Annotated in this window: 41 protein-coding genes; 13 read left to right on the plus strand and 28 right to left on the minus strand. The window is 69.0% G+C overall.

All coding sequences use genetic code 11. The features are described 5' to 3' along the window. Nucleotides 1–115: 115 nt before the first annotated feature. From ABT061_RS45955 to ABT061_RS45980, 6 genes are all read right to left on the minus strand, one after another. The gene (locus tag ABT061_RS45955; protein WP_350930015.1) at nt 116–1,318 is read right to left on the minus strand and encodes a thiolase family protein; all 1,203 of its coding nucleotides are present in this window, start codon (nt 1,316–1,318) and stop codon (nt 116–118) included. A gap of 10 nt (nt 1,319–1,328) precedes the next feature. Continuing rightward, nucleotides 1,329–1,721: a Zn-ribbon domain-containing OB-fold protein gene (locus ABT061_RS45960; protein WP_350930016.1), complete on the minus strand. Its 393-nt coding sequence runs from the start codon at nt 1,719–1,721 to the stop codon at nt 1,329–1,331. Between the two features lie 102 nt (nt 1,722–1,823). Then, nucleotides 1,824–2,774 (minus strand): electron transfer flavoprotein subunit alpha/FixB family protein, encoded by a 951-nt coding sequence (locus ABT061_RS45965; protein ID WP_350930017.1) that lies wholly within the window; start codon nt 2,772–2,774, stop codon nt 1,824–1,826. A gap of 41 nt (nt 2,775–2,815) precedes the next feature. Next, nucleotides 2,816–3,607 (minus strand): electron transfer flavoprotein subunit beta/FixA family protein, encoded by a 792-nt coding sequence (locus tag ABT061_RS45970; protein ID WP_350930018.1) that lies wholly within the window; start codon nt 3,605–3,607, stop codon nt 2,816–2,818. 28 nt (nt 3,608–3,635) lie between these two features. Then, on the minus strand, nt 3,636–4,676 hold the full coding sequence (locus tag ABT061_RS45975) for an aldo/keto reductase (protein ID WP_350930019.1): 1,041 nt from the start codon (nt 4,674–4,676) through the stop codon (nt 3,636–3,638). A 92-nt stretch (nt 4,677–4,768) separates the two neighbouring features. After that, the gene (locus tag ABT061_RS45980) at nt 4,769–6,190 is read right to left on the minus strand and encodes a vWA domain-containing protein (protein WP_350930020.1); all 1,422 of its coding nucleotides are present in this window, start codon (nt 6,188–6,190) and stop codon (nt 4,769–4,771) included. 32 nt (nt 6,191–6,222) lie between these two features. Here ABT061_RS45980 and ABT061_RS45985 point away from each other — a divergent pair, with 32 nt between their 5' ends. Beyond that, nucleotides 6,223–6,900 carry an alpha/beta fold hydrolase gene (locus tag ABT061_RS45985; protein ID WP_350930021.1) on the plus strand — a complete coding sequence of 226 codons (678 nt, stop codon included), beginning with the start codon at nt 6,223–6,225 and terminating at the stop codon, nt 6,898–6,900. Nucleotides 6,901–6,930: 30 nt separating this feature from the next. On the opposite strand, the gene ABT061_RS45990 is transcribed toward ABT061_RS45985, so the two are convergent. The 6 genes from ABT061_RS45990 to ABT061_RS46015 form a co-directional block, all read right to left on the minus strand. Then, nucleotides 6,931–7,827, minus strand: a complete 897-nt coding sequence (locus tag ABT061_RS45990) for an AAA family ATPase (protein WP_502991630.1) — start codon at nt 7,825–7,827, stop codon at nt 6,931–6,933. 35 nt (nt 7,828–7,862) lie between these two features. Continuing rightward, the gene (locus ABT061_RS45995) at nt 7,863–8,978 is read right to left on the minus strand and encodes an acyl-CoA dehydrogenase family protein (protein ID WP_350930022.1); all 1,116 of its coding nucleotides are present in this window, start codon (nt 8,976–8,978) and stop codon (nt 7,863–7,865) included. Nucleotides 8,979–9,114: 136 nt separating this feature from the next. Continuing rightward, nucleotides 9,115–11,457, minus strand: a complete 2,343-nt coding sequence (locus tag ABT061_RS46000; RefSeq protein WP_350930023.1) for a bifunctional acetate--CoA ligase family protein/GNAT family N-acetyltransferase — start codon at nt 11,455–11,457, stop codon at nt 9,115–9,117. A gap of 217 nt (nt 11,458–11,674) precedes the next feature. After that, a complete protein-coding gene (locus tag ABT061_RS46005) occupies nt 11,675–12,097 on the minus strand; it encodes a MaoC/PaaZ C-terminal domain-containing protein (RefSeq protein ID WP_350930024.1) in 423 nt (140 codons plus the stop codon). Beyond that, entirely contained in the window at nt 12,097–12,597 is a 501-nt protein-coding gene (locus ABT061_RS46010) for an FAS1-like dehydratase domain-containing protein (RefSeq protein WP_350930025.1), read from the minus strand. The genes ABT061_RS46005 and ABT061_RS46010 overlap by 1 nt, the downstream gene beginning before the upstream one ends. 124 nt (nt 12,598–12,721) lie before the next feature. Continuing rightward, nucleotides 12,722–13,189, minus strand: coding sequence for a PaaI family thioesterase (locus ABT061_RS46015; protein WP_350930026.1), 468 nt, complete (start codon nt 13,187–13,189; stop codon nt 12,722–12,724). A 185-nt stretch (nt 13,190–13,374) separates the two neighbouring features. On the opposite strand from ABT061_RS46015, the gene ABT061_RS46020 reads away from it, so the two are divergent. From ABT061_RS46020 to ABT061_RS46045, 6 genes are all read left to right on the plus strand, one after another. After that, nucleotides 13,375–14,502: an acyl-CoA dehydrogenase family protein gene (locus ABT061_RS46020; RefSeq protein WP_350930027.1), complete on the plus strand. Its 1,128-nt coding sequence runs from the start codon at nt 13,375–13,377 to the stop codon at nt 14,500–14,502. Between the two features lie 25 nt (nt 14,503–14,527). Continuing rightward, nucleotides 14,528–15,787, plus strand: coding sequence for an acyl-CoA dehydrogenase family protein (locus ABT061_RS46025; protein WP_350930028.1), 1,260 nt, complete (start codon nt 14,528–14,530; stop codon nt 15,785–15,787). 45 nt (nt 15,788–15,832) lie between these two features. Beyond that, a complete protein-coding gene (locus tag ABT061_RS46030) occupies nt 15,833–18,286 on the plus strand; it encodes a CaiB/BaiF CoA transferase family protein (protein ID WP_350930029.1) in 2,454 nt (817 codons plus the stop codon). Between the two features lie 115 nt (nt 18,287–18,401). Continuing rightward, nucleotides 18,402–19,694 carry an MFS transporter gene (locus ABT061_RS46035; protein ID WP_350930030.1) on the plus strand — a complete coding sequence of 431 codons (1,293 nt, stop codon included), beginning with the start codon at nt 18,402–18,404 and terminating at the stop codon, nt 19,692–19,694. A gap of 86 nt (nt 19,695–19,780) precedes the next feature. Beyond that, nucleotides 19,781–20,305: a DoxX family protein gene (locus tag ABT061_RS46040; RefSeq protein ID WP_350930031.1), complete on the plus strand. Its 525-nt coding sequence runs from the start codon at nt 19,781–19,783 to the stop codon at nt 20,303–20,305. Between the two features lie 158 nt (nt 20,306–20,463). Then, nucleotides 20,464–20,874 (plus strand): SDR family NAD(P)-dependent oxidoreductase, encoded by a 411-nt coding sequence (locus ABT061_RS46045; RefSeq protein WP_350930054.1) that lies wholly within the window; start codon nt 20,464–20,466, stop codon nt 20,872–20,874. A gap of 232 nt (nt 20,875–21,106) precedes the next feature. Here ABT061_RS46045 and ABT061_RS46050 read toward each other — a convergent pair whose 3' ends face one another. From ABT061_RS46050 to ABT061_RS46070, 5 genes are all read right to left on the minus strand, one after another. Further along, a complete protein-coding gene (locus tag ABT061_RS46050; protein WP_350930032.1) occupies nt 21,107–22,696 on the minus strand; it encodes an ABC transporter substrate-binding protein in 1,590 nt (529 codons plus the stop codon). Between the two features lie 181 nt (nt 22,697–22,877). Continuing rightward, a complete protein-coding gene (locus tag ABT061_RS46055) occupies nt 22,878–23,930 on the minus strand; it encodes an ABC transporter ATP-binding protein (RefSeq protein WP_350930033.1) in 1,053 nt (350 codons plus the stop codon). Then, a complete protein-coding gene (locus ABT061_RS46060; protein WP_350930034.1) occupies nt 23,927–25,987 on the minus strand; it encodes a dipeptide/oligopeptide/nickel ABC transporter permease/ATP-binding protein in 2,061 nt (686 codons plus the stop codon). The genes ABT061_RS46055 and ABT061_RS46060 overlap by 4 nt, the downstream gene beginning before the upstream one ends. Beyond that, nucleotides 25,984–26,931, minus strand: a complete 948-nt coding sequence (locus ABT061_RS46065; RefSeq protein ID WP_350930035.1) for an ABC transporter permease — start codon at nt 26,929–26,931, stop codon at nt 25,984–25,986. The genes ABT061_RS46060 and ABT061_RS46065 overlap by 4 nt, the downstream gene beginning before the upstream one ends. A 342-nt stretch (nt 26,932–27,273) precedes the next feature. Next, nucleotides 27,274–28,704, minus strand: coding sequence for an NAD-dependent succinate-semialdehyde dehydrogenase (locus ABT061_RS46070; protein WP_350930036.1), 1,431 nt, complete (start codon nt 28,702–28,704; stop codon nt 27,274–27,276). 188 nt (nt 28,705–28,892) lie between these two features. Between ABT061_RS46070 and ABT061_RS46075 the strand changes: the two genes are divergently transcribed. Both ABT061_RS46075 and ABT061_RS46080 read left to right on the plus strand, forming a co-directional pair. Continuing rightward, nucleotides 28,893–30,077, plus strand: coding sequence for a thiolase C-terminal domain-containing protein (locus ABT061_RS46075; RefSeq protein ID WP_350930037.1), 1,185 nt, complete (start codon nt 28,893–28,895; stop codon nt 30,075–30,077). A gap of 1 nt (nt 30,078) precedes the next feature. Continuing rightward, nucleotides 30,079–30,486: a Zn-ribbon domain-containing OB-fold protein gene (locus tag ABT061_RS46080; RefSeq protein ID WP_350930038.1), complete on the plus strand. Its 408-nt coding sequence runs from the start codon at nt 30,079–30,081 to the stop codon at nt 30,484–30,486. Between the two features lie 150 nt (nt 30,487–30,636). Here ABT061_RS46080 and ABT061_RS46085 read toward each other — a convergent pair whose 3' ends face one another. The 5 genes from ABT061_RS46085 to ABT061_RS46105 form a co-directional block, all read right to left on the minus strand. Further along, nucleotides 30,637–31,488 carry an enoyl-CoA hydratase/isomerase family protein gene (locus tag ABT061_RS46085; protein ID WP_350930039.1) on the minus strand — a complete coding sequence of 284 codons (852 nt, stop codon included), beginning with the start codon at nt 31,486–31,488 and terminating at the stop codon, nt 30,637–30,639. A 33-nt stretch (nt 31,489–31,521) separates the two neighbouring features. Further along, nucleotides 31,522–32,430: an SDR family oxidoreductase gene (locus tag ABT061_RS46090; protein WP_350930040.1), complete on the minus strand. Its 909-nt coding sequence runs from the start codon at nt 32,428–32,430 to the stop codon at nt 31,522–31,524. Nucleotides 32,431–32,551: 121 nt separating this feature from the next. Continuing rightward, nucleotides 32,552–33,817 (minus strand): acyl-CoA dehydrogenase family protein, encoded by a 1,266-nt coding sequence (locus ABT061_RS46095; RefSeq protein WP_350930055.1) that lies wholly within the window; start codon nt 33,815–33,817, stop codon nt 32,552–32,554. Nucleotides 33,818–33,991: 174 nt separating this feature from the next. After that, nucleotides 33,992–34,549, minus strand: coding sequence for a VOC family protein (locus ABT061_RS46100; protein WP_350930041.1), 558 nt, complete (start codon nt 34,547–34,549; stop codon nt 33,992–33,994). Continuing rightward, entirely contained in the window at nt 34,546–35,016 is a 471-nt protein-coding gene (locus ABT061_RS46105; protein ID WP_350930042.1) for a pyridoxamine 5'-phosphate oxidase family protein, read from the minus strand. The genes ABT061_RS46100 and ABT061_RS46105 overlap by 4 nt, the downstream gene beginning before the upstream one ends. Before the next feature lie 145 nt (nt 35,017–35,161). Between ABT061_RS46105 and ABT061_RS46110 the strand changes: the two genes are divergently transcribed. Beyond that, on the plus strand, nt 35,162–35,602 hold the full coding sequence (locus tag ABT061_RS46110; protein ID WP_350930043.1) for a Zn-ribbon domain-containing OB-fold protein: 441 nt from the start codon (nt 35,162–35,164) through the stop codon (nt 35,600–35,602). Nucleotides 35,603–35,662: 60 nt separating this feature from the next. After that, on the plus strand, nt 35,663–36,841 hold the full coding sequence (locus ABT061_RS46115; protein WP_350930044.1) for a thiolase family protein: 1,179 nt from the start codon (nt 35,663–35,665) through the stop codon (nt 36,839–36,841). Between the two features lie 271 nt (nt 36,842–37,112). Here the strand turns inward: ABT061_RS46115 and ABT061_RS46120 are convergent, their stop codons facing one another. The 3 genes from ABT061_RS46120 to ABT061_RS46130 form a co-directional block, all read right to left on the minus strand. Beyond that, entirely contained in the window at nt 37,113–37,814 is a 702-nt protein-coding gene (locus ABT061_RS46120) for a TetR family transcriptional regulator (RefSeq protein ID WP_350930045.1), read from the minus strand. A gap of 148 nt (nt 37,815–37,962) precedes the next feature. Continuing rightward, a complete protein-coding gene (locus tag ABT061_RS46125) occupies nt 37,963–38,319 on the minus strand; it encodes a hypothetical protein (protein ID WP_350930046.1) in 357 nt (118 codons plus the stop codon). Continuing rightward, nucleotides 38,319–39,827, minus strand: a complete 1,509-nt coding sequence (locus ABT061_RS46130) for a carboxyl transferase domain-containing protein (RefSeq protein ID WP_350930047.1) — start codon at nt 39,825–39,827, stop codon at nt 38,319–38,321. The genes ABT061_RS46125 and ABT061_RS46130 overlap by 1 nt, the downstream gene beginning before the upstream one ends. 421 nt (nt 39,828–40,248) lie before the next feature. On the opposite strand from ABT061_RS46130, the gene ABT061_RS46135 reads away from it, so the two are divergent. Together ABT061_RS46135 and ABT061_RS46140 are read left to right on the plus strand one after the other, a co-directional pair. Further along, entirely contained in the window at nt 40,249–41,010 is a 762-nt protein-coding gene (locus ABT061_RS46135; RefSeq protein WP_350930048.1) for an SDR family NAD(P)-dependent oxidoreductase, read from the plus strand. A gap of 71 nt (nt 41,011–41,081) precedes the next feature. Beyond that, a complete protein-coding gene (locus ABT061_RS46140) occupies nt 41,082–41,849 on the plus strand; it encodes a FadR/GntR family transcriptional regulator (protein WP_350930049.1) in 768 nt (255 codons plus the stop codon). Between the two features lie 44 nt (nt 41,850–41,893). Here ABT061_RS46140 and ABT061_RS46145 read toward each other — a convergent pair whose 3' ends face one another. From ABT061_RS46145 to ABT061_RS46155, 3 genes are all read right to left on the minus strand, one after another. Beyond that, the gene (locus tag ABT061_RS46145) at nt 41,894–42,817 is read right to left on the minus strand and encodes an alpha/beta fold hydrolase (protein ID WP_350930050.1); all 924 of its coding nucleotides are present in this window, start codon (nt 42,815–42,817) and stop codon (nt 41,894–41,896) included. A 23-nt stretch (nt 42,818–42,840) separates the two neighbouring features. Then, nucleotides 42,841–44,376 (minus strand): class I adenylate-forming enzyme family protein, encoded by a 1,536-nt coding sequence (locus ABT061_RS46150; RefSeq protein WP_350930051.1) that lies wholly within the window; start codon nt 44,374–44,376, stop codon nt 42,841–42,843. Nucleotides 44,377–44,440: 64 nt separating this feature from the next. Further along, complete coding sequence (locus tag ABT061_RS46155) at nt 44,441–44,743, minus strand: hypothetical protein (protein WP_350930052.1); 303 nt, start codon at nt 44,741–44,743, stop codon at nt 44,441–44,443. Between the last annotated feature and the right edge of the window lie 449 nt (nt 44,744–45,192).

Consider the following 45,192-nt stretch of genomic DNA (forward strand, 5'->3'; position numbering starts at 1 on the left):
CCGGCCCTGGTCCTACCCCTTCTCTGCGCCCCTGCCTCGGGGCCCGGCTGGGCGGCGACCGCGGCCCGCCCCCCACCCCCCGCGGGGGGTGGGGAGCGAGCCGCTTTACGTCCGCCTACAACGCGGACTTCTCCAGGATGTGCACGCCGCAGGCCGACCCGAGCCCGATGACGTGGGCGAGTCCCACCTTGGCGTTCGGGATCTGACGCTCGCCGGCCTCGCCCCGCAGGTGGGTGGCGACCTCCCAGATGTTCGCGATCCCGGTGGCGGAGACCGGGTGCCCCTTCGACTGCAGGCCGCCGGACACGTTGACCGGCGTGCGCCCGTCACGCCACGTCGCGCCGGAGTTGAAGAAGTCGACGGCACCGCCCGGCTCGCAGAGCTGGAGGTTGTCGTAGTGCACCAGCTCGGCGGTCGCGAAGCAGTCGTGCAGCTCCACCAGGTCCAGGTCCTCCGGCCCCACGCCGGCCTGCTCGTACGCCATGGTCGAGGCCTGGCGCGTCAACGTGTTGATGTCGGGGAGCACCTGGCAGGCCTCCTGCCACGGGTCGCTGGTCAGCACCGACGCGCTGATCTTGACGGCCCGGCGCTGCTGCTCCAGCGAGAGCGTGCGGAGCCTGCTCTCGCTGACCACCACGGCGGCCGCCGCCCCGTCACAGTTGGCCGAGCACATCGGCCGGGTGTTGGGGTAGGCGATCATCACGTCGTTCATGATCTCTTCGAGCGTGAACCGCTTCTGATAAGCGGCCTTCGGGTTCAGCGTCGAGTGGGCGTGGTTCTTCTCCGAGATCTTGGCGAAGAGCTCGAAGTCCGCGCCGCCGTACTTGTGCCCGTACTCCATGCCGATCTGCGCGAACACCCCCGGCATCGTCTCGGTGCCCACGAGACCGTCGAGCGGGGCGACCGCCCCGTACCGGCCCTTGGGCTCCCAAGTCTCGCCCTGCTGTGCCCGTCCGCTCCCGGTGAGCAGCCCGAAGCCGGACAGCTTCTCGACACCGACCGCCAGGCCCATGTCCGTCTCGCCGGCCTTGATGGCCATGACCGCCACCCGGAGCGCCGTCGCACCGGTCGCACACGCGTTGGCGACGTTGTAGACCGGGATGCCCGTCTGGCCGATCTGCTTCTGCAGGTTCTGCCCGAAGCCACCCCCCTGCCCCATGAGGTTGCCCGCGCCCAGGACACCGACGTCCTTGATCCCCACACCGGCGTCGGCCAGCGCGCCGATCACGGCCTCGGAACCGAGGTCAAGGACATCCTTGTCCTTGTGCTTACCGAACTTGGTCATGTGAATACCGAGGATCCACACATTCTCCGACACCGCTGTCTCCTCAGCTGACCGGCTCGAAGCCGTATCCGACCGCTTCCACGCCCGAGGCGTCGGTCCCGACCGGGACCGTCGTCAGGCGCACCGCCATCCCGAGAGCGATGTGCTCCGGGTCCGGCGGGGTGTTGATGATGTTTCCCCGCACGCTGGTGCCGTCGCAGTCGACGACAGCGGCGACGAACGGGACCTTGACCCCTTCCGCCGCGAAGCTGACGATCGTGAACGACCTCACGATGCCGGTGCGGGCGATGTCCACCGGCTTGAATTCCTGCAACCCGCAGGCGGCGCACGCGTTGCGGCGGTCGAAGTACCGCGCCTCGCAGTTGGTGCACTCGTTCGCCACGAGATGTGGCTCCTCACCCAGGACCAGATAGTCCACAAGCGGTAGGCGGTTCACGACGTTGCCTCCGAACCTTTGCTATAGATAATTGCACTTTATATTCAACCGATCCGAGCGGGAAGTACCTGGGAGGCGGTCAGGCCGGGCAGCCTTTCCGGCTCAGTCCTGGGTGATCTTCCCGGTGGCCTGCGGCAGAACGGTGAACAGGTCGCCGACGACACCGAAGTCGACGAGCTCGAAGATCGGGGCGTCGGGGTCCTTGTTGACCGCGACGACGGTTTTGGAGGTCTGCATGCCGGCCCGGTGCTGGATGGCACCGGAGATCCCGGCCGCCACATAGAGCTGCGGCGACACCGTCTTGCCCGTCTGGCCGATCTGGAACTGGTGCGGGTACCAGCCGGCGTCCACCGCGGCCCGGGACGCGCCCACGGCCGCGCCGAGGGCGTCGGCGAGCGCCTCGACCGGCTTGAAGTCGCCGCCCGTGCCGCGCCCGCCGGAGACGACGATCGCGGCCTCGGCCAGTTCCGGGCGCTCGCTCTTCCCTCTCGGCTTGGTCTCGACGATCCGCGCCGCCTTCGCGGCCTCGGAGACGTCGGCCTGGACGTCGACGCGCTCGGCCCTACCGGCCGCCGGCCGCGGGGTGGCCGAGTTCGGCTTCACCGTGATGATCGGCGTGCCGCGGGTCACCGTGGCCACCACCGTGTAGGAGCCGGCGAACACCGACTGGACCGTGGTGATCCGGCCTTCCTCGACGGTCAGGTCGACGGCGTCGGTGATCAGGCCGCTGCCGGTCTTGATCGCCAGGCGGGCTGCGATCTCCTTGCCCTCGAAGGACGACGGCAGCAGCACCGCGGCCGGACCGGTCCGCTCGACGAGCCGGGCCAGCACCTCCGCCTTGGGCACCACCAGGTACTCGGTGACATCCTCGGCGGGCACCACGTAGATCTTCTCGGCGCCGTACTCGGCCAGCGCCTCAACGGCCCCCTCCAGGCCGTCGCCGATGAACACCGCCGACGGCTCGCCGATCCTGCGGGCGATCGTCATCAGTTCGTGAGTGGTCTTGCGGACAGTGCCGTCGGCGTGGTCGACGAGCACGAGGACCTCGGTCATGTGAGCTGCTCCTCTCTGGGAAGTCGGGTGAAGAAGGCGGATCAGACGAACTTGCCCGCGCTGAGGAACTCGGCGAGCCTCAGGCCGCCCTCACCCTCGTCGGTCACGACCTCGCCCTTCTCGCGCGGCGGGCGGGCGGTGAACGACTCCACCCTGGTCCGGGCACCGGCCGAGCCGACCTGCCCGGCGTCCACGCCGAGGTCGTCCAGGCCCCATGTCCGCAGGGGCTTCTTCTTCGCCGCCATGATCCCCTTGAACGACGGGTACCTCGGCTCGTTGATCTGGTCGGTCACGCTCACCACAGCCGGCAGCCGGGACTCGATCGTCTCGGTCGAGACGTCACCGTCGCGGCGGATTCGCACCACACCGGAGTCCACGCCCAACTCCGAGGCGAACGTCACCTGCGGCAGCCCGAGCCGCTCGGCCAGCATCGCCGGCACCACGCTCATCCCCCCGTCCGTGGACGCCATCCCGGTCAGCACGAGATCGACCGCCCCTCCCTCGGAGATCCCGCGGATCGCCTCGGCCAGCACCAGTGAGGTCGCCGGCGCGTCCGAACCGCGCAGCGCCGCGTCCAGCACGTGCACCCCGGAGTCCGCCCCCATCTGCAGCGCCTTGCGCACCGCCTCCGCCGCCTCCGCCGGCCCCATGGTCAGCGCGACCACCTCGCCGCCGTCGGAATCCCTGAGCTTGAGCGCCGCCTCGACCGCGTACTCGTCCAGCTCCGACAGCAACCCTCCCCCACCGGTCCGGTCGGTGGTGCTGTCATCCGGCACGAACGTGCGCTCCTCCTGAGCGTCGGGGACGTACTTCACACAGACCACGATCTTCATGGTGCTCCCATCCACATCTCGGAACCTTTCAGCCTTCCCCTGCCTGCCTCCGCCGGGCCGCCCGGCGGAGGTTCGCGTTCACGGCCATCGCGTCCCGCGGCCCGACGTCCCGTCCCGGCGGGCAGAGCTCGTCGATCCGGTCGAGCACCTCCCGCGGAAGGCTGACGTCGGCGGCCCCCAGCGCGTCCTCAAGGTGGTGAGGCAGCCGGGGCCCGATGATCGCGCTCGTCACCGCGGGATGCTCCAGGACGAACGCGTGCGCGAGGTGGTTCAGGCTGACACCCGCGTCCACGGCCAGCGCGCTCAACTGCTCCACCAGGTCGTACTTGCGCTCGATGCTGGGATCGTCCCCGGCGACCCAGGGGATCCGGGCGAACTTGCGTGCCGCCCGCGTCCCCTCATCCGGCGCCTGGTCGCGCCGGTACTTGCCGGCCAGCCAGCCCATGTTGAGTGGGCTCCAGACGAGGACACCGAGACCGTAACGCCGGCAGGTGGGCAGGACCGAGGGTTCGGCCTGCCGCACGAAGGCGTTGTAGGGCAGTTGCTCGGTCATCATCCGGTTCGTCCCGAGCCGCTCCGCGGCCCACCGGTACTCGACGATCGTCTCGGCGGGGAAGTTCGACGAGCCGATCATCCTGACCTTGCCGGACCGGACGAGGTCGTCCAGGGCGAGAAGGGTCTCCTCCGCGTCCACGTCCGAGTCGGGTACGTGCTGCTGGTAGAGGTCCAGGTAGTCCGTGCCGAGGCGGCGCAGGCTTCCTTCGACGGCGCGCACGATCCATCGGCGGGAGGCTCCACGGCCGTTGAGCGTTCCCGCCGGCTGGCCGAACTTCGTGGCGAGGATGACCTCGTCGCGGCGCCCGGCCACCGCGTGGCCGATGATCTCCTCGGACTCGCCGTTCGAGTAGACGTCGGCGGTGTCTATCAGGTTGATTCCGGCGTCGAGGGCCCGGTGCACGATGCGAACGCACTCGTCATGATCCGGGTTGCCGAACTTCCCGAACATCATCCCACCGAGCGACAAGACGCTGACCTTGAGGCCGGTCTTACCAAGAGCCCGATATTTCATACAATTATCTTACTATATGCGCGGATTCGTGGACAGAGGCCGGCACTCATCGGTTGGCCTCACCCGGGGCGCCGCCCCGCACCGGGACGATCTCAGGCCAGTTCCTCGACGAACCGTTCCAGCTGCCGCAGGTTGCGGCACTCGACGACCCGGTCACAGTGGCGGCCGTACTCGCCGATGATCGAGTCGCCGGTGTTCCAGTAGGACTCCGGCTCGGGGTTCAGCCAGAACAGATGCCCCGCACGACGGCGGATCCGATCCAGCGTCCAGCTCTCGGAGACGTGGTAGTTGTTCCGCGCGTCACCGAGGACGATCACCGAACTCCGGGCGGTCAGCTGCTGCCCCCAGCGCTCCCAGAACACCGCCAGGGAGTTGCCGTAGTCCGAGTGACCGTCGACCCAGACGACATCGGCCTCGCTGTTCAGCCGGTGGACCACTTCCAGCAGGTCGTCTGAGGCCTCCAGATGACCGGTCACCTCGTCGATGCCGTCCACGAAGGCGAAGGTCCGCACCTTGGAGAAGTGGGTGCTGATGGCGTACACGAACTGCAGGGTGAAGGCCGCGAACGACGACACCGAGCCGGAGATGTCGGCGATGACGACGATCTCCGGCTTGGAGGGGCGGGCACGCCGGTACCTGGCATCCAGCGGGACCCCGCCCGAGGACAGGGAGCGGCGGACCGTGGCGCGGAAGTCGAGCGGCCCCGAACGCCGGTGAAGGCGCCGGCGCGCCAGGCGCAGCGCGAGCTTCCTGGTCAACGGGACCATCACGTGCCGCATGGACCGCAGCTGCTCCGCCGAGGCGTGGATGAAGTCGACATCTTCGGGAAGCGGGGTGCGGAGGGTCTTGGCCACCGCCTCCGCGCCTCGGTCGGCGACGAGCCTCCGGCGGATCTCGGCCTCCACCTCCTGACGGAGCAGGACCGCACGGTGCTCGTACTCCTGGCGCATCAGGTGCGCCTCCAGCGCGTTCACCGGGGCGCCGTCCCCCGCCGTCGTCTCCCCGGCGAGGCGGGCGAGCACGGCGTCGAGGTCGAACGGCTTCAGCGTGCGGAACTGGTAGTAGCCGACTCCCGCGGGCCGGCCGGGTTGCATTCCCGCGTGACGGGTGACGGCCTCGGCGGCGAACAACCTGGTCGTCGCGGTGTCACCGGACCGCAGGACCCGGTAGAGCATCTCCGCGAGTTCCTCGGCGGTGAGCGACTCCATCGCCCCGCCCCCCGAACCACCCGTGACCACACCCTCCGGCCCCCGACCGGCCGTCTCCCCGTGCTGTCCCGGCGCGGACCGCCGGAGCGAGAAGTACACCTCGAACACCGTGTCGAACGCCTCGGTGTGGGCGGCGTTCTTCACGAGGGTGCTCGCGAGCGCGCTCCGCAGCGCCGCCCGGTCCTCCAGCGGGACGTGCCACAGCGCCTCGGTGGCGTCGATCGTCTCGGTGAGCGAGACGGGCAGGCCCGCCGCGCGCAGTTCGCCGAAGAAACCGGCGAGCAGGTCGAACATACTCGGGTTCAAGGCTGATCTCCCGCCAGGTTAAGGTCTGCGACATGGAACGTTCCCCGGTGCTTCTGCTGCACGGTTTCGCATCCTCGTCCGAACACGGCTGGAGCCGCGCCGGTTGGCTGGACATCCTGGCCGACGAGGGACGGCAGGTGATTCCGGTGGACCTGCCGGGTCACGGCACCGCCCCTCGCCCACACGATCCGGCCGAGTACGCGAACGTCGACGAGTCGGTCCTCGACGCCATCACGGACCACCCGGTCGTCGACGCCGTCGGGTTCTCCGCCGGCGCCCACATCCTGCTCGGTCTCGCCTCGCGGCACCCGGACCGGTTCCGCCGGCTGGTGCTGATCGGTATCGGCGGTGACGTGCTCGACCGGCAGGTGGACGTCGAGCCGCTCGCCCGGGCACTGACCGGGGCTCCCGACCCCGAGGACGTCGTCGCGACCCTGTTCCGCCGCCTCGCCGACACGGCCGGCAACGACCCGCTCGCGCTCGCCGCCTTCCTGCGCCGCCCCTCCCGGCGTCCGGAGGCAGCGGACCTCGCCAAGGTGACGTGCCCGGTGCTGGTGGTGATCGGTGAGCGTGACCCGGCCGGTCCGGCCGACCCGCTGGTGGCGGCGCTGCCGGACGCCCGGCTGCGCGTTCTTCCCGGGGTCGACCACTTCGCCGCGCCGTCCGACATGCGCTGCGTCCAGGCCGCGGTGGAGTTCGTCGAGGCCTGAGCGTCTCCCCTGGTCTCCGTCGGACACGGCCTAGCCCCGAAGGGCTTCCGCGAGCCGCTCGCCGGCCTTGTCGATGTCGCTCTTGTATTTCAGCAGGACGTACAGGGTCTCGCGGACCTCATCCTCCCCGATCGTCTCGACGCCGTGCAGCAGCAGCGTCCGCGCCCAGTCCAGGGTCTCCGAGACGGAGGGATGTTTCTTCAGGTCCAGGGTGCGCAGCGACCGCACCACCCGAGACACCTGGTCGGCGAGATGGACGTCGATACCGGGAACGCGGCGCAGGATGATCTCCCGCTCCCGTTCCATGGTGGGGTAGTCGATGTGCAGGTACAGACACCGCCGCTTGAGTGCCTCCGACAGGTCACGCGTGTTGTTGGAGGTGAGGAAGACCATCGGCACCTGGGAGGCCGTGACGGTGCCCAACTCGGGGATGGAGAGCTGGTAGTCCGACAGCACCTCGAGCAGGAGCGCCTCGGTCTCGACCTCGACCCGGTCGACCTCGTCGATGAGGAGCACCACCGGGTCCGGCGCCGAGATCGCCTCCAGCAGCGGCCGGGTCAGCAGGAACTCCTCCCGAAAGATGTCATCCTCCATTCGCTGCCAGGTCGTGGTGTTCTCGATGGCCGACTGCGCCTGGATCCGGAGAAGCTGTTTCTTGTAGTTCCACTCGTACAGCGCCTTGGACTCGTCCAGCCCCTCGTAGCACTGCAGCCGGATGATCCGGGCGGAGGTCATCCGGGCGACGGACTTCGCCAGCTCCGTCTTGCCGGTACCCGCGGGCCCCTCCACCAGGATGGGCTTTTTGAGTCTGTCGGCCAGGTGGACGACATTGGAGATCATCGCGTCGGCCAGGTAGTCGACGCCCGACAGCCGCGTGCGCACGTCGTCCATCGACGCGAAGCGCGGCACCGCCTCTTCCCCGGGCACCGGCTGCATCATGTCCATTCTCCGGTCCAGATCTCTCAGACCGCCAGCTTCTGGAGCAGGACCTCGCGGTGGTGCCCCGGCGTCCCGAACAGCAGCTGGGAGCTCTTCGCCCGGCGGAAGTACAGGTGCGCGGGGTGCTCCCAGGTGTATCCGATCCCGCCGTGCACCTGGATGTTGGAGGACGCCGCATCGAAGTAGGCCTCCGAGCAGAACGCCTTCGCGAGGGCGGCCGCGGCCGAGGTCTCCGCCGGTTCGTGGTCGACCGTCCACAGCGCTTGGTACATCGCCGCCTTGGCCCTCTCCACGTCGATCAGCATGTCGGCGCAGCGGTGCTTGATCGCCTGGAAGGAGCCGATCTGCCGGCCGAACTGCACGCGGGTGGCCGCGTACCCGACCGCCATCTCCAGCACCTTCTGCGCACCCCCGACCTGCTCGGCCGCCAGAGCGACGAGGGCGCGGTCGAGTACCTCGGCGACGACGCGCCAGCCGTCTCGGGTCTCCCCCACCAGGGTGGCCGGGGTGGACGCGAACGTGAGCCGCGCCTGCCTGCGGGTCTGGTCAAGGGTCTCAAGCGGCGTACTGGTCAGACCGGCGGCACCGGCGTCCACGGCGAACAGCCCGACACCGTCCTCGGCTCTGGCGACGACGAGAACCAGCTCTGCGGTGGCACCGTCCAGGACGAAGTCCTTCACGCCGTCCAGTACCCAGGTATCCCCGGAGCGCGTCGCCCGTGTTTCGATCGCCTGCTCCGACCAGACGTCCCGGGCCTCCGCCACCGCGAGCGTGGCCCGCAGCCGTCCCGCGGCGATCGAGGGGAGGTACGCCTTCTGCGCGTCCCCGTCGCCGGACAGCAGCAGGGCGTTGACTCCCAGCACCACCGTGGAGAAGAACGGCGCGGGCAGCAGCGCCCGTCCCATCTCCTCCAGGACGATGCCGAGTTCGACGTATCCGGCGCCCGCGCCGTCCAGTTCCTCGGGCACGATGAGGCCCGGCAGGCCCAGCATCTGGGACATCTGCTCCCACACACCGGGGTCGAAGCCGTCGGCGGTCTCGGCGAGCCTGCGCACCTCCGACTCCGGCGACCTGTCTTCAAGGAAGGCCCGCACCGAACCGCGCAGCGCTTCGTGCTCCTCCGTGAACACCAGGGTCATGGGTCCGTCCTCTCCATCCATATCAGCCGTCTCCGCACGGATCGGCGGCTTAGGCTGACCATCTGTGATAATAGCTAGATTATCTTACTAATAAAACGACGAACAGGTGCGATGGCGAGGTACACCGCGTCTTCCGCTAGTCCAGCCGCCGCGGGCCCTCGTCCAGCTCAGTGGGTGGCGTGAGGCTGCCCCGGACCGTCAGCACCTCGACGCGGTCGCCGGCGCAGACCGCGGTGAGCCGCAGTTCGGAGAACTGCGGCAGATCCGTTCCGATCCGTGCCAGCCGCATCAGCAGATTCTCGACGGCCACCACGTCGACCGGCGGGCGTCCGCCGTAACCGAACAGGACGGGCGCGGCCCGCACCTCACGGACCATTCGTGCCGCGTCCGCGTCCGTCATCGGCAGCGCCCGCCACGAGCGGTCCTCCAGGAGGTCCGTCACGATCCCACCGATCCCGAAGGACAGCGCCCTGCCGAAGACCGCGTCGTCCGACAGCCCGACGGTGACCGCCACCCCCTCCGGAACGGATCCCGTCGAGGCCGCCGGGATGCCGTAAGCGTCCAGCAGGGACAGCAGGGATTCGGCGGCCGGCTCCGTGCCATCCGCGGACTCGATGCCGCTCATCACGGCCGCGGCCCTGCGCCTGTCGATCCCGCCGAGAACAGGCACACCGCCGACCGGCAGGTCACGCCAGCGGGCATAGCGCACCGCGTGGGCGAGGGCACGCACCGCCTCCTCCGGCGAGGAGTACGACGGGACGCCTCCCTCGAAGACTCCCGGTGACGTCACCAGGACGGGTTTCCGGCTTCCTGCGGCAAGCCGCTCGATCACCCGGCCGGAGGCCTCCGGCCCCTTCAGCGGAGGCACGAAGGCGGTGACCACGGCGTCGACCTCCGGATCGGCCAGCGCACGCGTCAGGGCCTCCGCGAGGTCGTCCACACTCGCGACGGCCCCCAGATCGACCGGCTGCCCTCCCGCGACCTCCAGGTCGTGCACCGCGCAGGCGGCGGCGGCGATACCGCCCAGCGACATCATGTTGCCGATGATGGCGACCCGGTTGCCCTCGGGCAGAGCCGTACGGCTCAGCAGCGTGGCCACGTCGAGCAGCTCCCCCAGCGTGTCGACCCGGATCACCCCGGCCTGCCGGAACATGGCCTCGGAACGGGTGCGGTCCCGCGGCGCCACCGCCTGGACGGCGACCACCGGCTTGCGCCTGGACACCGCCCGGGCCAGCCGGGCGAACTTGCGAGGGTTACCGAAGGTTTCGAGGTACAGCAGGACGACGTCGGTCGAGGGGTCGTCGAGCCAGTACTGGAGCAGGTCGTTTCCCGAGACGTCCGCCCGGTTGCCCGCGGACACCAGCACGGAGACGCCGACTCCCCGGGCGACCGCCCTGGCGAGCACGTCGGCGCTCAGCGCCCCGCTCTGCGCGAAGAAACCCACCCGCCCGCGCCTTGGCAGTCGTGGCACCAGCGTGCCGTTGAGCGAGACCGCGGGGTCGGTGTTCATGATCCCCATGCACGCCGGGCCCACCAGCCGCATCCCGTGCGACCTCGCCAGCGCCACGAGGGCCTCCTGACGTGCCCGGCCCTCGGCGCCGGTCTCCGCGAATCCACTCGACAGGACGACGAGCGCATGCACCCCCTTGCGAGCACACTGCCGGATGACCTCGAAAATGGGCTCGGGCGGTGTCACGACGAAGGCGACGTCGACGTTCCCGGGAACGTCCAGGATGCTCGGGTAGGCCAGGACACCCGCGACGTGTCCCGCCGTCGGGTTGACCGGGTAGACGGGACCGGCGAACGGCGGCTCGACGATCCGCCGGAAGATCTCGTAGCCGGCCGTTCCCGGCCGGCGGCTGGCGCCGATGACCGCGACCGACCGCGGGGTCAGCATTCGCGCGACGGAACGCGCCTCGGCGTGCTGCTCGCGCGCCCTCATGACCTCGCGGGAGCGCGGTGTCGGTTCCAGGTCGACGCTGAGCCGGATCGCCCCGGAGTCGAAGCGGGCCTCCACGTCGAAGCCCGCGTCCCGGAAGACGGCGATCATGGCCCGGTTGCCCGGCAGTACCTCGGCGGTGAACCGCAGCAGCCCGGCCTCCCGGCCGGCCACGGCGAGATGCTCAAGCACGATGGATCCGAGCCCGCGTCCCTGATGGGCGTCCTCGATCAGGAAGGCGATCTCCGCCTCATCGCGCTCGCCCGACCGGCTGTAGTACGCGAGTCCCACGACGTCCTCGCCGAGCGTCGCCAGCAGCGCGACGCGGTCGTGCCGGTCCGCCGAAAGCACCCGGGCCACGTCGTGGTCGAGGAGCCGGGGGAAGGACTCGAAGAAGCGCAGCTCGATCGTCCTGGCGGACAACCGCCGGTGCATCGCGCGGATCGCCGCCTCGTCATCCGGCCGGGCCGGTCGCAGGTGCACGACCCCGCCGTCCGCCAGCAGGACATCAGCCTCCCGATCGGCGGGATATCCCACCATGCCCCCCTGCCTCACCGGCGGGGAGGCCCGCCGACCGCCACTCGAACCCGGCAGGGCCGGGCGGCGCCGGGACGGCGCGACCGAGCACGTCCGCGGCGCGATGCGCGTCGGCCATGACTCCTCCTCGCATCCACGTCACTCCCCGTCCACCGGTCCCGGCCGGCCGCGCGGTGTCGTGCGCGCCCGTGCCCGCACGACACCGCGCCCGGACGTTCACCTAGTCGTCAAGCCGCGCCGTCGCGGTACCGGCCAGCACGACATCGCCCTTCTGGTTCCTCGTGGTGACTTTCAAATCCACCAGCGACCCGCCGTCCACGGCGCGCAGCTCCTCGACCACGGTCGTGACGACCAGCGTGTCACCGGGCCACACCTGACCACGGAACCGGACGCCGAACGTCTTCAGGCGGCCGTCGCCCACCCAGTCCGTGAGGGCCTTACCGGTCATCGCCATGGTGAGCATGCCGTGCGCGAACACACCGGGGAAACCCGCCACCTGGGTGGCGAAGACCTCGTCGGAGTGCAGCGGGTTGTAGTCACCGGAGGCCCCGGAGTACATGACGAGCTGGGTACGCGTGAGATCGTCGACCACCGTCGACTCCCGCGAATCCCCCACCGACAGATCCTTCCCGCGCAGCCCCATCACGCCTCTCCCTCGCTCGGTGCCCGCTCGGTCCGCACGCCGACCATCCTCGACGTGACCACCAGCTCACCGTCGGCGTCCCGGTAGTCGACGATGATCTCCGAGAACTTCAGCGCGCCGCCGCGCTTACCCTGCTTCTCCCACCGTTCGCCCTCCCGGCTCTCGCCGGTCAGCACGTCGCCCGGCCGGATCGGCCGGTGGTAGGTGAAGTGCTGCTCCGCGTGCAACCCCGTCCCGCCGTCGTTCTCGTCCGCCCCGTCCAGTCCGGCCGTACCGCTGGGCGTACGTCCCGACCCCATCCACGGCCGGCCGGGCTGGGGCCGCAGACCCCACTCCGGATCGAACTGGGCGGCGGCCATGACGAAGGTGGGCGGTGCGATGACGCCGCCCATCTCGGTGTCCGACGCCGACTCCTCGTAATAGACCGGGTTCTGATCACCGATCGCCCGTGCGAACATCGCGATGTGCCCGGCCTCGATCGGGAAACGTCTTGCTACCACGATCCCCTCCTCATCAATCATCAGCCTCCGGGGAACGGGGCACCTCATCGATGCCGTCCACGAATCGGTAGCGATATTATCTTACTAATAGTGCGATTACCAGGCATGGAGCCGCCCCCCTCGATCACGCGCCACGGTGAGCTTCGGCCGATTCCCCCTCCTGACCGGCCAGCCATGCCTCGTGCCTGCCGAAGTGGTCCTGCCGTGTCTCGACGAAGATCCCCTCCGCACCGGCGAGCAACGCGCCGGTGCTCGCCAGCCGGATCTCACCGCGGACGCGGCGACGTCGCCCCTCCTGGCCCTCCACCCAGGCCGTGCACACCAGATCACGCTCGATGGGCACCGGCCTGACGTAGGTAATCGTCAACGTCCCGGTGACGGACAGGCTCCCCTCGGCGTTGGAACAGGTGCCCAGGAGTTCGTCCATCATCGCGGCCGTCCACCCCCCGTGAGCGACCCGGGGACCACCCTCGTAGCGGGCGGCGCACACCCCTCGCATCGTCGTCACCCCGCCGTCGAACGTCGTCTCGAAAACACCGGGAATCCAGCGGGGGCGCTCACGGCGGTACTCCGCGATCTCACGACTCTCCATGTTCAGGAACTCTGACACAGGTCGGCGTCCGACAAAAAGGCCGCTACTCGTTTGATTCGCTAGATTATTGTGTTTTCCGATACGCCCCACTTAGGATGCTCACGCGATCGAGGCTTGTGCGGCACCGAACGCACCGCACGAAGAAAGCCGCTGCACCACGTGCAGCGAGCTCTGAGAGGATGGGCATGGAGCTCGAACTTTCCGGGGATCAGAGGTCCTTTCAGCAGACGGTCCGCAAGTTCCTTGAGGCTGAGGCACCGCTCAGCCTCGTGCGTGACCTGGCGGACGACCACGGCAGGCTCCCGGACAACTACTGGTCACAGGGCGCCGAGCTGGGATGGACCTCCATGCTCGTGTCAGAGGAGGACGGCGGCGGAAGCCTGGCCGGCCGGCCGCTGCTGGATCTGGTCATCGTGGCGGAGGAGATGGGCAGGCTGCTCTCTCCCGGCCCGCTGATCCCCTGCAACGTGGTCGCCGCGGCCCTGGCTCGATCGGGTTCCGCGGAGCAGCGCGGGACCGTCCTGCAGGAGATCGTCTCCGGTCAGGCGATCGCGGCCTGGGCCTTCGCCGGGCCGCTGGGCGGGTGGGACGCCGACAGCGTGTCGATGCGCGCCGAGACCGACGGTGACGATTTCCTACTGAGCGGGACGAAGTGCTACGTGGAGGCCGGCGACCTCGCCGACCACGTCCTGGTGACCGTCTGGTCGGATGCCGGGCTCACCCAGCTCATCCTCCGGAGCGACACCCCGGGCCTCACCGTCGAGCCGGTCGGCAGCCTGGACTTCTCCCGCCGGTTCGCGACCCTGCACTTCGACGGCGTGCGGGTGCCGTCGTCGGCCCTCGTCGGCACGGCGGGCGGAGCCGCGGACGATGTGGAGCACCAACTGCGGATCGCGATCGCGCTCCAGTGCGCCGAGACGATGGGCATGCTCGACCAGGTCTTCGAGAAGACCCTGGAATACGCTCAGGACCGGGTGGCCTTCGGCCGCCAGATCGGCTCCTACCAGGCGATCAAGCACCGTCTCGCCGACCACAAGCTGTGGCTGGAGGCCGGACACGGGCTGGCCACCGCGCTGGCCCGTGCGATCCAGGACGGCGACGCGGGCGCGGCCGAGCTGGCCAGTGCGGCCAAGGCCCATATCGGCGACCAGGCCGTGAGCATCCTGCAGGACTGTGTCCACATCCACGGCGGGATCGGCGTCACCTGGGAGCACGATCTGCACCTGTACCTGCGGCGCGCCACGGTGAACCGCGTGCTTTTCGGCGACCCCGCCGCCCACCGTGAGCGCCTCTGCGTGCTCGCCGGAATCTGAGCTACGAGATCACGAGGAACAAGACGTGACTGACAGGGAACTTGAGAGCGTCGGGGCATTCCGTGGCCGGGCCCGGGCGTGGCTCGCCGAGAACATGCCGCGTGCGGACGCCGCGAGTGGCAAGGGCACGGCGGGAGACGACGAGGATTCCGCAGAGCAGGTGAGCCGGGGCAGGGAGCTCCAGCGGCTGCTCTTCGACGGCGGCTTCGCCGGGATCCTGTACCCCAGGGAGTACGGTGGCCAGGGCCTGACGGTCGAGCACCAGCGCGCCTTCCTTGAGGAGGCGGCCGAGTACGCGCTGCCGCGGCTGTTCTCGGTGACGCACGGGATCCTCGGCCCCACCCTGCTCGACCACGGCAGCGAGGAGCAGAAGCGGCGGCACATCCCCGCCATGCTGCGCGGCGAGGAGTTGTGGGTCCAGTTCCTCTCCGAGCCCAGCGGCGGCTCCGACATGGCCGGGGTGCTCACCCGGGCCACCCGCGACGGTGACACCTACATCGTCAGCGGCGCGAAGACCTGGAGCACAGGGGCGCATTTCTCCGACTACGCCATGGTCCTGTGCCGCACGGACTGGGAGGCGCCCAAACACCGCGGCCTGTCGATGATCCTGATGCCCATCCGCAGCGAGGGCGTGACCGTCCGCCCGATCAAACTGGCCAACGGCAGCGCGCACTTCTGCGAGGAGTTCCTCGACGAGGTGGTGCTCCCCTCGGAGAACATCATCGGCCGGCAGAACGACGGCTGGACGGTGGCCTCGCGTCTGCTGTTCCACGAGCGCAACATGGTCGGGGGCAACAGCTACAACGACCACGCGCGGGAGGCGAAGACATCCGACGGCGAGGACCCGCTGATCTCGCTCGTACGCGGCGTGGAGCGTGCCAAGGACCCGACCGTACGGCAGTTGCTCGGCGAGGCGATCGTCCTGTCACACCTGCCCGGCCACACCGCTGAGCGGGTCAACGCCGGCATGCGGACGGGGCGGATCCCCGGTCCGGGTGCCTCCCTGCTCAAGCTGCTGTCCGCCCTGTCCGGATACCGCCGACACGAGATCGCCCTGGAGATCGCCGGTGAGCGCGCCGCGATCTGGAGCGCGGGGGACGACACCTCGCACGTCGGCGTCGAATGGCTCGTCGCCCGCAGCGCGACCGTCGCCGGCGGCACGAACGAGATGCAGCGCAACCAGATCAGCGAGCGGGTGCTCGGACTTCCCCGGGAGGCTTCTCCCGACAAGGGCATTCCCTTCAAGCAGGTGCAGCACAACTCTCAGGCCCTCCGGCGAGGTTGACCGCGTCCCCCCGTCCCTGACAGGTCTCTGACAGCGGAGTAGAAAATGACACACCCGATCCTTGAAGGCCTGACCGTCCTGGAGTTCGGCGCCGGCAGCCAGCCGACGGCTCTCGCGGGCGTCCTGCTCGCCGACAACGGCGCCCGCGTGATCAAAGTCGAACCTCCCGAGGGTGACCGGCTCAGGACGTCATCACCCTCCGCCTTCCTGGTCTTCAACCGGGGCAAGGAGAGTGTGGTGGCGGACCTGCGCACCCCTGAGGGACGTGAGCGGGCCCGATCCCTCGCCGCCACCGCGGACGTGCTGATCGAGGGCTTCGCCCCCGGCGTCGCGGAGGAGTTCGGCATCGGCTACGACGACCTTCGCGAGCTCAACCCGGGGCTCGTGCACTGCTCCATCACGGGTTTCGGCTCCACCGGTCCGTACGCGGGGCTGAAAGCCTACGAGCACGTCGTGCAGGCCAAGGCGGGCACCTTCACACTCGGCGCGGGCGGGGTCTTCGGCTACCGTCCGGGCCCGATCTTCATCAACGCCCCGATCGCGAGCACCGGCGCCGGCCACCTGGCCGTGTCCGGAATCGTGGCGGCCCTGGTCGCGCGTGAGCAGAGCGGCCGCGGGCAGCGCGTCGAGGCGACCCTGCTCCAGGGCATCACGCCGTCGGACTACTTCGGGACGATGGAGTGGCAGTCCAACCAGGGGCTCCTGCCCACGCCCCAGCGGGCCGGCTCAGGCTCCGGCGGGACCAAACCTCCCGCGACGGTGGCGGCCAGCCGGTACTCCTACATGCCGTGCACGAAGGACGGCCGGTGGGTGTTCTTCACCGCTCTGCTGCCGCACCAGGCCGCCGCCGTGCTGCGGGCTCTCGGCCGGGAGCACATCCTCGCTGAGCCCCGGTTCCGTGACGCGCCGCGGTTCCCCACCGCGGAGGACGCCCAGGCGTTCGAGGACGAGATCTGGACGGCGTTCCGTCAGCGTACCTTCGCCGAGTGGGACGAGCGGTTGCGGGCCGAGCCCGACGTCGCCTACGAACTGGCCCGCACCAGCGAGGAGGGGCTCGACCACTCGCAGGTGCGCCACAACGGCGAGGTCGTGCTGGTGAACGACCCCCGCGTCGGCATCGTCGAGCAGGTCGGCCCGCTGGCGAACTTCCAGGCCACGCCGGCCCGGATCATCGGCTCCGCGCCGGCCGTCGGGCAGAGCCGTCCGCTGCCGGCGGAACCCGCCGCCGCCCGGGAATCCGGTCCGTCGCCGGAGCACCCGCTGGCCGGGTTCACCGTCGTGGAGTTCGGCTACTTCTACGCGATGCCGTTCGGCACGGCGCTGGCCGCCTCCCTTGGGGCACGGGTGATCAAGATCGAGGACCGCCGGGGCGACCCGATGCGATTCTCCTTCGGCGTGCCCGAGACCGGCTCGGCGAAGACCATGGAGGGCAAGGAGAGCATCTCCGTCGACCTCCGGACGCCGGAGGGCCGCCAGGTCGTGCACGACCTGGTGGCCAAGGCCGACGCCTTCGTCAACGGCTTCCGCCCCGGCGTCGCCGAACGACAGGGCGTCGACTACGAGACCCTTTCGAAGATCAACCCCAAGTTGGTCTATCTGCACTCCGCGGGCTACGGCACCGAAGGCGAGTTCGCGAACCGGCCGATCTTCGCGCAGTGCGCCTCGTCGGTCGCCGGGGCGGTGCACCGTCAGGCCGGCTTCTGGCTCGACTCGGCGCTGACGGAGGGGATGGATGTCCCCGAACTCCAGGCGGTGATCCTGCCCCGCCTGCGCGGCTACACCGACGGAGACTCGAACGCGGCGCTCGTCACGTGCACGTCTCTCGTCCTCGCCCTCTACCACAAGCGACGGACCGGACAGGGCCAGTTCCTGTCCACCAGCATGCTCGGCGGCAACCTGTGGGCCTACGCCGACGACGCCGTTCGCTACGAGGGCAAGCCCGAGGCACCGATGACCGACGCCGACCTGCACGGGCTCCATGCCCTGTACCGGCTCTACCAGGCCGCCGAGGGGTGGGTCTTCCTCGCCGCGCCCCGGCAGCAGGAGTGGGAGACTCTGGCACGGGCGCTGGATCGTTCCGACCTCCTGGAGGACCCGAGATTCAGCACCGGCGAGCAGCGGTCGGCGAACGACGACGCCCTCATCGGCGAACTGGAGACGGTTTTCCGTGGCCGGGACGCCGAGGAGTGGGAGAGCGACCTGGCTCCGCGGGGCATCGCGTGCGTGGCCGTGTTCGAGGACACCAACTCGGCGTTCACCAACACCGACCCCGTGCTGAAGGAGACGGGTCTGGTCGCCGAGGTCGACCACCCCCTCTTCGGCCGCATCCTGCGGCACGGCCTGCCCGTCCGACTCTCCGAGACACCCGGGCGGCTGGCCGGCGGGTGCCTGGTCGGTCAGCACACCAGGGCCGTCCTGACCGAGCTCGGCTACACCGCGGAACAGATCGCCGCACTGGAGGCGAAGGAGGCCGTCTTCAGCGCCACCAATACGGTCTGACCAGATTTGCCGCCTTGCCGGTTGGTGTGCCTTCCTCGGCCACCAACCGGCCGTTTCGTCATTTCCCGTACTGGTTCCACCGCCGCCCCCACCGGCCGGCGTGGATGGAGGAAGAGTGAGCAATCCCCTGGAACCCACCGGCACGATCGACGAGGTAGTCTCCTCTCCCCCACGCGCCAGGGCCGGCATGTTCGCGACACTCCGGGTGGGGGCCTTCCTGCGGCTGTGGCTGGGGTCGACGATCGTGTTCCTCGGGGTGATGGCACAGAGCATCGCGCGCAGCTGGCTCGCCTTCGACCTCACCGGCAGCAGCGCCGCGCTCGGCGGAGTGCTCATGGCGTTCGGAGTGGCCATGATCGTCGCCACCCCCTGGGGCGGCGTGGCCGCGGACCGTCTGCCCAAGCGCATGGTGCTGCAGGTGGCGATCGGGTTGCTCACCTTCACCAGCGCGTGGATCGGGCTCGCCGTGTTGTTCGACGTCATCGCCTACTGGATGCTGCTGGCCGCCAGTGTGATCCAGGCCGTCGCCTTCGCTCTGTACAACCCGGCGCGGATGGCGTTCATCACCCAGCTGGTGCCGGCCGACGACGTTCCCGACGCGGTGGCCCTGATGCTCGTCAACGCCGAGGTGAGCCGGGTGGCCGGTCCGGCCCTGGCCGGCGTCGTCATCGCCTCCCTGTCGTACGGGACGGAGGCCGTCTTTCTCTGCTGCGCCGTCCTGTTCGCGGTCGGGCTCGCCGTCGGCTTCGGCCTGCCCCGCGGTTCGCGCGCCGAACCGGCGACGCCGCGGTCTCCCCTCGGGGAGATGGCGGACGGCCTGGGCTACGTACGGCGCCGGGGAGAGCTGACCGGCATCCTGGTCTGCACCTTCTGCGTGGTGATGATCGGGCTGCCCTACCTGGCCTTCCTGCCCGCCGTCTCCGACGGCCTGTTCGACGCCGGTTCCGCAGGGTACGGCATCCTCTCGGCCGTCTCCGCGCTCGGCGCCGTCATCGCCGGCATGCTTCTCGGTGGCCTCCGGCGCCGCCTGAACTCCTGGCACCTGCTGATCGCCGCCGGTGTCCTGTTCGGGGTCGGGATCCTGGTGCTGGCGGCGACCCCGTCCTTCCTGGTGGCCGCGGTGATCCTGGTGCCGCTGGGCGGCGGCCTCCTGATGTTCCAGACGCTCGGTCAGGCCATGCTCATGTCGTTGAGCGACGTCGAGTTCCACGGTCGCATCCAGAGTCTGGTGATGCTGAGCTTCGGCGCGTTCGGCATCGCGGCCCTGCCCCTCGGCCTGATGGCCGACGCGTTCGGCCTGCGAGGGACCTTCGCGGCCATGGGTGGCGGGGTGCTGCTCACCATGGTCGTCTTCGGCTTCGCCAGCCGGGGCCACTGGGCGCGGACGACGGTTCGCGAGCCTGCCTGACGGATGGCCCGGTCTCCGGGCACCGAACGAAATCTTTGATCGCCAGGTAAAAGGATCATCTCTGGTCCGCAGATGAGAGGACAGTCATGGAAGGCATCGACATCGCCGCCCTGATCCTTCGGGTCGCCGTTGGCGGCACGATGATCGCGCACGGTTGGAACCACGCGTTCGGCGGCGGGAAGCTGCCGGGCACGGCCCGGTGGTTCGAGTCGATCGGCATCCGCCCCGGGCGGGTACACGCGCTTTTCGCCACCCTGACGGAACTGGGCGCCGGCCTGCTGCTGATCCTGGGACTCGCGACACCGCTCGCCGCGGCCGGGGTCGTGGGCACGATGGTCGTCGCGCTGGTGGCCAACCACCTGCGCAACGGGTTCTTCATCTTCCGGCCCGGGGAGGGCTATGAGTACGTGCTCAACCTGATCGCGGCCGGTTGCGCGCTCGGCGCTCTGGGTGGTGGCGCCGCGTCCCTTGACAACGCCCTGGGGCTCGACCTCGGTGGCCTGCTCGGGCTCCTGGTGGCCGCCGCGACCGGAGGCGGCGGAGCCGCGTTGCTGCTCCTGACCTGCTGGCGGCCGAACTCGGTCGCCGCCAAGCCCTCGGCCTCTTCCTGAGGTAACCGCACTCACCCGTCACCTGTCCAGAGACTTCCGGACGCGGAGCGAAAACCGCGTCCGGAAGTCTCTGCCATATTCGGGGTTCGGCTGTTCCGGGCTGTCGCCAACATACGCCGACCAACTCGCTAACAGCTCTATGAGTCCATGGCGGCCTGATCCCGTCGTGGCAACCGCGCCATGCCCCCTACTCGTCCGCGAAGGCGCTCGTCATCGCACTGACCGTGAACATGCGGCCGGAACCGGCGGAGCATGGCATCGGGTGCACCGTGATCTGTCCTGGTGGCGTGGCGACCAACGTCCTCAATACGCCCAGCCATCGTCCGGAGCGATTCGGCGGCGCCGCGGCCACCGAGGTCACTCCCGCCGGGGGTGACAGCGGGCAGTTCCGGTACCGGGTCCGAACGGCCGAGCAGGTAGCGCGGATGACCCTGCGTGCCGTGCGCCGGGACGAGCTCTTCGTGCTCACCGACGGCAGCATGCGCTCCCTCCACGAGGACTACTCCAAAGAGGTGCCGGCGGCCTTCGACACCGCGACCGAGTTCGAAAGCGACCCTGTTTTCTCCTGAACCACCGACGATCTCCGGGTGATGTCGCGCGGTTTCGATCGTTCATCGTGGTCAGCGCGCCCACCGTCAATTGAAGACCTTCGCCTCGGTAACTTGCGTCTGTGATTTCCTGTCGGCTCGGTGTCACCCGACCGAAAGACCCCCGGACGCGAGGGGACCGCGTCCGGGGGTCTTTCGTCCCGCTCACTCCTCGGGGATGGGAGGAGCTCCCTTCGCCTTTCGAAGGACGGGACTACGACTTCTTGATGAAGATCTTGGTGACGTCAGGCTGCCACTGGGTCAGGGGGTCCGTCTGGTAGGTCATGTTCCCGATGACCTTGTCGTTGTAGACCATGTCCTGGAGCGGGAAGACCGTCGGCACGCCCAGGGCCAGATCCTTCACGACGATCGCCTGGCACTCCTTGACCCGCGTCTTGAACTCCTCGGTGGTCGGGTCCAGCGCCGTCGCCTGGGTGGAGCACTCGTCCAGGGTCGGTACCGGGAAGTGGCACACATTGGCGAACGCGTCGGTGGTGAACACCCGCGGGAAGATGTCAGGCATGGGACGGATCGGCGTGTAGCCGCTGATCTGCCCCTTCTCCCCCTTGTTCACGAACCAGTCCTCGACCTGGTTCGACGTGGGGATGATGTTGATCTTGACGCCGACCTTCAGCCACTGGCTCTGGACGATCTCCTGGTGTCGCTGCCCGTCCCCGGCGGTGGTGATCGCGTTGATGGAGAACCCGTCCGGGTACCCCGCCTCGGCCAGCAGTTGCTTCGCCTTCTCGACGTCGTACGGGTACAGGTCGACCAGTTCCTCGCTGTACACGGGGCTGTTCTTGGGCACCAGCCCCCAGGCCGGCTCGCTGTCGCCGGCGTAGAGCAGCTTGTTCACCTCGTCACGGTTGGTGGCGTAGTTGAGGGCCTGACGCACCTTCAGCTTGCCCAGCGGATTCGCGTCGCTGATGCACATGGTCTGAACCCACGGTGCCTGCAGCGTCCTGGACTCGCTCTTGAGGTTCGGGGGAAGCCCCTCCCGATCCGAGTGGGAGATGAGCGCGGTCCCCGTCACGAAGTCCACGGTCCCGGCCCGGAGCGCGTTGACGGCGGCGGCCCGGTTCGCCGTGTGCTGGTACTCGATCTTGCTCAGCTTGACGTTGGCGGCGTCCCAGTACAGCTCGTTCTTGGCCAGCACCACCTTGATGCCCGGCTGGTAGGACTCGATCTTGAACGGGCCGGCGGTGACCACGTCCCGCTCGTGGTCGCCCGGAACACTGATCGTCTTCGGCGAGACAGGGGTCGTCTCGGCGTCCGCGAGGAGCTTGTAGAACAGACCGGACTTGGGGGCGCTCAGGTTGATCGTGAACTCGGTCGGCGACTCGACGTCCATCGACGCGATCAGGGCGAGCCCGTCGGCCATCCGCAGACCGGCCGGCTTGCCCTCCTGGGTGCGCTTGATGCTGTTCACCGCCGCCTGCGCGTCCAGCACCTCGCCGTCGCTGAACTTCAGGTTCGGCCGGAGCACCACGCGGATCGTGCTGGAATCGACGATCTTCACCTCCTGGGCGAGGTCCGGCTGGAACTCACCGGTCGCGTCCATCTTCAGGAAGGAGTTCGTCACCGGGTACGTGTTCGTGTACTCCCCGGTCGCCATGGTCGCCGGGTCGAAGCCGAGACCACCGTTTACGGCGAGGTCCATCGCCCGGACGAGGACACCGCCAGAATCGGGCGCCGCCTCACCGCCACCGGTCGCGGTGTCGCCACCGCCGCCACAGGCGGCCAGTGAGAGTGCGACGGCCAGCAGTCCGGCGATCACAGAACCGTTGCGACGCTGTCTGTTCATGCTGCATGCCTCCAAATAGGCCGGAGGACCGAAATCAACCGGCGGGAACCTGCCTCGCTATGAACCCCCGCATGCGAGATTGATATTAATTAAGTAAATTATTTAGCTCTATTTTTCGACAACGGTCCACCCGTCACATCAGGTGGTGAACACGGTCACGGGCAGGACGTCGCCCGCGGGCTCAGGCCGGCTCCCCCGCGGTCACCGGCTCGCGGCGTCGCGGAAGCGGAAGGTCGACCACCGACCGGCCCGCCAGCGCGGGCCCACTCGTGTGCAGGTGGCAGTAGACGGTCGTCCCGTCGTCACCCACGTGCGGATCCGGCTCCACGCTCCTGCAGATGTCCATGACGTAGGGGCAGCGGGTGTGGAAGCGGCATCCGGCCGGCGGCCGGGCGGGAGAAGGGATCTCACCCTGTAGCGAGATCCGTTTCCGGGCGCGCTGCGCGACCGGGTCGGGCACGGGGATCGCCGACAGCAGACCTTGCGTGTACGGGTGCTTGGGCCGGGTGTACACCTCCTCCGCGGGGCCGTACTCGACGACCCGGCCCAGGTACATGACCGCGATGTCATGGCTGACGTGCCGCACGACCGCCAGGTCGTGGGCGATGAAGAGATAGGCCACCTGCTGGTCACCCTGGAGATCGGTGAGCAGGTTGATGACATCCGCCTGGGTGGAGACGTCGAGCGCGCTGACGGGTTCGTCCAGCACGAGCAGCTTGGGGTTGAAGGCGAGTGCCCGGGCGATCGCCACCCGCTGGAGCTGGCCTCCCGACATCTCCTGCGGGTAGCGCAGCCGATGGGACGGCTGCAGGCCCACCATCTCCAGTAGCTCGACGACACGGTCCTGCCGGTCGCCCGCGTACCCGTGGGTCCGCAGGGGCTCGGCGATGCTGGATCCGACGGTGGCCATCGGGTCGAGCGAGGAGTAGGGGTCCTGGAAGACCATCTGCATCTCACGGCGGAGCCTGCGGATCCGCGCCCTGCTCAGCGTGGTGATGTCCGCGCCGTCGAAGAGGACCCGGCCCGCGGTGGGGTCGATGAGCCGCAGCGCGAGCCGCCCCAGCGTGGACTTCCCGGATCCGGACTCGCCGACGAGTCCGAGGGTGCGGCTGGGCTTCAGCCGGAGGTCGACGCCGTCGACCGCCCGCACGTGGTTCACCGTGCGGCCCAGCATGCCCTTCCGGATCGGGTAGGCCTTTCGCAGCTCGTGGAGTTCGAGGATGTTCTCACTCATCGGGGCTGAACCACCTTCGGCTCCTCGGTGCGGACGCAGCGGACCTCGTGTAGCAGGGGGATGCCGCCGAGCTGGACGGGCCTCGTGTCACACAGCGACACGTGATCGGCGCACCGAGGGCCGAAGCGGCAGCCCGCGGGCAGTTCGGCGGGCAGCGGGACGACTCCGGGGATCGCGGACAACCGTTCTCCCGCGCCGGCCACCTGCGGCATCGCCTTGAGCAATGCCTTGGTGTACGGATGCCGCGGAGCGTGGAACAGCTCCTCGACCGGAGCCTGCTCGACCACCTGGCCGGCGTAGAGCACGATGACGCGGTCGCAGATGTCGGCGACCACTCCCAGGTCATGGGTCACGAAGATCATGGACATGCCGAGGTCCCGCTGCAGCGAGCGCAGGATGTCGAGGATCTCCGCCTGGATGGTGACGTCGAGGGCCGTGGTCGGCTCGTCGGCGATGAGCAGCTTGGGCTCGCAGGCCAGCGCCTGGGCGATCATCACTCGCTGTCGCATCCCACCGGAGAGCTCGTGCGGGTACTGCTTCAGCCGCACCCGGGGGTCGGCGATGCCCACCATGTCGAGGAGTCCCGCGGCCCGCTCCCGCGCACGCGCCCCTCGCAGGTCGGTGTGCAGGCTCAGTGTCTCGGTGAGCTGGTTGCCGATCGTGAAGGCCGGGTTCAGGCTCGACATGGGATCCTGGTAGATCATCGACAGGTCGTTGCCGCGCAGTTGCCGAAGCTCGGCGGCGGACATGGCGAGCACGTCCCTGCCCGCGAAGTTCACGGTCCCGCCCGAGATCCAGCCCGGTGGCGTCGGGATCAGCCGCATGACGCCGAGCGAGGTCATCGACTTGCCGGACCCGCTCTCCCCGACGAGACCGACCACCTCGCCGGGAGCCACGTCGAAGCTCACGCCGTCGACGACGGTGACCGGCCCGCTCTCCGTCGCGAACTCGATCCGCAGGTCACGTACCGACAGCAGGGCGGCGGGGTTCGCCTCCTCGGTCGGGGGCCGGTCCCTCTTCACCGAGGTCACGCCGAGACGGGCGCCCTTGCGGATGGCCTTCGGAGCCCGCACCGTCCGGTGCCCCATGGAGTCCCGCAGTCCGTCGCCGACGAGATTCCAGGCGAGTACCGCCAGCACGATGGCGATACCGGGAGCCAGCATGTGCCAGGGGTGCGCGAAGATGAAGTCGTAGGAGCGGCGGAGCATCTGCCCCCAGCTCGGGTCGGGCGGCTGGACTCCGAGCCCGACGAAGCTCAGCGAGGCCTCGGCGAGCAGCGCCGCACCGAGCAGGATCGAGACCTGCACGATCAACGGTGAGGCGAGGTTCGGCAGGACGCGTCTCCACAGGATGGTCGCGGTCCTGGTCCCGATCGCGCGGGAGGCCTCGATGAAGGTCTCCTCCTTGACCGCCAGTGTCTGGCCGCGGATGAGGCGGGTGAGACCGGGGATGAAGATCACCGAAATCGCGATCATGGTATTGTCGAGACCGGGCCCGAGGACCGCGGCGATCGCGATGGCGAACACCAGCGGCGGGAAGCTGGACATGCCGTCGATGAGACGCATGGCGACGTAGTCGACGCCCTTGCCCGCGTACCCCGACACGAGACCGAGCACCAGCGCGACCACGAGCGCCATGCCCACGATCTGGAAAGAGGCGCGGAGCGCGACCTGCGAGGCGAACACGATGCGGCTGAACACGTCGCGACCGAGGTCATCGGTGCCGAGATAGTGGGCAAAGGACGGGCCCTCGAAGGGGACGGCGTCCTGGGCCGCCGGGTCGTGAGACGCGATGAGGGGGGCGAAGGCGCTCACCACCACGATGATCACGACCCAGGCGAGGCCGAGCATCGCCGCCCTGTTGCGCCCGAAACGGCGGAGCGCGCGCAGCAGTGGGTTCGACGACCTGCCCTGCCGACGTCGCGGCTCCTCGCTCGTGGCGGCGGGCGAGTTGGAAGGTTCCATCGCCTCGCCCCGGGGCACATTCCCCATCAGGGTCTCGGGCTCCGCCTGCCCCTTATGGACAATCTGGACGTCGTCGCGCGGGTGGTCGGTCATGACGCACGCACCTTCGGGTTGAGAAGGCCGTAGCTGATGTCAAGCAAGAGCATGAGAATCACCTGGATGAGGGCGAAGAAGACCACGATCCCCTGAATGACGGGAAGGTCGAACGCGAGAACGGACTGCAGCAGATAGCTCCCCAGACCGGGCACGCTGAAGATCTGTTCGATGATCACGGCGCCGCCGATCAGGGAACCCAACTGGAGGCCGAGGATGGTGACCGCCGGCATCGCCGCGTTCTTCAGCGCGTGCTTGCCGACGACGCGACCGGGCGCGCCGCCTTTGCCCCACGCGGTGCGTACGTACGCCGACCCCATGACGTCGATGAGTGAGGCCCTGAGCTGACGGGCCTGGGTGGCCGCGGCGAGCATTCCCAGTGACAGCGCCGGGAGCACCAGGGAGCGCAGCCACCCCGCGGGATCCTCGGTCAGCGGGGTGAACCCTCCCGGCGGGAACCAGCCGAGCTCGATCGAGAAGACCGCGATGAGCACCATCGCCAGCCAAAAGCCCGGCACGGCCATACCGAGGCTGGCGCCGAGGACCGCGAGGCTGTCGCTCAGGCTCCCCGGCCGCATGCCCGACACGATGCCGGCCACCGAGCCGACCAGCACGCCGATGGCCAGCGCGGTGCACGCGATGGTCATCGTGACGGGGAGCCGCGTCCCAATGGACTCCATGACCGGTCGCCCGTCGATGAGCGAGTTGCCGAAGTCGAGAACGAGTGCACCTCGCAGCCACTCCCAATACTGGACTGGAAGGGGCTTGTCGAAGCCGTACTCCGCGCGGATCTCCGCGATGCGCTCGTGAGTGGCGTTCGCTCCCCCGGCGAGGGTCGTCGCGGCATCCCCCGGGATGAGCGCGATCAGCATGAACACGGCAAAGGAGACGAGAAGCATCACGGGCCCGATCGCGACGAGGCGTCTCAAAATCAGCGTTCCCATCAGCGGCTCTTCTCGCTGAACTGTCTCCGACGGCGCGCGAAAGTCAACACAGGTGGTCTCCAAAGAGGAAAAGTGAACTGTGAGGTCGTCGTTTACGGGTACAGACCAACGCCGTGTCACAGCGTCTTCGGAGGTCGTCGCCCTAGAATAGGGCGATTATCTACCTAATGCAATGATTTCACTTGGGTCGTCACATGTACCGGGAGGGGCATGTTAGAGGTCGCCGAAGACCTCCGGCGGACAGGCCAAAAAGTCATAACATATAGCCCAAAACGTATGTGGTGGGGCGCTCAGCCGCTTGGCTGAGCGCCCCACCACATCGACCGGGGCGGGCGGTGCCCCCTACAGCGCGATGCCGAGCACCTTGCTGTTCAGATACTCGGAGAGCCCCTCGCGAGCGCCTTCACGCCCCAGGCCGCTCTCCTTGACCCCGCCGAACGGCACGGCGGCGGAGGTCGGGTTGATGTCGTTGATTCCGATCATGCCGAAGTCCAGCGCCTCCGCGACCCGGTAGGCCCGGCTCAGGTCGTTGGTGTAGATGTACGAGGCCAGACCGTACGTGGTGTCGTTGGCCATCCTGATGACCTCCTCCTCGTCATCGAAGATGATGACCGGAGCGATCGGGCCGAAGGTCTCCTCGCGGTAGATGAGCATCTCCGGCGTGACGCCGGAGATGACGGTGGGAGCCCAGAAGTACCCGCCCTCGTAGGCGCCGCCCTTCAACTGCTCGCCACCGACCAGCACGTCCGCCCCGTGGCTGACGGCGTCGTCGACCTGCCGCTGCATCTTGGTCAGGGCCTGCTCGTCGATCAGAGGCCCCACGGAGATGCCGTCGGCCAGCCCGTGACCGGTCTTGAGCTTCGCGACCCGCTCGCGCAGCGTGGCGAGGAAGGTCTCGGCGATGGAGCGGTGCACGAAGATGCGGTTGGGGCTGATGCAGGCCTGGCCGGTGTTGAGGAACTTGACCGCGGCCGCGCCCTTCGCGGCCCGCACCGGGTCCGCGTCCGGGAAGACGATGAAGGGCGCGTGGCCGCCCAACTCCATCGAGACCCGTTTCATCTGCTCCGCCGCCCGGCCGGCGATGAACTTGCCGATCTCCGTCGAGCCGGTGAAGGTGATCTTCCGGACCGCCGGGTTGCTCAGCAGCTCGTCACCGATCGGCTCGGGGTCCGACGAGGACACCAGGTTGATCACACCGGCCGGCACACCGGCGTCGGCGAACACCTTGAAGGTCTCCACCGCGCACAGCGGCGTCTGCTCGGCCGGCTTGACCACGATGGTGCAGCCGGCGGCCAGGGCCGGCGCGATCTTCCTCGTGAGCATCGAGATGGGGTAGTTCCACGGCGTGATCGCGGCCGCGACGCCCACCGGCTGACGCAGCACGTGGAAGCGCTGGTCCGCCCGCGACGAGGGGATCGTCTCACCGTAGACCCGCTTCGCCTCCTCGGCGAACCAGAGTACGAAGTCCGCCGCGTAGCCGACCTCCGTACGCGCCATCCGGATCGGTTTTCCCTGCTCGCGGGTCATGAGCTGGGCCAGTTCCTCCTTGCGCTCCAGCATCAGCTCCCACGCGCGGTACAGGATCGCGGAGCGCTCGTAGGCGGTGCGCTTCGCCCAGGCGGGAAAGGCCTGCTCGGCCGCCGCGATGGCTGCCGCCACGTCCTCCCGCCCGGCATCCGCCACCTGCCCCAGGACGGCACCGGAGGCCGGATCCCTCGACTCGAACTCACGCGCACTCCGACTGGGCGCCCACTCACCGTTGATGTATAGCATGCAAGTATCTTACTGATTCAACTGATAAGCGCCAGTGCCGCGAAGATGTCGATCATCCTTGCTTGGCGAGCTTGTTAGTTCAATAATCTACCTACTAACCTGTCGCGCAGGACTCACATGACGGCTGCCCCGACGGTCGCTGACCTGACTGTGAGGCTGCCGTCGCAACGAAGTGAGGAGTACGCCGAGTGGCCACCTTTCGCCAAGCGGCGGTCGCGGGCGTCTACATGACGCCTCAGGGAGACCTGAGCGACCGCACATCCCAGAGCGTGTACCTCGAGTGCGTCAAGGGCGCGCTCGCGGACGCCGGACTGACCCTGGCCGACGTCGACGGGCTGATCGGCGCACCCCCCGAGGGGGTGGGCATCCGCGGCTCACTGCCCGGAGGCGCCTTCGCGGACCTGATCGGCCATCCACTGAAGTTCCAGGCCACCAGCAGCATCGGCGCCTCCGCCCAGTCGGCCGGAATCGGCCTCGCGGCCATGGCCATCGCACAGGGTGTGTGCGAGGTCGTGGTCATCCCGACGGTGGCGGCCGGCTCCGCCGCGGGGTACGCGGGCGCCGACCGAAACGCCGCGGTCGCGGCGATGGCGAAGCTGGGCAGCCCGTACGAGTACATCTGGGGAACCACCCGCGTCGCGGACTACGCGGTGGTGGCCCAGCGCCACATGCACGAGTTCGGCACGACCCCGGAGCAGCTGGCCGAGGTGGCCGTCGCGGCCCGCCACGGAGCCACCCTCAACCCGCTCTCCTACATGGGGCACCGCGGCGAGATCACCGTCGACGACGTGCTCTCCTCCCGCATGATCTCCGACCCCCTGCACCTGCTCGACTGCTGCGTGGTCAACCAGGGCGGCGGCTGCATCGTGGTGACCAGCACCGAGCGTGCCCGCTCGCTCGGGCTGCACACCCCCGTGTCGTTGCTCGGCTGGGGAGAGGGACACGGCTACCTCGACCCCAACCACCTCCCCGAGCTGACCGACCTCTACGGAGGCCGGGTGGCCGCGGACACGGCCTTCGGCATCGCCGGGGTGACCAGGGACGACATCGACGTCGCCGGCATCTCCGACCACTTCACCATCAACGTGATCGTGGAGCTGGAGAACGCCGGGTTCTGCAAGCGCGGCGAGGGAGGTGCCTTCGTCGAGGGCGGCGCCCTGAAGATCGGCGGCCGCCTGCCCACGAACACCGGCGGAGGTTTCCTGTCCTGCAGCCACGCCGCGAGCTGCGGCCTCTTCACCATGATCGAGGTCGTGCAGCAGCTCCGCCACGAAGCCGGGCCGCGCCAGGTCGCGAACGCCCGGCTGGGATACGTGCACGGCGTCGGCGGTGTGTCCCATGTCCAGTACGGCGCCATCCTCGCGAGGGACTGAGATGACCGAATACCAGAAGCTCCTGCCCGAAGTGACCCCGCTGCACATGCCCTTCTGGGATGCCTTGAAGCAGCACGAGCTCAAGCTGCAGAAGTGCGCCGGCTGCGGGACGTTCCGCCACATCCCCACCGAGATCTGCCAGCACTGCTACTCCGAGGACGTCGAGTGGACGGCGGTGAGCGGCCGGGGCGAGGTGTACACCTTCACCGTCGTGCGGCGGGCGCCGACTCCGGCGTACCAGGAGGAGGCTCCCTACGCCATCGCCCACGTCAAGCTGCCCGAGGGTCCGCGGATGATCAGCACGATCGTGGACTGCCCGGTGGAGGACGTCCGGATCGGGATGCCGGTCGAGGTCGTCTACGATGACGTCACCCCGGACTGGACGCTCTACCGCTTCCGCCCCGTCTGATCCCCGTCCCGCCCGAACGGCGTCAGGGCCCCGTCACCCGCAGGTGACGGGGCCCTGTCCGCTGCCGCCGCGTCCGTGCCGGCCGAGCGCGAGACGTACAGAAGCCCCGCCCGCCGTTTCCGGTGGGCGGGGCTTCCACGTGCTCCCAGATCAGCGACCCGTCCAGCTGGGAGCCCGCTTCTCCGCGAAGGCCCGGGGGCCCTCCTTCGCGTCATCCGACTCGAAGACCCGCTTCCAGACGTACTCCTCGAGCCTCCGCGCCTCCTCGACGCCGTAGTGCCGCCAGAACTGCACCATCGCTTTCGAGCCCTGCACGGGCAGTGGGGCGTTCGCCCCGATCATCTCCGCCATCTGCACGGCACGGTCGAGCAGGGCGCCCGGCTCGACCACCTGCTGCACGAAACCGAGCTGGTGCGCGCGCTCCGCCGACATGCGGTCGCAGGTCAGCAGCAGGTTCATCGCCTCACCCACCGGCATCACGCGGGCCAGGTGCTGGACGGCGATCCCGGCCATGATTCCCCGCTTGGCCTCGAAGACCCCGAAGTAGGCCTCGGTGGAGGCGATCCGGATGTCGCAGTCGATGGCCATCTCCATCCCACCGGCCACGCAGAGGCCGTTGACCGCGGCGATGACGGGCTTGGGGCAGGCGGCGAAGGGAAACTTCGGGATCGCGTCCACCCCGTAGGCCGAGCCGGCTCCCAGAACGCGGGCACGGTCACGCCGCTCCTCGGCCGTGATCTCGCCACTGGCCGCCTTGGCGTCGAGGCTCGCCGACTCCGCGTTGCGCTCGGCCATGGCCTTCAGGTCGGCGCCCGCCGAGAAGGCGCGACCCGTCCCTGTCAGGATCCCGACGCGCATCTCCGGGTCGGCGGCCAGTTCGGCCACCCCTTCCTTGAGGTCCGACTGCATCGCCGGGGTGATCGCGTTGAGCTGCTCCGGCCGGTTGAACCGGAACAACATGTAGTGCTTGTCCGGGTTTTTCTCGATGATGAGATCCGGCATTGGTTGATCCTCTCGTCGCGTTTCGGTCGCCGATCAGTACGGGCGGCGGAGATCGAACTCGACGTCGGCGAAGTGCGCGGCCTGCTTCTCCAGCTCGGCCACCGTCCACCTGTCCTTCTTGTCGATGGTGTCGACGATCGCCCACGGCTGGAACAGGTGGACCGCACCGCCATGCACGAAGAACACCCGTCCCTTGATCGGGCAGTCCTTCGTCGCCAGGTAGGCGACGAACGGCGCGATGTTCGCGGGGTCGTCCTTGTCGAACTCCTGGGAGGAGGTTCCCGTCAGGGACTCCCGGTCCTCCCGGCCGGGGATGGTGCCGGTCAGACGGGTCCGCGCGGCGGGCGCGATGGCGTTGGCCCGCACGCCGTAGCGCTCGAGCTCCCACTGGAGGATCATCGTGAAACTCGCCAGCCCGCTCTTCGCGGCGCCGTAGTTGGTCTGGCCGACGTTGCCGAAGAGCCCGGACGTCGAGGCGGTGTTGATGACCGAGGCGTCCACGGTGGCACCCGACTTGGACTTCTCGCGCCAGTACCGCGCGGCCGCGCGCGTGGGCATGAAGTGACCGCGCATGTGGACGCGGATGACCGAGTCCCACTCCTCGTCGGACATGTTGACCAGCATCCGGTCGCGCAGGATACCGGCGTTGTTCACGAGCACGTGGAGGTCCCCGAAGGTGTCCACCGCGGTCCGGATCAGCCGTTCGGCACCCTCGGCGTCGGCCACGTCGTCACCGTTCGCCACGGCCTCGCCGCCGGCGGCCCGGATCTCGTTGACGACCTCCTGCGCCGGGGTCGTGTCGCTGCCGCTGCCGTCGGTTCCGCCACCCAGGTCGTTGACCACGACCTTGGCGCCCTCCTTCGCGAAGAGCAGCGCGTGCTCGCGCCCCACCCCGCGACCCGCGCCGGTGATGACAGCAACCCGTCCGTCCAATGCACCCATGTACGTCTCCGCTTCCGTGTCGTCGACCAGACATCTCGTGGTCGCTACTTCATGCCATGTCCGATGAGGGCGAGGCCTGCGGATCCGTCCGCCGCCCCAGTTCGTCTCCGGTCGGGGACCGCTACCCGCTGACCTTCACATCCCGGAACGGGACGTCCCGATCCACCTGGGGCTCCTTGGGCAGCCCCAGCACCCGCTCGCCCAGGATGTTCTTCATGATCTCCGGCGTGCCACCGGCGATGCTGTTACCCGGAGCGGCCAGCAGCGCCGTGGTCCAGCGCCTGCTGACGGCATCGCCCGGCTCCCAGGCCTGTCCGGCGGCACCCAGGATCTCCTCAGCGACGTCGGCGACGTGGCGGGCCAGTTGCGTACCGGCCAGTTTGGCGATCGAGCCCTCCGGACCGGGCGCCTTACCCGCCCGGACGTCCGCCCTGATCCGCTGGGACAGCAGCTCAAGGATGCGCTCCTCGATGTAGACGGAGGCGAGCGACTGCCGGAGCACAGGGTCCGCCAGGACACCACGATCACGGGCGAGCTCGATCAGCGCGTCGAACTCGCCTCCCCCCACCCGGCGTCCCAGACCTCCTCCGCCGGCGCCGATGGAGACCCGTTCGTTCATCAACGTTCCGATGGCCGCTCGCCAGCCCTCGTCCACGGCTCCGACCAGGTTGCTCGACGGGACGCGAACGTCGTCGAAGAAGACCTCGTTGAAACCGCTCGTACCGGTCATCTGCCGCAGCGGGCGGATGCTGACGCCGGGCGAGCGCATATCCACGATGAACATCGTGATGCCCTTGTGCTTGGGCACGTCGACGTTGGTGCGCGTGACGATCAGGCCGTAGTCGGAGTAATGTCCCCCCGACGTCCAGACCTTCTGGCCGTTGAGCACCCACTCCTCACCGTCGCGGACGGCACGGGTCTGCAGGCTGGCGACATCGGAACCGGCACCCGGCTCGGAGAAGAGCTGGCACCAGACCTCGTCGCCGCGCAGCATCCTGGGGACGTGCGCCAGGCGCTGCTCCTCGGTGCCGTACTCCAGCAGCGTGGGCGCGCACATGCCGAGACCGATGATGAACGGCCCGGTGGGGATGACGTAGTCGGCCGCCTCCTCGTTGAACACCCGCTGGTGTTCCATGGTGAGGCCCTGACCGCCGTAGACCTTCGGCCAGCTGAGCCCGGCCAGGCCCGCGTCGAAGAGCTTCGCCTGGAAGCGCTTCGCCGTCTCCAGGGCGTGGAGGGACTCGCCGTCGTTCTCGTCCAAGGCGTCGTCGGACACCTGGACGGCGTCGCGGCGCTCGGCGCTCTCGGCCAGCCACGCACGGGCTCGGGTACGGAACTCGACGAGCTCCGCACTCTCGTCAGCCTTGTGCGCCTCGGACGCGATCATGTCGTTCACTGCGCTCCTTCTCGCGCTCGGCGTGGATGAGGCCGGCGGTTCCATGTCTGATGACCGAGTCGTGACACCGGCGCCCCATCGCCCCCACCGGAGACATCCCCACCGTAACGCAATCATAGGTTAATTAGATAGCTTATTGAACTGATAGATATGAACAGTGTCTCATCAGAGACCGGGCACTCCGATACCCTCGCCCGCCGCCAGCAACTCGTCGATCGTGCCCACCTCGGACGGCCCAACGACCGGCTCCTCGACCAGCTGCACCAGGGTTCCGAAGGAGTCCCGGGGATGCACGAAGACCTCCCGGTAGGACGGGTTCTCCAGATGGAGCCCGGTGAGCGGGTAACCGTGCGCCCGTAGTCTGTCGGCGGCCGCCTCGACGTCGGCCAGCTTGAACGTGATGTGGTGCAGCCCGCCCCCACCCGTCCGCCGCAGGAAGGAGTCCAGAAAGGTGGAACCGGCGAGCGGCTCGATGATCTCCATCCTGGTGCCGCCCGCGAAGCGGAGCTGCAGGCCACGGTAGCCGACCCGGACGTTGTCGCCACCGCGCAGGAACGCCCCGCCCAGCACGTCACGGTAGAGCGGCAGCACGTCGCGGATGCGCGGTACCGCGACCGCCGCGTGGTCGAAGGTGACCTCCAGTCCGCCGAGACCGCCCCCGATGTCCGCCGCGAACCCGGTCTCACCGGATCCGGCGACCGGGACACCCTGCTCCAGGGTCACGAGTCGCCTCCCTCTCGGGCCGAAAGCTTCCGGAAGTCCCAGCTGACGATCGCGTCCGGCGTCACCCGGAGCCAGGCGTGACGACCGTCGTGGGTCATCCGGTCCGAGCCGGAGTACTTGAGCGCGAAGAGCCTCTCGGGCTCCGCCAGCTCTCCGACCACCGCACCGGTCCGCGGCACCTCGCCGACGGCCACGGCCCGGCCCCTCAGCTCGACACCCCGCAGCTCGCCGTACTCGCCTCCGGTGTCGACCAGGACGGCGATCCGGGAATCCGCCCGCAGATCCGTCCAGCGCCGGCTCGGCATGAGCGAGTTCAACCAGAGCGACTTCCCGTCCCAGACGAACCAGAGCGCCGTCACATGCGGGCCGGACCCGCCCAGCGTGGCCACCCGGCAGGTCCGTTCGACGCCGAGGAAGTCGTCGATCTCGCCGGGGGTCATCGCGATCCGCCTCCCTCTACGCTGCATCGTTGCCATCATGTCCTTCCAAGAAGCGCTCAATTAAGTAGATTATTGCGCTAGTACGTCCGCAATGGGTAGCCTCCAATCTCGAATACTTCATCGACACAGCGTGGTTGGACGGCGCACATGCCCATGGCGAGAGGATGAAGCGATGAGCACGGTCAGTGACCGCGAGCTACTCGAACGACTCCCGGGTTTTCTCATCCTTCATGACAACAAGGAGTTCTACCGCGGGTGGCTCCGGCGTGAGCTGGTGATGAACCGCTGTCAGGACTGCGGTAACTGGCAGCATCCGCCACGCCCGGTCTGCCCGGAGTGCTGGTCCCAGGACGTACGTGCCACGCCGGTCAGCGGGAAGGGCGTGATCCACACGCTGATCTGGCTCCGCCAGGGACCGCCGGCTCCGGACGTCGACTACTCCACCCCTCACCCGGTGGCCATGGTGGAGCTCGTCGAACAGCCCGGACTGCGCTTCACCAGCACGGTGACGGGTGTCACGCAGGACGACATCGCCATCGGCTCCCCGGTGGAGCTGGCATGGATCGAGCGTCACGGCGAGCCGTTCCCGGTCTTCCGGCCGGCCGGATCATGACCCCGGGCAGGCGGTCGACCGCCACGCCGGGACGGCAATCCTCAGAAAGGGCATGAGTTGATGGCACGCAACCCGATCAAGGACCAGATCGCGATCGTCGGTGTCGGCTCGACCGGGTTCAGCCGGGACGCCGGCGGCCGTTCCCGCGACTCGCTGGTGGCCGAGGCCTCCATCAAGGCCATCAAGGACGCGGGGCTGGGTAAGGAGGACATCGACGGCGTCTGCGGCACCGGCCTCAGCGCCCGTGAGATGGTCTCGATGCTGGGGCTGCCCGAGGTGACCCACTACGTCAACCAGCCCGTGCCGATCGCGTTCCCGATCATCGACGCCATGAACGCCATCTACTCGGGTTCGTGCGACACCGCGCTGGTCTACCACGGGGTGTACCGGTCCCCGGCCATCTCCAGGTCCGCGGCGGCCGACCCGTTCCGGCGAGGGCTGGGGTTCGGCGGCCAGCCGCTCGGCGCATCGCGCAGGGTGGATCCCGAATCCGTCGAAGGCTCCGTGGGCTACACCGCGTGGGCGAGCCGCTACCTGCACGAGTACGACATCAAGCGCGAGCACCTCGGGTACGTGGCCGTGAACAACCGGAGCAACGCCGCGAGAAACCCCCTGGCGGCGATGCGCGCCCCCCTGACGATGGAGAACTATCTCAACGCCCGGATGATCCGTGACCCGCTCTGCCTGTTCGACATGGACGTGCCGGTGGACGGCGCCGACGCCTTCGTCCTGACCACCGCCGAGCGTGCCCGGGACCTGACCGACAATCCCGTGCTCATCCACGCGGCCACCGCCGGAACCATCGCGAAGAACGACGAGGACCAGACGCCCGGGCTGCACGACCACGGCCAGCACGTGGTGGTCAAGAACCTGCGGGAGAAGAGCGATCTCTGGATCCCCGACGTCGACGTGTACTTCCCCTACGACGGTTTCAGCTTCATCACCCTGGCGTGGATCGAGAACACCGGCTGGTGCGGCCCCGGAGAGGGCGGGGCGTTCCTGGAGGAGCACTGGGACAAGGACGCCAACCGGATCATGATCGACGGTCGGATCCCGGTGAACCCGCACGGGGGCGCGTTGTCCGAGGGCGGCACCCAGGGCTCCGGCCACGTCCGCGAGGCCGTCGTCCAGCTCCGCGGCGACGCCGGTGAACGCCAGGTCCCCGGCGCCCGCACGGCCCTCCTCACTCCCGGCGGCTTCTTCTTCAACGCCCAGGGGATCATCCTGCGCAGGGACTGAGGAACCGCCCCCGGCCAGTCGGCACGAGCGCCCCGCCCGGTCGGAGATCATCTGCCTGCCCTCGGAGCATGAGCCGTATCCGGTCCGAGGGCGGGGCAGCCGGCACCATCGGCGCCTCGCTCCCCGGAAGCGGATGTCCTCTGTCCGGCTTCTTACCGGCATCCGGGTATGGAGCCGCCGTCGCGGACGAGCGATCAGCCGGCAGGCCGAGGCACCGTCCGTGAGCGCGACGGTCCCTGCCCCGGCCCGGTGCTGGACCTGGTCGTCCGGATCATGGTGTGGCGCTCCGGGACCCCTCCTCGTGGGAGCGCGCCGCCTTCAGCAGGTCGTCGAGCCCGAGCAGGATCGCCTCGTACCCGAAGGCGCGGTAGTCCGCGGCCCGCAGATCCGGCACCTGGTCCCGGATCCGGCGCAGCGCGGGGTAGTCACCACTGACGGCGCCCGGGAGAGAGCGCCGCCGTCCACGCAGCCTGGCCTCGATGGTGACGCGCCCGACCCCGTAGGAGTGGAGCACGTTGTAAGCGAGCAGGGCCATTCGCTCGTCGAAGCCCGCGTCCAGCAGGATCTGGATGTTCGCATCCATCAACCGGCGCCCCTGTGCCGTGAGGCCGAGGTCGATCATCATGGCGTCGATCCCCGGGTAGACGCCCAGCACCCGGTTGGTCTCCTGATGGAGCAACCGAAGCCGTTCCATCCAGGTGCCGGCGTCCGACGGCGGGAGCCGGATCCCGGCGAGGATCACGTCGGCGACCAGTTCGAGCAGCGCCTGCTTGTTCTGGACGTGGTAGTAGATCGCCATCGGCGTCACGTCGAGTTCCCGCGCCACCTCACGCATACTGACCCCGGTGAAACCGACCCGCTCGGCGACACGCAGAGCGGCCCTGACGACCTCTCCCTCGCTGAGCTGCCCTCCTGGCACACGGTCAGCCGGCGGCTGGGCGGCGGCCTCTCGGGGAGGCTGCTCTGCGGCCACGGTCTCTCCTCCTACGCGATCGGGTCCCCTGCCCCGCCCCGGCGCGTCCCACTCCGGGACCATGTGGACGAGATGGGTGGAACAGCCCCACGTCCAGAACGGAGACTACCCCGACCGGCCGATCACACCGTACCGATGCGCGTGACACTCACCCGGCGTCCGGAAGACCATCCCCTTCCAGCGACAGGTACACCAGGGAGAGCGGAGGGGGGTCCGTCCGCAGGGTCTCGGTGATCCCGATGGAGCCGTCGGCGATCCGCTCCCGCAAGGTCGTCATCACGACCCGCGGGTCGTCCGCCTCGATCCGGTAGACGGCGAGGTATCTGCGGCCTCCGGGCATGTCCGCCACCGACTCCGGTGCCGCGACGTACCGGCTCGCGCCGACGATGCCGGGTACCTGCGCCAGCACCTCGGGAAGGTGCGTGTCCCGGTACCACTCGTTGAACGCCGCCTCGTCACCCGGCGCCGAGACGTCGGTGAACATCAGTGCCAGAGCCTTGGGCATCAGATCTTCCTTTCTGAGAGGGCGAGCGTCTCGGTGGAGGGGTGGGTGCGCGAGGATCCGCGGCGGGCGTGGCCGGTCCACCGGCCGGAGTGCAGCCAGCCGCGCGTGGCGCCGTCGACGCGGTCGAGGCGGTCTCCCGGCACGGCCTCCTCCAGCGCCCGAAGAACGGCGGCGCGCACCCGCTCCACGGCCGAGGGACCGCCGTCGGGCAGAACCTCGTCCACCAGGCCGAGCTCCAGCAGGTCGGCGGCTGTCAGCCGGAGCGAGTCCGCGGCCTCGGGCGCCCGGGAGGCGTCCCGCCACAGGATCACCGATGCTCCCTCGGGGGCGATCACCGAGAAGACCGCGCCTTCGAGTTGCAGCAGCCGGTCGGTGTGGGCGAGTGCCATGGCGCCGCCACTGCCGCCCTCGCCGACGCAGACGCAGACGCTCGGGGTGCGCAGTTGCGCGAGGGCCTGCAGGGTGCGGGCGATCTCCCCGGCGATGCCGTCCGCCTCCGCCACCGGCCCCGGCTCGGCGCCCGGTGTGTCCACCAGCGTCACCACGGGCAGACCGAGGCGGTCGGCGAGCCGGACGGCCCGCTGCGCGAGGCGGAAGCCGGCGGGCAGCGGGCGCCCGAGCCGCCCCTCGGCGTGCCTGTCCATCAGCACCACGACGACGCGCCGTCCGCCGATGACGGCCAGCCCGGCCCGGATCACCGGGTCACCGCCGTGCAGTTCCACCCAGGACGAGCAGAGCGCGGCGGCCCACTCAAGGCCGGAAGGACGCTCCCTGTCGCGTACCCGCGAGACGGTCTCCCACGCGGACGACGGCGTCCGCGTGGCCGGTGCGGGCACCCTCGGCCTGCCGGGCGGCAACTCCAGCGGGCGGTCCGCGCCGCCGAGGGCCGCGGCTGCCCAGAGCGGCTGCTCCCCCGGTGCGAGGATCTCGTCGACGAGACCGGCCTGGTGGGCGCTCTCCGCGTTGTGCGACGTGGCCGGAGGCAGGCACCCCGTCACCTGAGCGACGACCCTCGGCCCGCCGAACCCGATGGTCGCCCCCGGCTCCACCGCACGGACGTCGAGGAGCGAACCCCACGACGCGAAGACGCCACCGGTCGTGGGCGACCGGAGAACGCCCAGGGACAGCAGGCCCGCGGCGGCATGGCTGCTCACCGCGGACGCGGTCCGCGCCATCTGGACGAGGGACAGCATGCCTTCCTGCATGCGCGCGCCCCCCGATGCGACGAACCCGAGCACGGGCAGCCCCTGGTCGGTCGCCCTGCTGAAGGCCCGCACCACCTTCTCCCCCGCCACGCTGCCCATGGAGCCGCCGAAGTGCTCGAACCGGACCTCGACCAGCGCACACCGCACACCCGCCACATCGATCAGGCCGCTACGCACGGACTCACCGGCGGCGTCCCGGAGGGCCGCGCGGTAACCGGGGAACCGGAGTGGGTCACCACCGCGGAGCTCGGTGTCCCACTCGACGATCAGAGGACCTGTCCAGCCGTCAGATGCCACGTCCACTCGGCTCCTCATCGAAAGTGTCGCAGCACCCGCTTGCGACACCGCGCCACATATAGCTCATATATATACCTTATTGGACCATATTGTGGAACAGGTGGGCGGGGGGCCACCCCTTCGCCGTCCGGGTGATCGCGCTCACGGAACTCAGACGATGCCGCCCACGCCGGGCAAGGTCCCCGGCACGGGCGGGACAGCGGGCACACTACGACGGAGCCCCGGACAGGGAACCGTCCGGCGGACCCGCACCGGGGATCCACCGGACACCGAGACGACATCGGAGCCGGAGCCGGAGCCGGGCCGTGGCGACGGGGGCGGAGGAATCTCGATCTTGCGACTTGATCTAGACATTACAATTATTTATTATATATAACTTATTCATGATCTGCCCGAGCCAATCGGGCGACATGATGAGGAGTGACGCATGGGCAGACTCGCGGGAAAGGTCGCGGTCGTCACCGGCGCGGGCCAGGGCATCGGTCGCGGTATCGCCCGGCGGCTGGCCGCGGAGGGCGCGGCGGTCGTGGTATCGGGCCGCACCTTCGAGAAGGTGGCGCTGGTGGCCGCGGAGATCGAGGAGAGCGGCGGATCCGTACTGGCCGTCCGGTGCGACGTGAACATCCGGACCCAGGTCGACGAGATGGTGCGGAGTGGCGCGGACCGGTTCGGCCCGCCCGACATCCTGGTGAACAACGCCCAGGGCGGCGGTAACGGAGGAAACCTCCCGTTGGAGTCGGTGACGGACGAGCAGCTCCATGCGGCGTTCCAGGGCGGCCCGATGGCCACGCTGTACGGGATGCAGGCCTGTCTGCCGTACATGAGGGGGCGGGGCGGGACGATCGTGAACATGGGCTCCTCGACAGGCGTGACGGGAGACCCCGGTTTCTCTCCCTACGGGGCGGCCAAGGAGGCGATTCGGGGACTTACCAAGCACGCGGCCCGCGAATGGGGCAGTCTTGGAATCACCGTCAACGTCATCTGTCCCGCCGCCCTGTCAGCGAGCGGCAAGCGGTTCAAGGAGGAGGCGCCACGGCGCTGGGAGGCGATCATCAAGCAGATCCCCCTCGGGTACATGGGTGATCCGGACGACGACATCGCCCCGGCTGTGGTGGCCCTCGCCACCGATCTCCGCTACCTGACGGGCGCGACGCTGATGCTCGACGGCGGCCGATGTATTTTGCGATGACCCTTACCTGTTTTTTTCTATCATCTAGAAAGATTAGATCAGTACATTGATTCACCAGCTACACTGGTCCAGTGACGCAGACAGGTGAGATGACCGCCACCGACTCCCGTGTGCGAGTCCCCAAAACCGCAGAGGTTGTGGCCGACGCTCTCCGCCGCCAGATCGTCCGCGGCGAGATCCCCGAGGGGGGCGCGCTACCCGGCGAGTCCGCGCTGATGGAGCGCTTCGGTGTATCCCGCCCCTCCCTCCGCGAGGCCCTGCGCATCCTCGAATCCGAGAAGCTCATCAGCGTACGCCGCGGCGCACACGGTGGCGCCCGTGCCTGCCGGCCGACCATCTCGGTGGCGGCGAACTACCTCGGCCTGCTGATGCAGATGGACGGCGTGACCCTCTCGGACGTCTATATCGCCCGAACCGCCATCGAGCCGATCGCCGTCAGGATGCTGGCCCACTCTCCCGACCGGGCCGCGTCGGTCCACGAGCTGCGCTACCTGCTCAAGCAGGAGGCACTTGCCGCCGACGACCTGGACGCCTACAGCGCGGCGACGATCCGCTTCCACCAGAGGCTGGTCGAGTTGTCGGGCAACAAGACGCTGGCCCTGCTCTGGGGCACGCTCCAGGAGGTGCTCGCGGGAGAGGTGCTCGACTCGCAGTCGACGACCCTGCCGACCCGGGAGCGGCTTCGGAAGCGGCAGCAGGCGGTCACCAAGGCGCTGGACATGATCGAGGCGGGCGAGGCCGACGCCGCCGGAGACTTCTGGCGCGATGAGATGATCAAGGTGGGCGAGCGGGTGCTCCGCAAGCACGGCAACAAGACCGTGGTCGACGTGCTGAGCTGAGTCTCTCCCTCGGACCACGTTCGAGGGAGAGACTCAGCGATCCGTCAGCAAGAGGAGTCGAAGTCGTCGATCAGATGGGCCAGGCCCCAGGGCTGATCACTCTGCACGGAGTGACCGGCTCCAGGAACCGTCTCCGTCCTCACCGACGGAAGACGGCGGACGAACTCCTGCTCGTCCTCAGCCGCGACGAAGGCTGAGAGCCCTCCCCGGACCAGCATGACAGGGCATCGTAGCGAGGCGACGTCGTCCCAGAGTGGACTGAAGTCCATCGGCCCGTCCTCTGGTCGGCCGATCCTGTCGTACCGCCAGGTCCACCGACCGTCGGGAAGCCGCCGGGAGTTGTGTAGCACCCCGCGTCGCACCGCGGCCGCGGGCCGGTTCGGTGACGCCTGGACGGCCAGATCCACCATCTGCTCGAACGACCCGAAGGTCGCGGCTCCGCCGATGAGCGCCGTCGTCCCGCGCTGCCGCATGGTCATCGCCCTGCTGCGCAGGTGCACGCCGGGGGTGACGTCGACAACGACCACCTTGCGCACGACGTCCGGCCGGAGAGCGCCCAGGCGGATGGCGGTCAACCCGCCGAGGGACATCCCGACCACGGTGACCGGTGCGGGCGCGAGGGCGGCGAGGACCTCCTGAACCGCCTCCGCGTTCCGCCACGGCCAGTAGTCGTGATCGTCGCGCCGGTCCGAGTGCCCGTGTCCCGGCAGGTCGACCGCGATCGCCGGCCGGCCCAGCGCCAGGGCCACCAGATCCCAGGTGTGCGCGTTCTGCCCGCCTCCGTGCAGGAAGACGAGTTCGGGGCTGCCCTCGCCCCAGACGAGGACGCTGACCTGCTGGGCCGGGGTGACCTGGATCGAGCGACGGCTGACGGGTGGCACCTCATCGGGTGCCAGTCCCAGTTCCGCCACCGCCTCGCCCAAGGCTTCGAACTCGTCGTAGTCGTCCTCTGGTTCCCGTACTTCCACGAACGGTCCTTCGCTGGAGACGGTCACCGTACGTTCTCGGGCGTCTCCTGTGCCTTCCCCCGCAGGACCCTGCGGAGCAGCTTGCCTGTCTCGCTGTATGGCAGGGCGTCGAGGAAGTGCACCTCCTCGGGCGTGCAGGTGGACCGGAGACGGCCACGCACGTGATCCCGCAGGCCGTCCTCGGTGACGACGGCGCCCGGGTGGGCGACGACGTAGGCCACGACCCGCTCGCCCCAGTTGAGGTCCGGCACACCGATGACGGCGGCCTCCGCGACGGCCGGATGCCCGAAGAGCACCTCCTCGATCTCACCGGGGGAGATGTTCTCCCCGCCACGGACGATCACATCGTCGAGCCGTCCCGACAGATACAGGTAGCCGTCCTCATCGAGATAGCCGTTGTCGCGGGTGGGGAACCAGCCGTCCCGGGCACGGCCTCCGGCACCCAGGTACTCGCCGGCCACCTGCTCCCCACGCACCCAGACCTCACCGGGCTGCCCGGCGGGCAGCGGCTGCTCCAGGGGGCCCCGGATCTCCAGTTCGATCGCCGGCAGGGGGCGGCCGACGGAACCAAGCCGGGCGCGGACGGCCGGGTCGTCGGATCCCGCCGCGACGCGGTGGTCGTCGGGCGTCAGGATGGCGATCGTGGACGAGGTCTCGGTGAGCCCGTAGGCGTTCACGAAGTCCACGTGCGGCAGCAGGCGCATGGCCCGCTCGATCACGGGGACGGGCATGGGGCCGCCACCGTAGGACAGGTGACGCAGGGCCGGCAGTTCCCCGCCACCCGCCTCAAGCGCGTCCAGGATGCGGCCGAGCATCGTCGGGACCACCATCGCGTGCGTGATCCTCTCGTCACGTGCCGTCTCGACCCATCCCTCGGCCGAGAAGGCCGGCAGGTAGACCAGGCGCCGTCCGGTGTACACCGCCGAGAGGATCGCCGAGATCCCCGCGATGTGGTAGGGCGGGACGCTGACCAGGGTCGCCTCCTCCTCGGCCGCCGACGCGAACTCGCTCGCCGACAGGACGTAGGAGGTGACATGCCGGTGTCTCAGCACCGCGGCCTTCGGCGGCCCGGTGGTACCCGAGGTGAACAGCAGGATGGCGATGTCCCCCTCGCCCTCCTGCCGGCCCGTCACATCCGTGTCGTCGCCGCCCGGCTCGGCCTCCAGCAGGCCGAGGAAGTCCTCCCTCGTCCGCACCAGCGACCCCTCGATCTCACCGAGCCTGTCGATGACCGGGGGGTCGACCACCAGCAGGGCAGGAGCGTTGCGGGCCACGATGTCGCGCAGCTTCGCGTCGGCGAGCCGGTAGTTCATCGGTACGAACGGCAGGCCGGTGAGCGAGGCACCGAAAAGCAGGACGGGCAGGTTCCCGGAGTTGAGGTCGAGCATGCTCACCCGCTCCACCGGGGAGTCGCCGACCCGCGACCGCCGGATGACGGACGCCGCCCGGCGAGCCCGATCCAAAAGCTCGGCGTAGGTCAGACCGCCGATCCGCGAACCGACCGCCACCCGGTCCGGCATGCCCTCCGCGGCCATCTCCAGCAGGAGCCCGATGTTCACGCCGATTTCCTCTCAATCACATTGCTTCTCATCAACGCGTGGCCGCCGCCACCTGTCGCGCTGATCAGTCCGACGTCGGCAGGGGCTTGGCGTCCTTCAGCAGCAGGGGCCGCTCACCGACCGCGAGAGAGCCCTGCCCCGCCTTGGTGCACAACAGCTCCAGGCCGAGTTCCTCGTCCACGTAGCGCTTGCCGATCTGAGTGCCGTCGGAGTGCAGCGGGCTCAACTCCGCGGTTCCCTCCGCCCCGCCTCCGCCGGACACCATCGGATGACCACCACAGCACAGGTCCACCTCGGCCGACGGCCCACGGATGACCATTACCTCCGTGGTGTCCACAGTGCTCTTCCAGCGCGATCCGATCCGCATCTGCATGCCTCCATAGCTCCGCACTCGCCGTGCTCCAATGGATTTAAACAGATAGATGATTAAATGACTAGAGACCGGCATGGAGCGGTACATCCGATTCTCGGCCGAGTCCCCAAGGATGTCCCGGCCAGGGTGGTTCCGATCATTGAAGCGATCTCAAGCCCTTCAGGACCAACCCTTGACGACCTCGGTCAGGGCGGTTCACGACCGGGTACGGAGTGGCCGTCTCCGTCGCCTGAGTCTCACTCGCTCCAGGTCAGGACTTGATCACCTGCGCATCGTCACCCCGGATGTGAACGGCACCATCCGCCCGCCGTCGGCTTCCGAACAGTGGCCCGCGGGAAGAGGGCGAGCCCGGCTCTCGGATCCGAGAGCCGGGCTCGCCCTCCCCCGCCCCCGGGGGCGGCCCCCCGGGGTCGCCGGCGGCGCCCGGCGGTGGTGGGGGGGGT

This window comes from Streptosporangium sp. NPDC002544 (assembly GCF_040295965.1).
Classification (GTDB): domain Bacteria; phylum Actinomycetota; class Actinomycetes; order Streptosporangiales; family Streptosporangiaceae; genus Streptosporangium.

Coding starts and splice junctions, on each gene's coding strand:
- ABT061_RS45965 (WP_350930017.1), bottom strand. CDS start 2,774: ATGACCGAGGTCCTCGTGCTCGTCGACCACGCCGACGGCACTGTCCGC.
- ABT061_RS45970 (WP_350930018.1), bottom strand. CDS start 3,607: ATGAAGATCGTGGTCTGTGTGAAGTACGTCCCCGACGCTCAGGAGGAG.
- ABT061_RS45975 (WP_350930019.1), bottom strand. CDS start 4,676: ATGAAATATCGGGCTCTTGGTAAGACCGGCCTCAAGGTCAGCGTCTTG.
- ABT061_RS45985 (WP_350930021.1), top strand. CDS start 6,223: ATGGAACGTTCCCCGGTGCTTCTGCTGCACGGTTTCGCATCCTCGTCC.
- ABT061_RS45995 (WP_350930022.1), bottom strand. CDS start 8,978: ATGACCCTGGTGTTCACGGAGGAGCACGAAGCGCTGCGCGGTTCGGTG.
- ABT061_RS46000 (WP_350930023.1), bottom strand. CDS start 11,457: ATGGTGGGATATCCCGCCGATCGGGAGGCTGATGTCCTGCTGGCGGAC.
- ABT061_RS46005 (WP_350930024.1), bottom strand. CDS start 12,097: ATGGGGCTGCGCGGGAAGGATCTGTCGGTGGGGGATTCGCGGGAGTCG.
- ABT061_RS46015 (WP_350930026.1), bottom strand. CDS start 13,189: ATGGAGAGTCGTGAGATCGCGGAGTACCGCCGTGAGCGCCCCCGCTGG.
- ABT061_RS46020 (WP_350930027.1), top strand. CDS start 13,375: ATGGAGCTCGAACTTTCCGGGGATCAGAGGTCCTTTCAGCAGACGGTC.
- ABT061_RS46030 (WP_350930029.1), top strand. CDS start 15,833: ATGACACACCCGATCCTTGAAGGCCTGACCGTCCTGGAGTTCGGCGCC.
- ABT061_RS46040 (WP_350930031.1), top strand. CDS start 19,781: ATGGAAGGCATCGACATCGCCGCCCTGATCCTTCGGGTCGCCGTTGGC.
- ABT061_RS46050 (WP_350930032.1), bottom strand. CDS start 22,696: ATGAACAGACAGCGTCGCAACGGTTCTGTGATCGCCGGACTGCTGGCC.
- ABT061_RS46055 (WP_350930033.1), bottom strand. CDS start 23,930: ATGAGTGAGAACATCCTCGAACTCCACGAGCTGCGAAAGGCCTACCCG.
- ABT061_RS46060 (WP_350930034.1), bottom strand. CDS start 25,987: ATGACCGACCACCCGCGCGACGACGTCCAGATTGTCCATAAGGGGCAG.
- ABT061_RS46065 (WP_350930035.1), bottom strand. CDS start 26,931: ATGGGAACGCTGATTTTGAGACGCCTCGTCGCGATCGGGCCCGTGATG.
- ABT061_RS46070 (WP_350930036.1), bottom strand. CDS start 28,704: ATGCTATACATCAACGGTGAGTGGGCGCCCAGTCGGAGTGCGCGTGAG.
- ABT061_RS46080 (WP_350930038.1), top strand. CDS start 30,079: ATGACCGAATACCAGAAGCTCCTGCCCGAAGTGACCCCGCTGCACATG.
- ABT061_RS46085 (WP_350930039.1), bottom strand. CDS start 31,488: ATGCCGGATCTCATCATCGAGAAAAACCCGGACAAGCACTACATGTTG.
- ABT061_RS46090 (WP_350930040.1), bottom strand. CDS start 32,430: ATGGGTGCATTGGACGGACGGGTTGCTGTCATCACCGGCGCGGGTCGC.
- ABT061_RS46095 (WP_350930055.1), bottom strand. CDS start 33,817: ATGATCGCGTCCGAGGCGCACAAGGCTGACGAGAGTGCGGAGCTCGTC.
- ABT061_RS46105 (WP_350930042.1), bottom strand. CDS start 35,016: ATGCAGCGTAGAGGGAGGCGGATCGCGATGACCCCCGGCGAGATCGAC.
- ABT061_RS46110 (WP_350930043.1), top strand. CDS start 35,162: ATGAGCACGGTCAGTGACCGCGAGCTACTCGAACGACTCCCGGGTTTT.
- ABT061_RS46115 (WP_350930044.1), top strand. CDS start 35,663: ATGGCACGCAACCCGATCAAGGACCAGATCGCGATCGTCGGTGTCGGC.
- ABT061_RS46125 (WP_350930046.1), bottom strand. CDS start 38,319: ATGCCCAAGGCTCTGGCACTGATGTTCACCGACGTCTCGGCGCCGGGT.
- ABT061_RS46135 (WP_350930048.1), top strand. CDS start 40,249: ATGGGCAGACTCGCGGGAAAGGTCGCGGTCGTCACCGGCGCGGGCCAG.
- ABT061_RS46155 (WP_350930052.1), bottom strand. CDS start 44,743: ATGCGGATCGGATCGCGCTGGAAGAGCACTGTGGACACCACGGAGGTA.